This window comes from Paeniclostridium hominis (assembly GCF_014306135.1).
In the GTDB taxonomy this organism is placed as follows: domain Bacteria; phylum Bacillota; class Clostridia; order Peptostreptococcales; family Peptostreptococcaceae; genus Paraclostridium; species Paraclostridium hominis.
The window spans coordinates 1-46,854 of record NZ_JACRWD010000010.1 but is presented as its reverse complement, the minus strand read 5'-3'; the positions used below and the strand labels follow the sequence as shown (position 1 = coordinate 46,854).

Below are 46,854 nucleotides of genomic sequence, written 5' to 3'. Positions count from 1 at the left end.
TTTATGAGTTAAAATTTCATTACCATCTTTATCATATGAAACTTCATCCCAAGATACATCAAACTGAGCAACATAAGCTCCACTATGATCTAGGTTTATTTTTCCTTTTGAATATTCTGTAGATGTAGTTTCTATATAATCTGTTTTATTATGTACTGCAGCTATTGAATTATCTTTTAAGAATGTGCTTGTATAAGAAATTGGATATGCAGGATTTTTTAAGCTAAAAGTTGCATTATCTTTTATTACATTTCTTATCTCATCAAAGTCTTTAGTTACAACTTTATTATGAGCTTGAGCATCTCCACCTAAAACAACGGCTGTAAATGAACTATTCTCAAATATATCTTTGTATTGAGAACTGTTGCTTGCACCATTGTTCTTTATTAAAGCTTTAAATGCTGCTTGTACATCTTTGCTCTTAGAATTTGTTTCTAACTTTACATAAATAGTTCTACCATAAGCTACATTAGAAACCATAAGTGGTGGTGCTTCATTGCTTACACCTTTTCTAACTAGCTCTTTAAAAGTTACACTATCATCAAATAAATCAGATGGATTATTTGGAAGTTGAGCACTTACAGTATAAAATATTTGCTTATACGCTGCTATCATAACTTTTTTTTCTCCATTTGAAATTGCATTAAAGTCTATTCCAAGTGAATTATCAAGAACTTTTGCATTAACGTTAAGTGCATTTGAAATTTGAGATTTACTATATACCATAGACTCTAAATATTGAGTTCTAGCAGGTAATGTATGTGTTTGTGAGTTTTTATCGCTCCAATTAGATACTAATTCATCTATTGCTCCAGATACATTCCCATAAGTTGGATTTTGAACTGTAACTGTATTATCCTTTTTCATACCAGGTAAATCAATACTAATATTTATTGGCTTTCTTTTGCACATTAAAATATTTGGTCTATTTTCAACAAAAGAATCATCTGCAGTTTGTAGTGCCCCTGGGTATGTACGATCTGTTACAGAATCTACAATTGATATATCTACTGGAGATGTTGTAAGTGTTTTTTTCTTACGCTCTACTACAATAAATTTATTATTTGTTTTTATCCCCTCTTTAGGAACAACATTTTCAATAGTATCTCCATTTCTAGCTAGTATTTCATTTTTGTTGTACTTTAAGTTAGCTATGCCGTTATCTATATCTTCACTATTAGGTCCTTGAGCAAAACTTGTGAATGTACAAGTACTCATTCCTAATGCTATTGTAGCACAAGCTAATGACTTTGTTATTTTTTTAATTTTCATATTTAAACGCCTCCTCTCTTTAATTATTAATACGGATAAATTACTTAATTTTTTATGGTGAATTGGTTATTTTACTCCAAATAAATACAATGTTAATCCATTTAAGTATAAAAATACCCTTAAAGTCCATTTATTTGGATTTTAAGGGTATTAACTTACTAATTTTAATTAATTATTCAGGAATAGAAAAACACTTATTTATAAGTGCCTTAAGTGTAAGCCCTAATATAAGCATAAAGAAAACAACTATTAAAACATTTGTAAATTTATTTAAAATAGTAGCACTTCCAATTACAACAACAAATAAAACACACTCTAGCCTTAAACGTTTATCATAAGTATTATATTTTTCAGCTGAGATTCCAGTATTTTCAAGGCGCTCTAGTTTAACTAATCTATGATATCTATTAGAAGTTAAGTATAAAAAAACTAAAACTAAAATTTCGCCTATTATATTAAAAATATCAAACATATTGTGTTACCTCCTTATTTGAATCAAAATAAACCTCCCATAAAATTTTAAATCTATCTTAACATTTAAAACTTATATAATGATAAAATTGGACTAAAATGATTTTAATTTGGAGTGAAATAGTAAATTTTGAACTATATTTTAAAAACATATTTAAAATACATTTATTTAGACTTTGTAAAAAATAATTAAATTATTTCTGCACATTTTTGATTTTAATATTGTTAAACATTATGAGGAGGTGATGTGTTGGTAAATCCTATTAGGAAAATTAAAAATGGTGATTCAAATATAGCTGAACAAATTGTTAGTGAAAATTATGATGCTATTTATAAATACTGCTACTTCAAAGTTGGAAATAGTGAAGATGCACAAGATATTACACAAGAAGTTTTCTTGAATTTTGTAAGAAATATAAATACATATTCGGATAGAGGAAAACCAAGAGCATTTCTTTATACAATAGCTAAAAATCTATGTATTAATTGGATTAAAAAGAATAAAACAGAGTATTTAGAATCAACAAAAGAAATTATAGATATTTCTGCCTCAGAACATATTGACAGTATCACAGATAAAATAACACTTAAACACATTATTGATAATCTCCCAAAAGAACAACAAGAAGTCATAGTTTTAAAATACGGCCATGATTTAAAAATTAATGAAATTGCAACGATTATAGGCAAGTCGCGTTTTACAGTTAGATATAGGATAAATTTAGCCTTATTAGCAATTAAAAGTAAATTAAGTGGGAGTGATTATATTGAAGAAAAACTTAGAAAAAGACTTACATAAATTATATAAAAATGTACCTCCACCAAAATCTAGTAGTATTCAAGATACTATCTTAAAGGTACGTGAAATAGTAAATGAAACTCAATGTAGGAGATTAACATTTTGGGAGTTTTATTTCCAACAATTTGGATTTATACGTAAAAAGGTATGGGTCATTCAATTTGCAATTTTATTATTTTGTGGTTTAAGGCTATATTCTTATCCAGCATCAATGCAAGTAATTAACTTAATTTCATCTATAGCTCCATTAATTTATATATCTACATTTACAGAACTTTCAAGAGCTTACACATATAAAACTGTTGAACTTGAATTATCTACCCAATATACACTAAGTCAAGTAATGTTATCACGTATAAGCATACTAGGACTTATGAATATCTTAAGCATAACAATTTTAGGTATTTTTGTTGGAATTAAGACATCACTTTATACTTATGAAATATTTTTATATATTTGTGTACCATTTATGGTAACTTGCTTTGGGTGCTTATGGATATTAAATAAATTTAAGAATAAAGAAAGTAACTATTATAGCTTTGCTTTTGGAGTCTTTATAATGGTGATTGTCTCAATATCTACATCATATTTACCTAAATTATATATTTCATCTTCATTATGGATTTGGATTGTTATGCTTGTTATTGCAATAATTGGAGTAGCTATACAACTTTACAAGTTAGTTATTAATTGTAATAAAAAATATGATTGTATGAACTTAAATCACATTTAGGAGGTTTAATATGGAATTAAAGTTTGATAGATTGACAAAACAATTTAGCAATAAAATTGCAGTTGACCGAATTAGTGTTACTTTAGAGCCAGGAATTTATGGGTTACTTGGAGCCAATGGATCTGGAAAAACAACTCTTATGAGAATGATATGTGGTATTCTTAACCCAACATCAGGAGATATACTACTAAATGGATCTAGTATAAATTCTTTAGGTGAAAATTATCGAAAACTTATTGGATACTTACCACAAGACTTTGGATATTACCCTGATTTTACAGCTAAGGAATTTATGTATTACATAGCAGCCTTAAAAGGAATAAACAAACAAAATGCAAAGATAAAAACAAAAGAACTTTTACAATTAGTTGGATTATCAGATGTTTGTAATAAAAAAATCAGGACTTTTTCAGGTGGTATGAAACAAAGATTAGGAATTGCACAAGCAGTATTAAATGACCCTAAAATTTTGATACTAGATGAGCCAACAGCAGGTCTTGATCCAAAAGAACGTATACGTTTTAGAAATTTAATTTCTAATTTTTCAAAGGATAAAATAGTTATTCTTTCAACTCATATTGTTTCAGATATTGATTATATTTCAGATAAAATAATAATGATGAAGAGTGGTCAGATAATTCTTAATAGCTTAAGAGAAGGTGCAACCAAAGAAATAGACAAAAAGGTATGGAAATGTACTATCCCAAAAAACAATGTAGATATGATTAGTGGAAAGTATCGTGTCGTAAACCTACAGCATGATAGTGAGGATAAGGTTTTACTTAGAATCGTAAGTAATATAAAGCCTACTGAAAATGCAACCAATGTTGAACCTACACTTGAAGATTTATATTTATACCATTTTGATGATATGGTATCACAATAGGGGGTATAGTATGAAAGATTTATTAGTATTTGAACTTAAAAAAATTATAAGAAAAAAACTAAATATAATTGTGATTCTAGGCAGTTTAGCTTTAACAGTAATGCTATTTTTACTTCAACCTATACAATTTTTGTCATTTGATAAGGATGGTAACCAAAGACGAGGTTTTGATGCTATTGAATTAGAAAAAAGGTCACAAAAAGAACTTGAAGGGACATTAACAGAGGAAAGAATTACAAATGATATTTTAAAATATCAAGAGCTATTTAATAATCCTGATAATTTTGTTATTAATGATGGTAAAAAAGAACTAAATAATTCAACTTTTAACAAATATATAAACCCTAAATTATCTTACTTATGGTTTATTAATAATAACTATATAAATTCAAAGTTTTCTGATCGTTCTTTTTCAGAAATTGAGAATTTACCTCTAGAAAATGGAGCAAACTTTTATGAACAAAGAGAGAAAAAAATATCTCATATTTTAAATGCTAATTATGAAGATTGGAATTACTCTGATAATGAAAAAGAATTTTGGTATGAAAAAAATAAAGAAGTAGCAAAACCATATGAGTATGGATATCATGAGGGATGGGAGGCTATATTTCTGTGTATTGAACTAATGGTCCTTCCAATATTAGCAGTTTGTATTTGCATTGCACCTGTATTTTCGGGAGAGTATCAATCTGGTGCTGATAATATAATACTCTCTTCTAGATATGGAAAATCAAAGTTAATAGCATCAAAAATATTAGCATCATTTATTTTTGCACTTATTATATATACAATAAATGTTTTTGTAGGATTGGGAATTGTATTATTTTCATTTGGAATAGATGGATGGAATCTACCTATACAAATTATAAATTCTACAACACCATATTCTTTAACATTTTTACAAGCAACTATTATTTGTGTTGTAACTTTATATTTGATAATGCTTGCAATGGTATCTATTACATTATTATTATCATCAAAAATGAAAACACCATTTCCAGTTTTAATTGTTATGATTTGTATAATAATTATTCCATTATTCTTTAATGTTAGTCAAACTAATGGTATTTGGAATCATATTTATATGATTCTCCCTTATACATCATGTCAACCCGTCTTTGATATGGATATTACAAATTATTTCTCATATCCATTCCCTGGTTTTACAATGGATGTGATTACAATGAGAATGGCGCTTTACTTAATACTTAGTATTATTTGTGTGCCTTTTGCATATCGAATTTTTAAAAACCATCAAGTAGTATAGTTATTTATAAATAAAAGAGCCGAGATAAATTTTATATCTCAGCTCTTTTTATTATTTAATTCATAAATATTTTGGCTTAAAGAATTTATACTTGTACTTAGGCCTTCTAGTTTTCCTTCTATACGTATTAATAAATACATTGTAACGATAGCAGGAAACCCTAAATTTGACACCAATTGCATTAAATCCAACTCCATCAATATATTCCTCCAAATAATCTTTTAAATTGCTAAGAAAGCCCCTCATTAGCTCAGAGGGGCTTTCTTAAATGTAATATGTATTACGCTACTTCCAAATCAAATTCTGTAGTTTCTGTTTGAACAATTCTTGCATCTACTGAAGCAACTATATCAACTCCATTAGGTTCAAATATATTTTTCTCTATTATTACATCCATAGCATTTTTTATTTCTTCTTCTGTTAAATCTTCTCTTGGATCTGTTACAAATAAGCTTACTTTTTTGCCTAATGTATTTAAAAAAGTCATTACTAGTTTAGTTTCTATTTCTCCCATTTTCTATTCCTCCTATAGTTTATATTAATTTAACTCAGTATTATCTAACTTTATTATTGAAAGTTTATCATGCTGTTGTAGTGATATTAGTGTTTCTGCTACGTTTAACACATCAAGAGATGCTGCACTTGCTTTTACATTTGAGTAACTTCTTGATTTTACTATTGTTTTTCCATCATCATTTAAACCACAATCAAATTTAATTTTTAGTGTTGAGTAATTTTTTGTTTCTGATACTTCTGTAGATAATCTATTATCTGCCATAGTATAACCCCCTTTTAATTTTACTTTTAATCAATTGATTAATTTCATTGTAGTAATTTAATTCTTTTAAGTCCTAAAATATATTTGAGGATTATTTTTCAAAAAAATATATTCTAATATTAAAAACAAGATAAAGTTCAAATATAAATCAAATCTTTTGTGTTAGATTAAGAAAATATTAGCGCTATAAAGGTAAAAAAATTATCTTTTAATATAAATGGTCAAAAATAACAATTAAACCTCGTACAAGCTAATTTACGGGGTATTTTTGTGTGTTTATTTGATAGGTATTAAATGGATTTGGCAATTATAATTCTTTTATTTTCTAAAATGATATTTTCTGTTAGTTAAATATATATGGAACTATTAAATATAACACTTTGATAACAGTATCAATTTTATAAAATTTTTATATGTATATTTATTTGATGTTTATCTATAAAAATAGGTCAGATTAGATAAGAAAAAAGACCTTTACTAGTCTTTACTAGTATTTAAAAAAAGTATTTATAAGTATTTAATAGTATTTAGACATGGTTTAAAGTATTGGAAATACTAATGTTGGGTTGTTTAAATGTGTCAACTTGATAACGAAATGTGTCACTTTGATAATTAAATGTGTCAACTTGATAATTTAAATGTGTCAACTTGATAATTAAATATGTCAACTTGATAATCAAATGTGTCACTTTGATAGCAACAAAAGTGTCAGATTGATAAAATTGACACTTTTATTTTGACATGATATATTTTGATTTAAGAACTTAATATTTGGGGGAGAATATGAATAATTTAACTGATACTAAAAATCCTAAGATACTAATGAAAAATAATGTATTAATTCAATCAAAATATAGTTTATCTTTAAATGAAAATAGAATATTTTTATTGATATTATACAAACTTCAAAAGGATTATGATGGTTCTATGAGTTGTTACATACACTATGATGAGTTTAAAGACATAATAAAAAGAACTAATGATAGGACTGTAAAAAAGATAAGTGAATATTTATCTGGGCTTATGCAAAAGAGTATATTTTTTATGGAAAAAAAGAAAAATGATAAATTAGTTTGGGGTCAGTATAATTTTATATCTGGATATCAATTTGACGAGGAAACTCAAATATTTAGAATTGATAGTCCTAAGAAAATCTATGATTTATTAGATCAATATTTAAAAACAGGGTACACTCCTGCCAATTTGGCATTGTTGTTTAGTTTAAAAAATTACAATGCTCAAAGATTATATGATTTAATTAGAATTTGGTCAGGAACTAAGCAAGTTATTAACTACACAGTTGATGATATTAAGATGTATCTTATGCTTGAAAATAGTTATCCTCAGTATGCTAACTTTAAAAGAAGGGTTATACTTCCTGCTATAAAGGAACTTAACGACACAGAGCTTTTTGAAATAGATATAAAAGAAAATAAGGTTGGTAGAAAAGTTGATTCTATTGATTTTATTGTTAAAGATTTGGATAAGAGAAAGTATTTTACTAAAGATATTGAGATTATTAAAGATATTTCAAAAGACATTGACTTAGAGGAAAGTGCAGTTACTATAGAAGAGGTTGATTATAATGAAGTTAAATCTAAAGACAATAGTGACGATAAAGTTTCAATTGATGTTTTTGTACCTGATGAGAGTTTGTTTACAAAGGGAACTTTAAGAAGTTTCAAAAAAGACTTTAAAGATATTGATTTTAAAAATAAGTATATGGAAAAAGCTTTTGATGATGCTGTTATGATAACTCTTGACAAAGATGATGTAGAAACTATAAAAGCTACTTCATATAAATTTTTTAAAAGTACTTTGGATAATAAGATAAAAGAGTATAAGTTAGAGGAAAAAGAAGATTTAAAACATAAACATGAGATGGATAAGTATTGGTAGGACAAATACATAAGTTAAATAAAGTTTAGAAATAGGGACTGTAAAATTTTTATTTTACAGTCCTTATATTTTTGGCTATTTTTATAGAAAAATTATTTTTTTCAATTTTTTATTTACAAAATCAAGATATTTTACTTTTTATTAAAAAAATCACTTTTTAAATTTTATAATTAACTTACAAATATAAATTGAATAAATTGGGAGATAAGTAGAAAGGGGATTTTATGAAAAAACTAGTTATTGATTTAGGTCATGGAGGAAGTGATCCAGGAGCAGTTGGACAAAACAAAACTAATGAAGCAGATATAGTTTTAGCTATAGGAAAGGTTCTTAATGAATTACTAAAAAGTTATGATTTAGATTTTAAGTTTACTAGATTATCAGATAGACATATTTCACTTAATGAAAGAGCAAAAATTGCAAATGATTTTAAAGCAGATTACTTTCTATCTATTCATATTAATTCAAGTAAAAACAAGAGTGTTAGGGGTGCTGAGGTTTGGCAGTATTCAAATGAAAATGATAAATTAAATAAGTTTTCTAGTGGAGTATGTGAAGATATTTCAAAGATTTTTAATACTAAAAATAGAGGAGTTAAATTAAGCAAAGAGCTTTCAGTTTTAAAAAATACTAAAATGCCAGCATCTTTAATTGAAGTGGATTTTATATCTAATATAGATGCAGAAAAAGGTTTAAATGTTAATGATAATATCAAAGCTATAGCTTTAGCAATTAGAAATAATTTAATAAAGTTACTTGAATTAGAATTACCTACAAATGATACTTTATATAAAGTTTGTATTGGTGCATATAAAGATAAAAATAATGCTATGAATCAAGTTAAATTAGCCAAAGATAAAGGCTTTTTAGATGCATATATAATTTAGTTGTAAAAGTATTTAATGAATGCTATTTTTACTAGGTTTAATAAAGAAGATAAAAAATATATAAACTATTAAATAATTATTAAAAATACATTAAAAAAATATTTAATTATTATTTAATAAACATTAAATATATATTTAATGTTTATTAAATAATGTATAAACCTTGAAAATACAATATTAAGTAACATAAGCAGTTTATTAAATATAAGATGAAATTATGAAATTAATATGCTGAATTTAATAAAAAAATTTAAGTTAAAATCAGAAAAAAATTATATTTAAGGAGGATCTAGATATTATTCACTAGATCCCCCTTGTTAATATTTATTTAATTCCTGTCATGTATATTAATATACCACTTATTTCACTGTCTTCGTAAGCAACATGAACTCCATAGTATCCTGGTTCTACACCAGAAACATCTAAATCAACTTCTTTAGTTGTTCCATCTAAACCTTGCTCTTTAACAATAGTTCCATCTTTAGCTACTAAAGATACTTTAGTTGTTATATTCTTACCTTGTCTATTATATGCTTCTGTGTTAACTTTAAGCTTACCGTCAACAACTGTTAACTCACCTACTGCAACATACTGCTCTCTGAAATTAACCTCTTTTAATTTAGTTAACCCAGATAGTGGTCTAAGGTCTCTTACTTCGTTACGTTCACCAACTATACTTTCAAGGTTCTTAGCATGTTGTAATCCTTCAAGACTTTCTACACCATAACCAATATCAAGTTTAGTTAACTTACGCATATCACCTACTGTAAAGTTACCCTCTTTACCTAAAGTACTACTTAAAGATTTAACCAGATATTTATCAGGTATGCTAACAACTTCTTCTAAGTTTATCTCTACTAAAGCCTTAACTGCTTCTTGTAATGCACTAGTCATATTGTCTATTGCTTCTTGACTAGGTTTTTCTTCTTTTAATAAAGCTTCTGCTTCTGCTATCTTTCCATCTAAAGCTTTAACGCTTTCGTCAGTATAATTATCTTTCTCTATTTTCTTAGCATCTTCGATAGTCTTAGTTAAATCTGATTTATCTACTCTATCATTATTTACGAAGTATAACTTAGCATCTGCCCAGTCTGCATGGTCTGAACCTATTCCGTCCCCACCGTTAGTTACTACTAATTTCAACTCTTTAGCACCTGCTAAATCTACTTGTACAAACTTCTGAGCATCTCTAGCATGCATTACACCACTATCATAAGCTAAGTCTCCATCAACATAAACTTTAAATTCTACACTTGCAGGCCCGTTATACATCTCACGGTCTATACCAACAAATGAACTGAACATATTAACGTTCTTATCTGTTAAGTCGTAAACTATCTCAGAATGTGCATGAGTACCTATACCCTTCTTATATACTACTGGTTGGTTATCTTCTCCAGTAAGAGTTATTTCACGTTTATCTATTGACTTATCTATACCTATAGTACCCCAACCTTTAGTAGCAGACTTCCACTCATAATCAGATAGATATCTAAAGTCTTCAGGATTTACAACACTTATAACTCTGCTCTTTTCAGTTTTGTTACCATCCTTATCAGTTATAGAATAAGTTATAGTATAGTTACCAACTCTATTAAAGTTAACTTTGTCTTGTCCAGTAACAACTACATTACCAGTTATATCGCCATCCTCTGCATCTATAGCTTTATAAGTTCCAACCACATCTTCTAAAGTTTGCCCAATTTTAACAGTTTGAGATTTAGGTATAGTTAATTCAGGTTTAGCATTATTAGTTGTTAATTTAGGTTCTACAAATATACCGTGGTCTGAAGTATTTCCGTTTCCACCATTATTAACTTCTAATCTAAGTTCTTTAACTCCTTTTACAGGAACATTTATATACTGCATATTATCCGCATGCTTTAATACTTTAGTTGTTGCTAAAGTCTTTCCATCGCCTACAATCTTGAAAGTTATACTTGAATTATTTTGAGCCTCAATATTCATGTCTACTCCAACTTTAACTTCAAAGTTATCATAGTTATGCTCACCTAAATCATAAACAACATTTCCGTTAGCATGTAATCTTATACCCTTATCGTAGTTTTTAATCTCTCCTAAAGTTCTTCCTTTTATAGAGTTATTACGTGAAGGTTTACCCCAATCGGCATGTTCACTCTTCCACTCACTATCTGATAAGTAATCATATTTACTAACAACATTAACGTTCATTGTTTCTTTAGAAGTTGCATCATTGTCAGTTACCTCATAAGTTACTGTGTAGTTACCCTTTTTAGTAGTATTAACATCACTTGTTACCTTAATGTCTTTTAACTTATTACCATTGTAATCAGTTGCCTTAACATAATCTAAAGCATTGAAATTTTCTCCTAAAGCTAATGTAAGCCCTCCCACTGTTTCTAATACAGGTTGATGTGCCTTAACGCCTACACCTTCAGAAGGATTTAATTGAGTATCGTAAGCAACTACTTTATACTCGTGATTAGTACCTGAATTTATGTTAGTGTCAGTGAAAGTATCTTTAGTAGTAAATCCTATCACTTTACCATCTCTAAGTATCTCATATCCAAGAAGACTATTAGCATTAGTTTTATCTATTGATATATCTAATTTAACAGAATTCTCTTGTGTCTTAACTTTAACTTTGCAATCTAGCTCATTATTGAAACCTTCACCTTTGTTCAGATACTTATTGTCATTTATATACCATAACTTCTTATCTGGCTTTTTGTACTGAGCCATATGCTTAGCAGTTTCTTCATTAACGTAGAAACCGTGTCTAGCAAAATGTTCTTTTAAGTCTAATTGAAGAACATCTGATGCAACAACTGCCCAAGCTTCATGCTTGTTATTCCAGTCACCGCCACCTATGTTTCTTTCTCTAAATTGTTGCTCGAAACGAGGCCAGAATGTATTATCATATAGTTGTAATTGCCATAATGGTGCCATATGAGTTAATGAACTAGTGTCACTTGCAGGGTACCACTCATTGTTAGAATAATCTTCTTTACTTACTTTAGGGAATATTTTACTCTCCCATAAATTTTGTTGAGATATCTTACTAGCTTCACCTTTAATCATTTGGAAATGAAGAGGTAAAATATTATTAGTTATCTCAGGCATTGATCTATTATTTGTATCAAGGTTGTGTCCTAATTCATGCATGAATCCCCAACCAGTATTTACATTTAAAGCTCCATTCTGTTCGTTAAAGTTATATCCAGTTATACCGTTTCCTGCATTCATGAATGCTCCACCATCTAAGTTCTTAAGCATAGTTACATATCTAAAGTTAAAGTCTGAGTGTATGTCTTTAGAACCATCAAATCCCCAGAATTTCATTGCTTCCTTTATTACTTCATCAGATTTATCTGCAGTATAGCTAGGTAATTTATTATGCTCAGTATACCAGTTTAAAGCGTATGTCGCTTTAACGTTTACAAAAGCTTTATCACTAACCACTTCAAATACATCAGGTAACTTAGGGTCTTTCTCTAACTTCTTATTGTATTCACGTAAATCTTTCATTACTTGTTCATCAGTAGTTACACCTTTTATGAATTGAGGATAACTTACACCACCTACTATTCTTATCTTAGGTTTTCTAGATTGTTGGTCTGGAGTATAAGGGTTGTAAGCGTATAGAACTCCTGCTAATGGTGTTCCAGGTCTTAAGTCCCCTGCTTCGACTTCAGGTATCACTATTTCGTTTTTACCTCTGTTTAATCTGATATCTCTTAAACCATTATGTCTACTATCCATTTGCTTATAAACTAAATTAGGTACAGGTTCACCTGGCTCTGTGTCAACATAAACAGTTATTTTCTCTCCTGACTTAACTGCTAAGCCTGTAGGTTGCCAATCTCTAAAGTTCCATACTTTTCTCTTTTGACTTTCCTTTATAGCGTCTCCTCTGCTTTCTAATTCATAAACATGACCTTTATTACTCTCAGGATTCTTGATTAACTCTTTAGCCATGTTTATACTTTCCATAAGTTCTGCTTTTAATGGATGTGTGTTAACTTCTTTTTCTAATTCCTCAATAGCTGGTAAGTTATTATATTCTGGAGTTAACTCATTCTTTAATTCATTTGTGAATATACTGTTAACCTTATCTGAAACTGTATCTTTTCTAAAGAACATTATTTCATTTAAAGTAGCCCAGTTTTGGTCACCCTTAGTCCACTTTAGTTTTATTCTCTTAAACTTAGTAGGTTGGAATTTCGCTTCTATTAAGTCCTTAGTTTTGTCGGCTTTACCTGTAGCAACTAACTTAAATGTTTCACCTTTGCTAGTTGTAGAACCGTAAATCTCAAACTCTTGTGCGAAACCTTTAGCATCACTTTGTCTAGCACCATAAACCAATCTATCTATAGTTATTGGGTTAACAAACTCAACTGTTACCTCATTGCTCCAATTTTCATCGTTATGCTTATTAGTTTCCCAATAAGTACTTATGTCATTGTCTGCCGCTTTATCTATAGTCTGATTTGCATATTGACCAGTATTATTAGTTATCCTCTTTATGTTACTATAAGGAATTCTAAATTTTTCTATATACTTTTTATTATCTAAATGCTTAAATGACTTAGTAGTCGCACCTCCACTTATTATCTCTTCTTGCTCTAAAATATTTCTAGCATTCTCTAAATCCTCTTTAAAGTCATTATAGAATGGATGTTTCTTACAGGCTTCTTCTAAAGTGTTAAGTGCTTCAGTGCTTCTAAATTCCTCACTTAACTCGCTCATACTAGCATCAGTAAATAATCTATCTATCTTATCCATAGTTTCATCTTGTTTATAAAGTCCAAACTCTGACGCTAAAGCCCAACCTTCGTATCCTTGCTTATAAACAAACTTAATTCTCTTAGCTTGAGTTGGGTTAAACTTTATAGATATAGAGTCTCTAGTTCTTGTAGCACTACCACTAGTTACTTTAGTGAATGTATCACCTGCAGTAGTCTTAGAAGTATATATGTCAAATTTCTCTGCGAAACCTCTATCTCTAGGAGAATAATAAACTATTCTATCTAACGTTCTTATTTGGTCTAAAGTCATTATAACTTCGTTTGTATGGTTCTCATTGTTTCTAGCATTAGAATGCCAGTTAGTATTTGGGTTACCGTCTATAGCTTTACCTATAGTACTGTCTGCCCAATGACTACCATTAGTAGTTATCTTCTTTATATGACTATTATCTATCTTATATAACTTATCATATTTAGCTAACTCTTCAGTTCCAAAAGCCTTGAACTTAGAAACTTTTGCTTCTGTATAAGTTACTTCGTTACCTTCTAATACTTGTCTAGCGTCATCTAAATCCTCTTTGAATTGACTATATAAAGGATGTACCTTTGCTTCGTTCTCTAAAACAGTAAGTTTATCTAAAGTTCCGAAGTCAGGATTTACTTTGTTCTTATTGCTATCAGTAAATAATGTTTCCATCTTTTCGGATAAAGCATCTTGCTTATAAAATCTAGCTTCAGATATAAATGGTCTACCCATATGACACTCTTTAAATACAAACTTCAATCTCTTAAAACTTGTAGGGTTAAATTTAAATTGCATAAAGTCAGTGGTAACCTTTGCAGTACCGCTAGATACTAATTTAAATGTATCTCCCTTAGTAGTATCAGAAGCATATATTTCGTACTTAGTTGGGAATCCCTTTTGGTTTCCACTTCTAGGCAATAATGCTATTCTATCTAACTCTTGCACTTCATCAAAAGTAAATGTTACTTCGTTAGTGAAGTCATTTCCATTACTTCTGTTTGTTTCCCAATGTGTATTAGGATTATTATCATACATATATTCTATTTTAGTTGAAGGGTACATTCCACCGTTAACTTCTGTATTTGCTATATGCTCATTACCTAATTTAAACTTTTCATCATAAGCTTGTTGGTTAGGGGTTCCATACCCTAACAATTTAGATACTTTAGTTTCACTAAAGTTTACTTCTTTATTTTCTAAAACAAGTCTTGCATTATCTATATACTCTTTAAAGCTTTCGCGGAATGGATGACTTTCAGTTTCTTTCTCTAAAGCGTTTAATGCTTCAGTAGTTGCAAACTCTTTACTTACCTCATTCATATTTGCATTAGTAAATAATCTTTCCATCTTGTCTAGAGTTTTATCTTCTTTGTAGAACCAAAACTCTGCGGCACTTGCCCACTCGTTATGCGCTTCTACGAATTTGAATTTAACTCTCTTTGCACGTACAGTGTCAAATTTAAATTCTACCATTCCACCTGTTGCTTTACTTCCTTCTACTTTTCCTGCTAGTTTAAAGTCTTCCCCTGTCTCACTTTCTGAAACGTATATCTCTGCACTAGTAGGGTATCCCTTACCTTTAGCCCCATCTTGTCTTGTAGCGTAAGCTAATCTGTTTATCTCGGCTATGTCTTTAAATTCCACAGTCACTTCATTTTTAAATGTTTCATCATTTTTAGTGAATGTCTCCCAATGTGTTTCAAGTTTCCCATCTATAGCATTTTCTATTTTAGTTCCTGGATAACTCCTTCCATTGTTTGATATAGATTGTACCCCAACTCTATACAATTCATTGTACTTAGCAAAATTAGGATTGTTCTTAATTTTGAAATCAGTAACAGTCATGTTTTTAGATACTTGTTTCTCTATTGCTACTGCTTTCTTTTTTACTACTTCATTAGCGTATACATTTATTGCCGGTGAAACGTTTGTAGCTATTATAGACATGGCCAATACTGCTGATATTTTTTTCCTCATAATATCCTCCCTCTGATATGCATATGAATTTACAATAACTAAACATTTTACCCCAAATTTTAAAATATAGTCTTGTTATAGAGTTATGGTTATTTTATATGAAATAAAAAAACTACCCTGTGTCTAAAGGGTAGTTGCTATCTAAAGTAAACATTATAAAATAATCTTACGATTACATCATAAAATAACTCTATAAAAACAAAGAATATTAATTCTTCGGCAACTGGCTGGCATAGTCTAATTTGACCTTAGCCCCTTTAGCTTTGCGTCTCTAGATTTCCCTAGATTTGCTAATATGTAATTTTTAGTCATCTATAATTAATTATACATAATTTTTTACAATATAAAATAGTTTTTTGAAAATTTTGATTAATTTCTGAAAAATTTTTAAAAATTGATTTTAAATTATATAAATTAGGTAAATCATTTTTAGAAAAATCAATACAACCAGTTTCGTTATTACAGTTTTTTATCTAAATGATTTACCAAATCTAAGTTTTAAGACTTGTTATTAATTTAAGAGATATCAGAAATTGTCGTAATTTTTAGAATAAAAAATATATTTTTGTTAATATATGGGTGATATAATTGTAAAAACAAAACTTTAATAATATATAAAGTGTAAGAATGCACGCACTATTAGGGGGATAGAGACAATGAGTTTAGTAAGCATAATTATTCCAGTTTATAATTCTGAAAAATGGCTAGACAGATGTATTGAAAGTTTAGTAACACAAACGTATAAAAATATAGAATTAATTTTTGTTGATGATGAATCTACAGATAAATCAATAGAAATTATAAAAAACTATCAAAAAAAATTTGATTTTATACGTCTTGTTAGTATTAATCATGCTGGTCAAAGTGTAGCTAGAAATTATGGAGTTAAGATTGCCAATGGAGAATATGTATGTTTTGTTGATAGTGATGACTATGTAACTAAAGATTATTGCAAATTGTTAGTTACATCAATGAAAACTACTAATGCAGATATTGTAGTTGGTGGAATGTCAATATTTTATAATAATATTTACCAAAATACTTTAATATCTAAGACTAATTATACTTGTAATAGAAATGAATATATAGGTAAAATATTAACTTTAAAAGATGGAGCTCATATTATTGTTAATAAACTATTCAAAAGAGAATTATTGATAAATAATAAGATTGAATTTATTGCTTGTTATCAATATGAAGATATGGTGTACGCTTTTGAAACTGCACTATATTCAGATTTAATTTGCTTCATTAATAAACCAATTTATAATTATATGAGAAGAGATAATTCTTCATTCACATCAGTAGACAGTAAACAAGTTACAGATTATATATTTGCAATAGAAAAAGTGAAAAATCTTCTAATACAACACAATGAATATAATCAAGTAAAAAGTGATTTTTATCAATATCTGTTATTGAATAATTCACATTTAGTATCTTTGTTTCTCCAAGATAAAAATGCAACATTGCCATTTTACAAAAAGTGGATGCAAGAGTTACAAAATATGATAACTGAAGTAGAAAAAGAGGTATAAGCATGAAAATATTAATTAGTGATATTGATGGAACATTGTATTTTGAAGATAAAAAGGATAAGATAATGCCTAGTGATTTAGAAAGTATTAAAAAACTTCAGAGTAATGGACATCTTTTTGGAGTTTGCACAGGAAGATCATATTCTGGGGTAAAACTTGCTATTGAGAATTTTGATATAAATCTAGACTTTATGATTCTTGCTAGTGGGGCTATTATACTAAATAATGAAGAAAATATAGTTAAAAAGCTAACTATGGAAAGAAATATTGTTGAACAAATATATAATTGTATATCATCTAATAATTGTGAAATTCAATTTACAACTGATAAATACTTTTATTTTAAAGGTCCAACAGAATATACATCTAGTAATGCTGTTAGATTTAATGATTTTTATGAAATTCCTGAAGAAGAATTTACTACATTCGCACTTGGTTTTAATGATTGTAAAGAACTAGAAAATGTAAAAAATTTACTAAATGATAATTTCGGAGATTACATTTCTACTCATCGAAATAAAAATAGCCTAGATATTTCTAGAAAAGAGTGCAGTAAGGGAGTTGCAATAGCTGAATTAAGAGAGTTTTTCAATGTTGATGAAAATGACATACATGTTATTGGAGATTCTTACAACGATATCTCTATGTTCCAAAGCACCACTAATAGTTATACTTTTTTTAACTCTCCAACAATTGTAAAAGATAATGCAAAATATCTAGTCAATTCTATTTCTGAATGTATAAATATTATTTTAGATTAGAGAGTATTTAATGTCAGTTAAAGAATTAATTTTTATAGTGTTTTTCATTAAGTTTTACATTAATTTATATCAAAAATATTATGAAATTAATTAAAATACTTGGTTTAAAATGATATAAATTAATGTTAAGGGGGATTGAGATATACTGAAAAATATATTTAAAATTTTAATACTAATTATATTGGTAATTTCAATATTTATCTTTATTACTAAGGGTAGTTCTAAGAATAATGTAAACGGTTTTTATTGGGAAGCAAAAAAAGATAATAAGAGTATATATTTAATTGGAACGGTTCATCTAGGAGAAAAAAGATTAAATTACTTAAACAATAATTTAAACTATATTCTAAATAATACTCAAGCACTTGCAACTGAAACAAACAGTAAAGATATAGATCCAGAGTATATAAAAAAATTACAGGATAAAATTTATTTAACTAGTGGTGAGTTAAAAGACTTTTTAAATAAAGAAGAACAAAATCAATTAAAAGATATATTAAAATATTTAGATTTGAAATACGATGATGTATCTAATTTATCAAAAGTTGGGTTAAATGCATTAATTCAAAATTATATAGATTCAATTGATGGATTTGAAGATGAAGGTCTTGATGCATATTTAGAAAATTTGTATAGAAAATCAAAGAAGGATTCTATTTCATTGGAAACACTAGATGATACTTCGTATAATATTAATTATATGTTAGATGAATTTTTAGATGTTGATTATATAAAAAATGAATTGAAAGATAGAAAAGATTTTATGAATGCATTTATAAATGGAGATACACTATTTTTTAAAAGTCATTTAGAAAATGGTAAAGATGAGTTAGATATGAATGCCTATACTAAAATTGTCAAAGACAGAAATGAAAATATGGCCAATAGAATTAATTCATTATTAAAAGAAAACAAAACATATGCAGTAGCGATAGGAGTAGGACACTTTTTTGGAGATGATACTGTAATAACTTATCTAGAAAATTTGGGATATAGCATAACGAAATTGAATAAATAAGTTATTTTTTACACTATTCTCTAAAAACTTATTCAAAGATATTTAGTAAAATAGCCCTTAATATCCATTTATTTGGATTTTAAGGGCTTTAACTTTATTCTATGTAATCTAAACCTTAAACGGAGATTTAAATATCCCTTTTAAACTCTAGATATCTACTACCCTGAAATTTCAAAATTCCTATATCCCCTTTTGCAATCATACCAAATTCTTTTCCTGAAACACTAAACTCCATTCTATCAGTACTTTCAACCTCGAATGTAATATAATACTTGGTAGATGAACCGCCACTATGATGTATTCCATTTGCATCAGTATGCCCAGCGTGCCTTATAACTTCACTTCTTTTAGATACAACTTTACATTTTACATCTAATATAGGTTGTTTATTATTATAAGACCATTGATTAATACCCCTAATAATATTAATTACAATTGTACCTAAAATAAGAAAAAAGATTATAAAAAACATGAGTGAAAACAAATCAAACGTTGGATCACTATAATACAAATCCATAATAGATACCCCTCATTTCGTGTAAATTTTTAAAATGTAATTTATGATAATTGTAAGTTATAAATTTATTTATGTGGTTACAAATGAGATACATTTTTGATTATTAAAGTTTAAATATATTAACGAAAATGAATGTTTTTTGAAACTAAAATAGAGCACTAAATTTAATGCTCTATTGATTAACAATATAATAAATTACAAAATATTATTCTAACTTAAACTTATACCATATAGTTGTAATCAAACCTAATATAAAAAATACCTTTTTCATTTAACCAAAACTCGATAGAACAATCTTTTTCTTTGTCTACATATCCAATAATCTCAACGCCTTGTTCTATGCGAGTATAATAATTTTTCCCATACAAATTTATTGCCTTTTCTTTACTATCCCCAATGCGTACTCCCTTTTCAGTTCTTAAGTTTTTATCATCTACACAAAATCTAATTATCTTAGAATCATTTTTATTAGTTGCTATTTCAATATTTTTTGTTAAATAATAATAATTATATTGATTATTATCTTGACTAGGTTTAGATATTTCACCGTATTTAGATACTACTTTTTCACTATTAATATTGTCATTTAAATATAACCCTTCAATATTTTCATTACTTAAGTCTGTTGATTTTGTAAAAGTCTGATGATATGAACGAGAATCGCTTAGAATAACCCTTATTAATAAAAGACCTATTACTAAAAATATAGATAAAGATATAATTAAAATTATTAACTTATTTTTTTTCATATAAAATTCTCCTCTAATTAAGTATTTATGTTTATAGTTTGTAATAATCGCTAAGTATTTTGTTATATAATTCGAAAGTTTTTGGTTCAAATTAAATAATAATATTAAAAATTTATTTAAAGATATATAGTAAAAATGCAATTAGAATCTAAATAAATAGATTCTAATTGCATTAACCAAAACTATTTCCTAAAGTAAAAATTTAATTTTAATTAGTAGTATTTTAAAATTTAATAATTTCTGATAATAGCCTACCAGAAATTATTACTAGAGTGAGAGAGATTATTATATTAGCTATTAAAATTTTTTTAAAAATTATTACATTAAAAAATAGTAGAATTGGTATGATTGAAGTCAACACTATGAATGTTTCTTTTTTCATTATTTTCACCCCATATGTGTTAAGCAAACTCAAATTTATTTTAGCATATAAAATTAAAACAATTTTGAAATTGGACTAAAATGAGTTTATTTGGGAGTGAAATGCTAAAAATTAAGCTATACTCTAAAAACTTATTTTAAAACTAATTAGGTTTTAGTCCAAAATTTATAAATTTTAGTCCATATTCCCCAAAAAGTTAAGAAAGTATAGTATTCTTGGGTTAAAAGGGTTGGGGGAGATAATAATGATTAATAATCTAAAAACTATATTTAGTGTTTCAAAATACATAATAATAACCATTGCATTAGTATTTTTTACTTACACTAAAATAAATGAAAATAATATACAAAAAACGGATGAAATAGTTGAAAAAACTATTGTTTATGAAGTGTCTGGATTTCACAAATTAAAGTCTGGAAGATATGTTGATTTAACATATAAAAATCATGCTTTAAGTATAGAAGATTCTAATTTATATATATTCTCTAAAAAAGGGGATAAACTTCCACTTGACTCAAAATTATATTACAATAAGAAGACTAGAAAATTAGATTTTATAACAATAAATTCATATAAAACTGAATTTTACCATTAGATGGAAAGTAGTTTAAAAAACATATTTTTACTAAACAAAAAATAAAGTAGCCCGTATACAAAGGCTACTTTATTTTTTTATAAAAGTCTATATACGATTTTAGTATAAAATTTAAAAATTCTTGCTGATTAATACCTTTACTAGATAAATCATTAGCAATAGATTCAAAATCATTTAATATATCACAATCAATTCTTAAACTTTTAACCTTATAATTTCTCTTTTCTTGCTTAAACTTATAAATATCATTTATTATATCTTCTAAACTATTAACTTCATTAGGTGAAGAAGATTTTTTGCTGTTTTCTATAAAGTTTTTTAATATATCTATATTTTTTAGTAAATAGCTAAGATTATCAGAGTCAGACGAACTTAGTATAAGGTTAGTATTTTCATTATTACTGCTTGTAAGATTATTGCTTACAGGTGTTGTTTTCTCACTTTTAGATTCAACTTTACTTTCAAACTTTGAATCAGATTTTTCATTTGTAAGCATATCGCTTACAGTAAGCTTATTGTAAGCTCGTCCGTTAGAATTTTCATTTTCTAATATATATTGATTTATTTCCTTATCAAATATATAACCTTGTTTTTTTGCTCTTCCCCCTACTGTACTTCTTGCAATTCCAATGTTTTTACAAAGTACAGTTAAAGAAATTCCTTTTTTTAACTGAGTATTTAAATAATCTATTTGTTTATTTATATCTAGTTTATTAAAATCATCCTTATTCAAATCAATCACCCCTATTAAAAGTTACAGGCTGCTTACAATAAGCTTATAGAAAGCTTTTTAGTAGCTTACATTTTGTAAGCATACAAAAATATGCTTGTAAGTTAATTGTAATATATTTATAAGCACAATGTAATAATATAGCTTACAAATATATTTTATTTAAATTATTTTCAATAAAACATATTTAATTACCTTTTGAATTAACCTTATTCCAAATATAGCGACTAACTATAGGTGGGACTTGAAGATTAATTTTATTTTTTTCTACTTTTCCATCATAAACATATTTTCCTATATATATTGGGTTAGAAAGAATATATGCTACTCGTTGTTTTGTGAAGTTATATTTAAGCCCTATTTTTTCATAGGAAAGCCCCTTACTTCTAAGTTTGAATATATTTTTTACTATCTCGGCCTCATTATCATTTATTGATAAAATATCATTATCTATTAAATTATAGCCAAGAGGAATCCTACCCCCAGGGAATAAGTTTTTATTTCCTTTAGAAACTCTCCCCGAGTGAGTTCTTTCAGAAATTAGTTTTCTTTCAAATTCTGAGAAACTTCCTATCATTTGAAGAAACAAAAGTCCTTGAGCTGTATTTGTATTAAATTGTTCAGTTATTGATATAAATCCAACATCTATTTCTTGTAGATAATCTACCATTATCATTAGATTTTTAAGGCTTCTATGAATTCTATCTGCTTTGTAAACGATGATTGCATCTATTTCATTTTCTTTGTTTGATACAAATTCAATCATTTTATTATAAGAAGGTCTATTAGAATCCTTTGCTGATAAACCTTCATCAATATAGGTATTTACTAACTCTATATTGTTTAACTTGCAGTAAAGCTCTATTTTTTCATGCTGCATTTCTATAGAGGTATTGTCAATTTGTGATGCACTAGATATTCTAAGGTAACTTACTACTTTTTTCATTTTAAAAATTATTCAAAATCCCAAAGTTGTTTATATTCTTCTCTAAAGTCTGGTAGACTTTCTAAGTATTTTGTTAATGGCTCATAGTAGTCTACATCACATAAATTTAGACTTTCTCTATATAAGTCTTCACTATCCCAAGATACTATTTTTATAGGTAGATTATTTTCAAGCATTTGTTTTAGCATAAGAAATCTTCCTATACGTCCATTACCATCTTGAAATGGATGAATAAGTTCAAATCTATGATGAAATGCTGCTATATCTGCTAATGTTACATTTTCTAAACTATAGTACCATTCAAGTAATTCATCTAATTTTGATTGAACTTCAAATGGTTGTGCTATTTTTGCTTTAGTACCGATTATCATATTAGGAATTGTTTTGTATATTCCTGCATAGCCTCTTTGATGCATTGTAGTGTTAAACATAAGTCTTGCATGAAGGTCTTTTAAAAATTGGTCATCAATTTTCTTTCCTAAAGTTTCTATTATTCTATCAAATACATAACTTGAGTTTACTGTTTCTTGAACATCATCCAAAGTATGTTTTCCTGTAACTACATTTTTATCTAATAAAAGGGCTAAGGCCTCTGTTGTAAATGTACTTCCTTCTATTTTATTTGAGTGGTATAAAAAGCTGTGTTTTAAAATGCTATATAAGGAGTTTTTAAGATCCTTTGTTTCTAGTAACATATTTATAAAATTTTTACTCATTTTTATTAATTTCCTCCTTATCGTTTTATAAATTTATAGTTTTATTATATCTAAAGGTCAAATAAATTGGCATTTATTTGACTTTTTTTATTTTTATTATACCATGAACACTTGAAATACAAAGCTTTATTCAATTTATATTGTAAATATTTTTTAAATCTATTAAAAATATTAGTTTAAGTTTGTGTTATAAACTGTAAATTTATTAAAAAACAAAAATTATTTTTAAAAATTAGGTTACTATTTTTAGATGTCATATTAAATTTCTTATTTATAGACTATAAATTGAAAAACTATACTTTGTATTAAATAAAAGATATTTTTTTCAAAGATACTTGAAGAAAATAAAAATGAGAAATTTTAATGTCTATAATTGATATTAGGATGTTATAAAAATAAGAAAGATTAGAATATAAAATAATCTTTCTTATTTTTATTTAATGTATTATTTAAAACTATTTAGACATATTTAGAAGTATTTGAAAACTTATCTTGAATGTTTTAAATATGACAAATAGGAAGTGTATTATGACTTATAAAATAGAGGAGATACATATCTAATTTATAGATTATGTAGCTTTATTTAATACTTTTTAAATAGTTATTAAATAAAGATTAAACAACTATTTAAAAAGTATTAAAAATATAGTAAAATAGTTATTAAATAAAGATTAAATCTAAATTTAATCTAAAAAAGGAGTAAGGAAATTGGCTAAAAATCAAACAATTCTAACACACATGAGTTTTAAAGGCGGAAGTTCTAAGACTTGTTTAAATTTAAATTTTATACATCAATTTTGTACAAATTATCCTGATAAAAAAGTACTATTTATAGATGCAGATCCTCAATCTAATGCATCAGTTTTTTTATTAGGTGAAGAAGTAATTCAATCTGATATATATACTTTAAAAGATGGACTTGAAAATGATGTTGAGATTAGTAAATTAATTATAAAATCTCCATTAGATAAGTTTAAAAATTTAGATATAATAGCAAGCAATATAGATATGGTTACGCTTGAATTAATACTTAATACAAAGCCAGGAAAAGAATATACGTTATTAAACTATTTAACAGAAGATAAAAATATAGATGTTTTATCAGAATATGATTTAGTAGTATTTGATTTAAATCCTGCCATATCAGTTTTAAATACAAATGTATTTATATGTTGTACAGATATAATTCCTATAATAAATTATGGTTGTTATAGTACTTTAACAGGATATGATTTATTATTAAAAACTTATGGAGATATAAAAAAGGCACTTAGAGTTGATAAAGACGATATAAGAAAACCGGTTATAACTAAGTTTGAAAAACAAGAAAATAATAAAATCAGAATGTGGCTTGAGTGTGCAACTGAAAAAGGAATTTTAGGAAATACTTTTAAACAAACAATGAGAAAATCAGTTCATTATGAAAATTCAATATTATACAATGAAGCAATAAGTGAGTATGTTAATGTTAAAGAAAGAAAGATAAAAACAGACATAACTAATGAGATGACTGATTTAATTAATGAATACATAGAAGATGGAATAATAACTATTTAATAACTATTTAATAACTATTTAATAAGTATTTAATGATTATTTAATTAATATTAAATATAGATTAAATCTTTATTTAATAATTGGAGGTAAGGTATGAACATTGAAAATCCAATGTTAAACAAGAAAAGTAGTTTGCTAAATATAAAGCAAAAAATAGATGAAAAATCAACAGGACAAGAATTTATTGAAGCAAAAAATAATGAAATAAATGTATTGGATTTAATAAATAAACCTAAAGCAAAAGAAGAAAAAGTAATGCTTGGAATTAAGCTTAAAAAAGAGGTTGCAGATAAGGTTAAGTCTTTTTCTTATGAAAATAATATGACAGTATCAGAAGTATTAGAGGATATAGTAAGTAAGATGTTTGCTTCAGTTGAATTAAATGAAGAGGCTCTAATGGCTTATGAGGAAAAGTACAAAAAGAAGTCAAAGAAACAAAAAAAGAAATAAATATTCTAAAATATTTATCATGTTTTAAAGTAGGTTATTTAAATTATTTGTAGAATATCCAATATAAAGTAATTTATAGGAGGATATTTAATGGATTTAAAAATAAGTGACTTACCTCCACAATTTGAGAATATAGCTAATAGATTAGGTATCGAAAAAGTTAAATGGCTATTTGAAGAATTTGGAGGAACATCTGTGTACTTTCCTACTAAAAAGATGATATACAAAGAATCTCGTGATAGAGAGATTTTTAATGAGTTTAATGGATTTAATATAAAAGAGTTAGCTAGTAAGTATAATATGTCTGAAAGTTATATTAGAGCAATTATACGTCAGAAAAAGGCTGGTTAACCTATAATAGTGTAAATTCTAGATTTTTAACAAAACTACAAAAGAGATACATATCTAATTTTAGATGTGTATCTCTTTTAGTTTTTACTATTTAATGTTTCATGTGTTACGCTATTTCTAAATTTTGTAGTTTCTATTTGAACAATTTTGCATCAGATGCAACTATTATATAGTAACTATTAGGTTCAATTATATTTGAGATTTATATAAAGTAATAGGTATCAAAATTTTAAAAAACTTTATACAAATAAAGTAAATGGCTGATTTAATTAAAATTTATCTATTTTAACTAAACTTTAAAAAATAAATTTTTTTAAATATAATTATTATAAAAAGAGTGTATCTAATAAAAGTAAGTAATTTCAATAGATACACTCTTTTTATTTATGACTATTCCCTAAATCTAAATTTAATGACTAGTTAAACTATTATTACTAAAAAAAGTATTGTAAAAGTTTTCTAGTCTTTGTGCTACTTCCTGAACTGTATAAACCTTATTACTTTCCAAAATAAACTTAAGTGTTGCTAATATAATTGCAGCACAAATATATGATTCATATTCAATATCACGATTTTCTTTATTGTCATCTTCTATAAGATTGATATAACTATGTTTTATAATTTCTTGCATATCATCATATACATGAATTTTTTCTGTTCTAATTTTCCATAGCCCTAAAATAGTCATCTTTTGAGCATAAAGTTCTTCAAGCAATTCAGCTTTAAGATTTAATATATCTTTAAGATCTTTTCCATTTACGAAGATAAGACTAACTAAAGATTTAAATTTATCTAAAAAATCATGAGAGATTATCTCTGCCAAATTGTATTTATCAGTGTAGTACTTATAAAAAGTTGAACGATTAATCAAAGCCCTATCCAATATGTCTTTAACAGTTATAGAGTTGAAGTCTTTTTCGTTTAATAGTTGAATAAATGAACTTTTTATATTGTTATTTGTCTTAATTACTCTTAAATCATTTTTAAGTTCCATAAAGCACCTCATAATCTATTATATTTATGTATATATTATATCCGAAATAAATAATCCAACATAGTATATGAATAAACGCATACAATATTTTTAAATTTATATACATACGCAACATTTGACCTGATTTTGTTGTTTATCAAACACTTTATTAAATACTTGATGGTTGTTTTAGAGTGTAAATGAGAGTATATTTCAATTAAGGACAAGCAAAACAATAAAAATTCTTTTAAGAAATATAAATTTTGACTTAAAAAACATTAAATAATATAAAAAACGAAAAGGAGAACAAAAGATATGAATAAATTTTTAGGAAATCCAAATTTAACACCAACAAAATTTGATGAACCAAAGCCAGGTCTTAACAATATAGTAGTAGCCACTACACACTATGGTCATCAAGAGATGATAATGGAAAAAGATGTACCTGTTAAAATGAAAGATGGTGTGACTCTTTATGTTAATGTATTTCGACCAAAAAAACCAGGTAAATATCCCGTTGTAATGTCTGCTGACGGTTATGGAAAAGATACATTTTGTATGTTTAAAAAAGCGACACCACCAACTTTAGGTACATTACCTTCTTCTGACTTTGCTGTATTTGAATCTCCAGATCCAGGATTTTGGGTACCAAATGATTATGTTTTAATTAAAGTAGCGTTAAGAGGAAGTGCAACATCTGAAGGAGAACTTCATCCATGGACAATGGCAGAAGCAGAGGATTTTGCTGAAGTTGTAGAATGGGCAGGAGTTCAAGAATGGAGTAATGGAAATGTAGGTACAAATGGTGTATCGTATCTTGCAGTTGTTCAATGGAAGATGGCATCTTTAAATCCACCACATTTAAAAGCAATGATTCCATGGGAAGGTCTAAATGACGTTTATAGAGAAGCAGCGTATCATGGTGGAATTCCAGAAACAAGTTTCTTTGATTCATGGGCAAAAGGATTAATAGCTAGATGGCCAGGTAAAGTTGTAGAAAATATGACTGAAACTCAAAAATCACATCCACTTATGGATGAATATTGGGAAAAAAATATGCCTAACTTATCAGACATAAAAACTCCAATGCTTGTGTGTGCAGGTTGGGCAACTGTTGGACTTCACAACCGTGGCTCATTTGAAGGATTTAAAAAAGCATCATCTAAAGATAAATGGTTAGTAGTTCATGGTCGTAAAGAATGGGAAACTTACTACAGTAGAGAGTCTTTAGAGTTACAAAAATCATTCTTTGATTATTACCTAAAAGGAATAGATAATGGTTGGATGGATACTCCTAGAGTTCGTTATGAATTAAGAGAGAAATTCTATCAAGGACAAAATAAATTTACAACTGAGTGGCCATTACCAGACACTAAATATACAGAGTTATATTTAAATGGTGAAGATATGTCACTTCAAGATACACCTGCTAAAGAAGAGAGCGTTGTATCTTATAGTACAGAAAATACAGAAAATGATGAAGTAAGATTTAAAATAGAGTTTAAAGAAAATACAGAAATTACAGGTTATATGAAACTTAAGCTTTGGGTTTCTGCTCAAGATGCAGATGATATGGACCTTTTTGTAGGAGTGAAAAAATTTGATAAACACAATAAGGAAGTGTATTTTGCAGACTATAATCATATTGAAAATGGTCAAGTAAGTGCTGGATGGCTAAGAGTTTCACATCGTGAATTAGATAAAGAAAAATCAACACCATATCAACCATACTTAAAGCATAAAAGAGAACTTAAGTTATCAAAAGATGAAATAGTTCCTGTAGAAATTGAAATTTGGCCTACAAGTGCTTTGTTTAAAGCAGGAGAATCATTGGTAATTGTTATTAAAGGAAGTGAAGTTATTGCTGAAGGTGTAGGATTACCACGTTATTCAAACCTTGATACAGTTAACAAAGGAGTTCATAAGTTCTATACAGGTGGAAAATATGACTCTCACTTATTAGTACCAGTTATTCCTAAAAGAGACTAGTTTTAGAGGTAGTGGCTTAGTTATTTTATAAAAACTATTTAAAGTATCTTAGTTAAAATTATATAAAATAAGGCGTAGAATCGATTCTACGTCTTTTCAATATTTAAAATATAGTTAACGCTTAAAGATAAAGAATATAAGCATAACCAATAAAATAGGAGTACAACATGTTAAAATTCTATAAATCTATAAACTCAAAATTAGAAACTCTAAAAAATTTTGAACATGATTGTTGGATAGAGTTAAGTAATCCAAAATCAGATGAAATACATAAGGTATCTGAAATTACTAATATAGATATTGAAACTTTAAATTATTTATTAGATGAAGAAGAGCAATCTAGAGTTGAAGTTGGGGATGATTATATTTTAGTAATAGTAGACATCCCATTAAATGAAAGTAGTTCAAACTCTTCATATTATACAACAGTTCCACTTGGAATTATAATAACGAAGACTAATATAATAACTATAAGTACAGTTCAAACTGATATTATAAATGGTTTTATAAATGGAAACATAAAAAATTTTAATACATATGAAAAGGATGACTTTTTATTAAAAATTCTATTAATAAACGCCAAATACTATTTAAGTTATTTAAAACAAATAAGTAAAAGAACTAATCAACTAGAAAGAGAAGTACATAAGTCTCTAAAAAATAAAGAACTTTTACAAATTTTAGAGTTGGAGAAGTCTTTAATTTATTTTTCAACATCTTTAAAGTCTAATGAAGTTGTTTTAAAAAAAATTGCTAATAGTAGCCATATAAAAAAATATATAAAAGATATGGATTTATTAGAAGATGTATTAATTGAAAATAAGCAGGCAGTTGAAATGGCAGGTATCTATGGAGATATATTAAGTAGAGTTATGGATGCTTTTAGTGCTATTATCGATAACAATCAAAATAGTGTAATGCAATTTTTAACTACGATTACTTTTGTACTTTCTATACCTACAATTATATCAGGATTATTCGGGATGAATGTTTCTGGAATACCTTTTGAACATAATAAAGAAGGATTTTTTTTAGTAGTAATAATTACGGTTATAATTTCCTTAATCACTTCACTTATTATGTATTTAAAAAAATTATTCTAAGTTATTAATTGTTTATACTCAACTACTCTTTAAAAACTTGTTTAAAGAGTACTAGTAAAAATGCCCTTAGAATCCATTTATTTGGATTCTAAGGGCATTAACTTTATTCGAAATATGTAACTAGTCCTTAAAGTGAAATTTAATGAATAGTTATCTTTTAGATTGACGGATATGGTCCTCCCCCAATATTCACATTAAGACGTTAATTATTTTTGGGTTTAAATAATAATGATCCCCATCTTAATCCTAATATGTTTAGTACTATTATGGTTAAAATTAAACCTAATATAAAACCCTTAAAATTAGGCATAAACAGATATGGAAAAATGATTATGCCTAATAAGCTTATAATAAAATTTCCTAAATAAGATAGTTTTTTATGTTTATCAAAGAATTTTTTAGCTTTTTTCATAATTTACCCACCTATTTATTAATTAAATAATTTTAAAAATTATTTAATTATATCATATCATATATAGTTTACATTACTTGATCAAATAAACTTTGGTGCCAAATTGAAGAAAAAACGAAGGTTCCCCTAAAAAGTACTAGTCTTTAAAAACTTATTTAAAGAGTTGTAGCAAAAAGCCCTTAGAATCCAAATAAATGGATTTTAAGGGCTTTAACTTTGTTCTAACTATGTAACTAGTTCCTAAAGTAAAATTTTAAGACTTGTTGTTTTAATATAAAAAAACTGCACATAAAATCATATGTTTTATTGAACAGCTTATTAAAATTTATGACTACTTTTTAATTAAATATTTTTTATCATTATTAAACATATATTTATTTCATCCCAAAGTTCTTTTATTTCTTCCAATGGATAAAAACCGACACTTTGATAGAATTTCCTTGTATCTGCATAGTACTTATTTGAATTTGATGGGCCTAGTGTTTTAACCTGAAGAAATTTACTACCCATGTTGGCTAATGTATTATTAGCAACCTCAACTAATGATTTTCCTACATGCTTACCTTGATATTCTTTTAATACTCCTATAACATATATTTCTGATGTATACTCATTATTATGCTTTATACTTATAAATCCAATAGGTTTCTCTACGTCATAAGCTACATAAAACTTAGTATCTTTTACACCTTCTACATATTCAACTATAGCATCTTCAATATCAAACCACTCAGGAAGTTTTCTTAATATGCAATCAGTAACATTAGACTTAAGCTCAATATCATGTATTTCTATAATCTTAAACATAATTCTCCCCCTAGCATTTTTATCATTCATCTTGAAGCATTTTCTAACTAAATTATATCAGAACTTTTAATTTAAGTGTGTTCACAATAACAGATGTTTTCGTGGTTACTCTCAAAATACTATTTTCTAAAAACTTATGCCCTTATAATCCATTTATCTATAGTATAAGGGCACAAGTTTTATATTAGATATATAATGAAATGTTATATTTTAGTTCCAAATTTATAGATTTCAGTCCATTTAACTTTAAAAAAAATATACTAATGCTAAACTTAAACTATAACTTTAATTGAAAATAAAAATATAATTCGTCTCTAGCGCTATGTATCAAGATTGATAATGCTCTAAGAACTGACTTAAATACATTGTTTTGGATTAATATGGAGGATGATTAAAAATTATGAAAAGATTAGAAGAAAAACTTTTTAAACACTACATAGGTTATTTAGATGAAAGAGATGAGTATCAACAAAGTGTAATCTATAAGACTCTTGCAAAAGTAAATATGTATTCATTCTATTTAATTTCGATTTTAATGATGGGTAGCCTTATTTTTGATTCTGTTAATCATAGGTTTACATTTGGTACTGTTGCGTTATTTTTTATTCAGCAATTCAATGCATATTATATTTCAATAAAATTAAGAAAAAGTGGTGTTGATGCAACAAAATTTTATGACAATACTACATACCTACTGCAATTAAAAAAATTAAAAAAACAAGCAATTATGGCTGGAACACAATGGGGTCTTGGGATGCTTATAATGATGGATTACATTTTTCCAGGACTTGAGGGTGAACAAATTAGGATAGATTTAATTTCGGTTATTACATGGACTTTAGGAGGTGCTTTTTTCGGAGGCGCTATGTATTTTTTTGGAAAGCTAAAAATAACAAAAGTTGATAATAATTAACTAAACCTTAAAATTATTTAAAAATATCTAATAAAAAAGCAATTAAAATCCATTTATTTGGATTTTAATTGCTTTAACTTTATATAAAATATCTAACTAGTCCTTAAAGTAAAATTTTAATAATACTATATTTGGGATAAATAATCTGACTTTGATAAATCAAGAATAGATTCATTTTCTTTAATTTCAATTTCTTTAAATCCTGCTTTTTTATGTCCTCTTATAGCAGCTTCTCTATCTAGAGGAATAACATTTCGTAGTTTTTTTACATCAAAATCATGGAAGGCTGTATCTGCAAGCTTAATTAATGCTTTTGAACAATATCCATTTCCTCTATGTTTATTTTCTACAACTATACCTATACGATGTAAGTCTTTTTTTTCATCGTAATAAAAACATACTTCTCCTAGAAAATCACCAGTAGCACTATTTACAATATAAGCATAGTATCTATCGTTTCTTTTAGAAATCCACTTAGAATACCACTCATCCCAATACTTTTCAGAAAAATCAATACACCCAGTTTTGTTATTATAGTTTTCTGTGCCGAGATTATATCCTTTATTGTAAGACATGGTTTCTTCCTGTGATAAAAAATTTTGTCTATATTCAAGCTCTTTAAATGATGGAACGTGTAAATGTAATTCGTTCATAGTTTTCCCCCATTTTGAAAATTTCCGAAATTTTTTGAATAATTATATATTATTATATCACTAAGTTATATAGAATTTAACTATACTAAAAAAACTTGTTTAAAGGGATCTATCAAAAAAGCCCTTAGAATCCATTTGTTTGGATACTAAGGGCTTTAATTTATAACTAGTCTTTAAAGTAAAATTTTAGAACTAGTTATACTTGATATAAATAAGTTTTTTTACACCATTACTTTTAAAATAGCATAAATATTCTGAAAAATAAAGACTTTCATCAGAAGGGTTTTCCTAATAAAATTTAAATATAAATATTTTTTAGGAGAATGGAATTATGATATTTTTAATTTTTATTATTAGTTCGATATATATATTTATTACTTGGAAAAACTCAAAAGAAAATAAAATTTCACCATGGCTAGAAGGAAATATACAAATTAGAGATGATAAATTTTTTAAATATCAATTTAGGGGAAGTATAATTATATTTATTTTAATTATGTCAATATCTATATGTTTTAAAAAATATAATGTAAATAATAGTTATTTTTTACTTATAGTGTTAATATTTTGGATTTTAAATTTTTTAGTTAAATATACAGCACTGAAAAAAGGATATATATTTAAAAAGAAGTGATATTAATTATATTAAATAAAAAGATAGTTGCAAGAATTTTAGTTTGCACAATAACCATGATTAATATTGGTAATGTAGGAAATATATTTGCATCAGAGAAAAGTAGTAATTTTACAAAGTAGTTTTTAGAAGCAAGCGATGATACTATAGTTTGTTATATGGAAGGGATGCCTATAACAAAAAGTCATATGGAAAAACAAATACTCAATACTATTTTACTCATTTAAATGGAGCAAAATTTACGAGTGGAATAGTGGAAAAAACTACAAATTTACAATATAAGAAATAAAAAAGTGCTATTATTAGCACTTTTTTATTTCAAACAACTAACTATCCTCTAATAAAGTGAAATTTTAAAGCTAGTTATTTTAATATTTATTTTATATATAAAAAATTATATATAAAATCATAAATTATTAATTTAAATTAATTTTTATTTTCTCTAATTGCTTGCGTTAACTTCTTAATATTGCTATTTATACAAAGCAATACAATTATAATTAATATATATTCCATTCCACTTTTATTATTTAAAAGTGTATTATTTATCTCATTCAAATTAGCAGATAAACTATCTATTGTACTCTGTATAAAGCTAAGTTCTTCTTTTATTTGGTTTGTTCCGTCCATACTATCACTCTCCCAATATCTTCTTAAAAAATTATAATTTTAAAATATTAAAATGTCCATTAAAATAGATATTTTAGTGGAATTTCTAAAAAATACTATTCGCTAAAAACACATTTAAAGATATTTAGTAAAAAAGTCCTTAAAGTCTAATTATTTGAATTCTAAGAGCTTTAATTTTGTCTTAAATACATAAAAGTGAAATTTTAATGCTAGTTACTTTTTACTATTAAAATTTAAATAGCACCGTTATTTTTAGAATAACATGAAAATTTTGTCAATCAAAGACTTTTATTGGTAAAGTTTTCTAAATATAATGAAAATATAGATAAATATCCTTTCATAAGGTTACTATGAAAAGATAAGATCTAATAAATTAAAGTATTTAAATAGATAAGGAGGTAATATGTTTGAAAAAATATATTTATTTAATTATTTCTATTTTAGTAGCAGTATATGTATATGGATACCATATTACAAAATCTGAAAAAGTAGTACATTTTTATAAAAATGGAATTTTAGTACAAAACAAACAAATTAGTAATTCAAAAGTTAATTTAAGTATAAATGGAATTATAGAAAAAAATTTGATATTTGGAAAAGGAATTAAGCTATTCAAAACTTTAGAAGGAACATTAAAAATAGGTCAAAAAACATATAATATAAACTTAGGTATAACTGAAGATAATGTATATTTTGGAAATGCATTTGAAGATAAAAATGATATAAAAGTATTTACAATTTTTTTATCTAATGATTTTAAATCAATTTTTTTAATAAATGATAAAGAGAAGTATGAAATAATATCTGCAAATACAATAGAAGAATTTAATCATACAAAAGAATTGTTTTTAAAATGATTAATTAGGAGGAATTAAAATGAAATAATTATGTTAGGGAAGTAGAAAGTTATATAGATTTTAGTTTTTATTTAGTGTTGGTTGGGATATTGTGATCATCTACAGATATCTTCTTCCCTTTCTATGAAAGATTCTATAACTTTATTCTCCTAAAGTAGTGATTAAATTGTGAATTTTATCCATTATCATAGAATCTTTAAAATCACCTTCTAAAGTAAAATATAAACTCTTTAAAAAATTAGAGATATTAATCTTTTTATGATAGTATTCTATTGACGAATTACTCTCAGAGGTGTGTTTTTCAAACCTTTTTAACCACAAAATTATATCATTATCATTAATTTCATTTCTCATTAAGATACTTTTTACTGCAATACTTATACGTCCAGGTTCACCATCAATGTACACATACTTACCCTGACATATTTTCAATTGCAATGTAATCAGTAAATTTTCTAAATTCTCTTTATCCAAAATACTACATTGTGCTAATTCATCAATTACATCTGCTCCATGTGCTATTGAGTGAGACCAACCTTTATAGTCTATATAGCCTCTTAAATCCATTTCTTTAGTATAGTAATCAATTACTATGTTTGTTGTTTCAATAATTACATGATGATGTAAAAAACTCTTTTGATTATTAGAGTGTAGTATTAAGGCAATAATAAGTGCAGAAAATGTACGAGTGAAAACTGTATCGTCATTTATAGCACCAATACTTTTCATTAAATGTTGGTCATCTATACAAATAGTTAAAAAAGATTGCATTTGTTCATCAGAAAATATATTCTGATTAATCCATTTTGAGAAAATATCATAAATTAAATCATCACGTAATGTTGCATCAGTTGTTCCAATGTATTTTAGCATATCTAATGCGTATGAATAATATAAGTTTTTATTATTAACTTCGTAATTATTTTTTTTTATTTGTAATAGATTTAGTCTCAATATTTCCTCTGTCATTTTATACCTCCTTATTTTTTTACTTACTTAAATTATATATTAATTGCAACTACTCCTTAAAAACTTATTTAAAGGTATGCCCTTAAAATCCATTTATTCAGATTCTAAGGGCTTTAACTTTATGTAAAATATATAAAGTTTAGTCCATAAATTACATAGTTTACTCCAAATTTAAAAAGTAAATTTATATATTTGCTATAATATAAAAGGCAGTAAAGGAGGACAATAATGAGAGAGGTATTTTATGAAAAATAGAACAAAGTTTTTTTTAATATGTTTTATATTTTTAGCTGGGTTTATATTTTTTAAGGTAAAATATAAAAGTTTTGATAAGGAAAATTTACCTGTAGATTGGAAAAAAGACGCCAAATCTGTTATGGAAGTATATATAAATGCAATTAATACAAAAGATAAAGATCTTATAAATGAGTGTATATTTAAAATGGATGGTTATGATTACAGTTATATAGGTTTTGACGGTGAGGCTGAAGAGCCTTATGATATGATATATATTAAGTACATAGATTCAGAAGAAGTTCCATTTAGAACTGTTGAAGGTAGATTGAAAAATGGAAAATATATTTATTTTAAAAATGGTAAATCTCTGGATGTTAAATATAAAGTTAAATATTTATTTGATAATAAACCTGACAAGTCAGGTATAAATTACCTAAAATATACTTTAGTCAAGAATAAAGATGGAGATTATAAGATAATATCATGCGGATATTAGAAGTTAATTAAAAGAAAAAGATTTATGAAAATATAAAGTTATTCTCACATTTGAGGATAGCTTTTTTAGTTTTTTGTAGTTAAATATTTAAATATAAATTAAAAAAATTGTAAAAATATGCAACTAAATGAATATTTACTGAATCTAATATGCGTAATCATGATTATAGGGAGGACAATATGACAGAAAATATAGTACTAAAAAGAGCGAGGCTTTTTAGTAAAAAAAATAAATCAACAGAAGAAATAGATTTAGTAAGGGATGCTAAAAAAGGTTCAGATCAAGCTTTTGAAGAGCTTATAAATATATATAAAGAATATCTTTATAAAATGGCATTTATTTATACAAAAAATGAGCACGATGCATTAGACATTTATCAAGAAACAGTGTATAAGGGCTATTTAAATATCGATAAACTTAAAGATTCAAATTATTTTAAAACTTGGATAACAAGAATACTTATAAATAATGTGAATATGAAAAATAGACACGTAAATAGGTTTAAAGATGTGGAAGTAGAAGATTATATAGGTGAAATAGAATATTCAACTATAGAGGAAAAAATAGATTTATATGATGCAATAGATATATTAGATGAAAAGTATAAAACACCTATAATACTACAATATTTTCAGGATTTAACAGTAAGTCAAATATCTAAAATAATGGATTGTAATGAAAATACAGTAAAGTCATATATAAGACGAGGAAAGAAAAAGTTATATGATTTGCTGAGGGAGGAAGCATAATGAGTAAATATGATGATATAAAAATGCCAGATAATATAGATGATATAACTAAGAATGCTATATCAAAAGGAAGAAAGCAAAAGAATATAAGAAAGTACAAAAATGTAATGGTTGCATCAATAGCCACATTAGTTGTTGGAGGTGGAGTGATGGGTGTTATAAATCCTTCACTAGCAGACTCTATACCTATAGTGAAAAATATAGTAAATTATTTTGATAGCAATAAAGATTCTAGGTTTAAAGGTGATAAACATGAACTAGAGAAAACTTCTAAGAGTTTAAATTTATTTGTTAAAGATAAGGGTATAGAATTTAAAGTAAACAGTATGTCTTATGATGAAAGTTGTATGACTGTATTTTATACTATAAAAACAGATAAAAATATAAAAGAAAATTATAAGGCAGATGAAAATCCTTTATTTGCTGAGCCATTTATTGATTTATACATAAATGGAAAAGAAGTCAATCCATACAGTAATCCAGAATCAGAGTCTAAGTATGTAGGAAGTAATAAATTAGAAGGTATTTATAGATTTGATATGAGTGGTATAGATATAAAAGCAAATGATAAGGTAGAATTAAAGATAGATAATATTTTTGATATAGATGGTAACTGGAATGTAGCTACTAATTTAGATAAATCTAAAATTAACATAGATAGCCATATTTATAAGGTTAATAAAAAATTTACAATAGGAGAAATTAATTATGATATAAAAGAAGTTATAATTTCTCCATTAGGAAATAAGATGCTTCTTCAAACTAGTGAATTAAAGGATTCAAATAAATCAAATGAAGAAAATGAACTTTTAGCTGGATTTGAACTTATGGATGATAAAGGGAAAATTTTAAATAAAATAGATAATGGAAGTTATGGTCCAGATGAAAAAACTGGAATTGCAACAAACTCATTTGAGTTTATAGGTGCAAATAGTAATACAAAATATTTACAAGTTATACCGATAAAATATATACATTTTGCAGAAGATAAAATGTCTGAACCAAAGAGCATAAATAGTCTTCCTTTAACATTTAAGACAAGTGAAGTTGGAAAGATAAAGATAGACAGTTTCAAGGTAACAGGTGATAAAATAGAATACACTTATTATAAAGAAGGACTTGTAGACCATGAGATTTACTTAGAATATTTCGATAAAAATGGAAATAAAGTAGATTTTTGTGGATTAAAAGATACATACGTTAATAGAAAAACTGGAAAATATACTGAAACTATTGATTTAAATGGATATAAACATAATGAGGAAAAAATAAAAAGTATAAGCAAAATTTCTGTTTCTTATGTAAATAATGTGGAATTATTAAAAGATAAAGCCATAAAAATAGAGTTGAATAAATAATACCTATAGAAGTGGAATATCTTTAAATAAATATTATTTTGACTTGCCTTTTAAGGTACTATTAATATTAATATGGATTTTTATATTATCAATTTTAATTGAGAAAAATTAGTGGAGAAAGTCTCACTTATATTTATGATAATATATACTCTAATAGAGTTTTATATTTGGTTTAAAAATATTCAAAGATACATAGTAAAAAAGCCCTTAAAATCCATTTATTTGGATTTTAAGGGCATTAACTTTATTTCAAATGCTTAACTATCCTCTAAAGTGAAATTTTAGGACTTGTTAGAGTATTTGAGATAATTGTACATAAAAAGTTTGTTTTTATTTCTTGTGTAGTTTGGATATTATTTCATATATCAAAATTATCTTTCATAACAAATCTTTTTCTATTCTTGGTTGATTTTCCATATTGGATTGCTTTTTTAGGACAATGCTGAATACAAGCCATACAATGTATACAATTATTTTTCCATATTGGATATCCCTTGGCAACTTCTATATTCTGAACTGGACAAGCTCTTTCACATAACTTACATCCAATACAAGAATCTTCTACATAAAATTTTTTATCATTCAATTTAGATAATACAATAGGCGCAATTACATATGATTTAAGCATTGATACAATCCCCTCATCATATTGAAGTTCTTTCTTCCTATTTTTTATATCTTCACATATAGATGAAATTTTTATTTTGGCATTTTTTATTTTATTTCTAATAACTTCATTACTATCTGAACCAATCATTGTAATATGATTATTAGGCATAATTACAGAGTATCCACTATCTATATTAATATGCTTTTGTAGAACTTTTACAGCATATCCTGATGAATCTCCACAAGTAGAAACTACAAATACAAAAGCATTTTTATCTACCTTAATTCTTTTTACAAACTCCATTACTGGCTTAGGAGCTAAGGATATATGAGATGGAAATACAATCCCTAGTATCTCCCCTTCTTTAACTTCATTTGGCATTTCTCCATTCTTATTCATTTCTGAAATAGATACAACTTTATCTGATATTTCTTTTCCTATTTGCTTGGCTACCCATTTTGAATTTCCTGTTCCTGAAAAATAATAAATCATAATTAACCTCTATATCCAATAGGAATATCATTTTGAGTTTCGTTATATAGTTTTGTTTTTTTATATTTACTTAAAAGATGAATGTAGATAATATCAAATACTGAACAAAAAATACCACAAACTAAAACAAGTATATTATAGTCTAATATTCCAAAAAGAATAGTCGGAGCTAATGTTCCAATCCACTTAGCATAAGCTAGTAATAAAGATTGTCCATTCATATTTTCCCTTTTTACATACATATTTATAAACATTACTGACATAAGTAAATTTTGTAAAAAAGCAGAGTATTTTGCTCCCATTATAAATCCAAATTCTTTTATGAATACGTACTGTAAAGCAAAACAGCATATTATAACTAATATAATCCATGCAGGGAAATGTTTTTGATTTATTGATTTAGGAAACTCATTTTTCCCATATTTAAAATAGGTAAATAATATAACTATATCTAGAATTGCCCATGACGCATTGACATATGCTTGAATTAAATTTAGACCCTCTAAAGGACCATGAGCAGCTAGAAATATATCTGAAAAACTATAAGTAGCCTCCCATGCAAAGTTTAGTCCTAATGCGAATAAAGGCATTGCATATGTCTTTTCTTTAAAACCTAATCTAATACATTCTTCATAAACAATAATCCATCCTATACCACTAATAAGAGTTAAAAACATCTCCATAAGTTCTTCCTCCATAATAATTAAAAAAATTGACATATGTCTAAGTTATGCTATGATTATCTCAATAACATTTACATATGTCAATATTATTGAGATAAGTTAGACATTTAAGGAGGTTATGTCTATGTATAAAGGAAATAATCCGACAGCCCTGCAATCACAAGAGATGATTATTAAAGGGATTCTTTCTATAATGGAAACCAAATCATTTGAATCAATAACAATAAAAAGTATATGTGAACATTCACTTGTATCACGACAAACATTTTATTCACTTTTCAACTCTAAAGAAGAAGTATTGGAACTTCATTTTGATAAAATGTTTGACTTATTTATAGAAAGATTCACTAGAAAGAAGATCAATACGATAAGCGATATATGTTTTGAATTTGTAACATATATCGAAAGCGATAAAGATTTTATAAAATTACTTGTTAATAATAATCTAACATATATAATGACACTGAAATTTGAGCAATATCTTATTGAAATAGGAAATACATTAAATGCTGATAGTAAATACATGTATGAATATGCAATGGCATTTATGTCTGGTGCCTTAGTTGAAATTGTGGCTAGGTATATAAGAGAGGGAGAGAATATAGAACAAGAGAATCTTGCCTTTCTTATAGAAAAGATATTAAAGGGGGAATATTTTATAATTCGCTAGAATTATTTATGTTAATTAACTAGTTTTTAAAAACTGGTTTAAAGAACTCTAGTAAAAATTAGAAACTTTTTATTAATATTGTATAAACATTACTTTTATGATATTATTTTAATAACTAAATAATATGATGCTTATTCTTATCCCCGGGTAAGAATGTTAAAAAGCACTGAGTCTTATTCCACTAGGGCCTTTTTTAAGGAGGAATGAGATTCAGTGCTTTTATGTTTATTAGGGGTAAATTAGCATTATTTAAATTTATTATTAAAATTAAATAGGAGGTAAACAAATGAATTGGAGCATTAAAAAATTTAAAGAATTAAATGTTGAAGAAGTATACAAAATTTTAGCATTAAGAAATGAGGTGTTTATTGTAGAGCAAGAGTGTGCATATCTAGACTGTGATAGTAAAGATAAAAACTCATATCATCTATTTGCTCAAAAAAATGGAGAAATAATTGCATATCTAAGAATTTTAGAAAAAGGAGTTTCTTATGATGAAGTGTCAATCGGAAGAGTAGTAGTTAATAAGAATTATCGTGGTAAAGGAATTTCAAGAGAGATGATGATAAAAGCTATAGATTTTATAGAAAATAATTTAAATGAAAATGAAATAAAAATTCAAGCACAATCATACTTACTTAACTTTTATAAGAGTCTAGGATTTAATGAAATTTCAAATGTATATTTAGAAGATAATATACCACATATAGATATGTTATATAAAAAATAAATATGTATTTTAAAATTACAATTACCTAAAAACTGGTTTAAAGATGTCTAGTAAAAAAGCCCTTAGAATCCATTTATTTGGATTTTAAGGGCTTTAATTTTATCTTACATAACTAGTCCTTAAAGTAAAATTTTAAATATTGTTATTTTTGAGAAACAACCATAAAGTGAGGACTCATTCCCATTATTTCTATTTCATGTTCTGTTATTTCTAATATATTTAACAATATATCTCTAGTTTCAATATCTTCCCATTTTTTATTTAAATCTGGGGTAAACCATATAGTCCCCTCTATGGCATGTTTATTTAATGTTTTAAATCCTACTGTTTCAATTTCATTTTGGAGTTGTAATGGAGTATGGAAATAAGCATGTGTAAGTAAATATGGATAATCTTGTGGTCTATCATGAATACCTTCTTTCAATTCCATTTCTATCATATTCATAAATGGTTTTTCCGTTAGTAACTCATTTCTAGTGCCAAACGTAGATAATGCCCAAGTTGTTGTACTAAATTTAGATATACCTACTGAAAATAAAAGCCCACCTTTTTTTAAAACTCTATAACATTCATCTAATACTTTTAATCGATCAGCTATATTTTGTAGATGATATAAAGGTCCCATGAGTAATATAATATCAGCACTTTCATTATCTTTATTAATATCTCTGGCATCACATACTTCAGAAATAAAAGTATTATAATTTGATTTAGCATACTCTACAGCATTTGGTGAGAGTTCTAGTAAATGAACATTATTATTTTTACGTGCTAACCAATCAGAATAAACTCCAACACCTCCACCAATGTCGTATATTACATTGGAATCCTTGTTTATGTATTTACTTAAAATTTGTTTTGTTCTATGAAATTCAATAATACCAAGCCCTCTTTCAAGTCTCCCTTTTTCAGATACTGAATTATAAAATTCTAATACTTTATTCATTCCCTCTTTACTCATAAGTAGATACACCCCTTAAAATAATTTGCTATAAAGTGTAGTTTAAAAGATTTCATATATCAACTTAATAATTAAAAATTAACTAAAATTTGTTTAAAGAGATCTAGTAATTTATAAATTGAAAATTAATTACTAGTTAGTTTATTAGAGGTTATTATAATTAATTAGAATAAAAAAAAGACACACAATGTGTCTTTCTCTCGAACATATATATATTATAATATAGTTACATTCTCTGCTTGAGGACCTCTAGCACCTTTAACTATATTAAAGTTTACATGTTGACCTTCTTCTAATGATTTAAACCCATCAGTTTGTATAGCTGAAAAATGTACGAATACATCATCTCCACCTTCTACTGATATAAAGCCAAATCCTTTTTCATTGTTAAACCATTTTACTATTCCATTTATCATTAAAAATACTCCTATAACCTATCTCTAGGTCTCTTTTAAATTATTTGTATTTTACTACATATATCATTATATGCATTTATTAGTTTTTTGATACTAGTTTTTTCTTATTCATCAAAAATTGTAACCTTAGAATCCATTTACTTAGATTCTAAGGAAGATCTATTTCTATTTTTTCACTCTCAAAAATCTTTTCTTTATTATTAGAATAAATAATAGGTGTTATTATTATTTTTTCTTCAGTTCCATTAAGTTCAAAATTACTATAGACTGTATTTTCATCATCAGACATAGCATTATTGTCACTACTTAAAGTATTTCCATTTTCATCTTTTGCTGATAAAAAATAAGTACTATCAGAGTTATTCTCCTCTACATTCATTTTGATTTTTGCTGATACTGGAGATATCCTTATATCATCAATTTTTAATTTATGTTTTATACCTTCTTCATTTATATCAATAACCTTGTTAATTTTAATGATTTTTACATCATTTGATATGTTAGAAGTATTTATAGTTGTATTAAAATCCCAATTCCCAAGGCTTTTACTTAACCATCTTCCTTTTTCAGTTTTTGACTCTCCGATATCAAAATCTTTAAATTGAATTTTTATATTATAATCTTTATCTTTTTCAAGAGCATTAAGTATATCAAAATCAGAGTCTACCACACCATCGCCATCAGTATCAATATTAGTTAAAGAAACGATATATAAAAGCTCTTTTTTATCTTCCCCTCTCACATCTCTTTGATGAATAATTCCACCTTGACCAGGGAAAGATATATCCCCTATTGTAATAAGTGGCAAATCTGGTTTGAAATCCTTTTTATTAAACCCATGCTTTTCTAAGTCAAAATTGCTATAGTCTATACCTAAACTTATAATTAGTTGCTTATCATCTAACATTACATCTCCTAGATTAAGAACTAAACCATCATTTTCTATTGATTGATTTCCTTCAAACTTATACTTATCAAATTCACTATATTCCTTACCCAAAAATGACTCAATATGGGTTACTAATCTATTGATATAAGCCCAAGTTGTCTGAGTAGTTAAAGTTGCAGAACCTAGAACAAGTGCTGCAGTTATACTTGCTATAAGTAGCTTTTTATGGGCTTTTTTTCTTGATTTTATCTTAGATTTCATTAGATTCTTCATTTTTTCATTATCAGTTTCTACTTCACTATATTTATCAAATTGAATTTTTTCATTATTTAATACCTTATATTTATCTATCAATTTACTTTCCTCCCTCTCTCAATAAAGATTTTCTTATCTTTGCCTTTCCCCTTGATATCTTGCTATATACACTTGAAATGGCTATCTGTTTATCATTAGCTATATCAACTATGCTTTCATCATGTATGTAATATCGTGTGAAAATTTCTCTATCCTCTTTTGATAAGTGGTTTAGAGTTTCATTCAATTCTTCTTGAATCTCTATTTTTAATAGATTTTTGTCTATATAATAAGTCTGATCTTCTAAATTTGAAGTTTCTATTTTGCTTAAATACTTTCTTTTGTAGTCGATTGCCTTATATTTAGCTATTGCACATATCCAGTTTTTAAAAGTATTTTTATCTTTTTCAAAACCTTCTATGTTATCCCAAATGGCTAGTAAAGTATCACTAACACATTCTTCCTCATAGTTACTTAATTTTCCTAAATGAAATCTAATAACTGATGTAATAAGAGAGTTGTATTGATCTATTAAAATTTCCATTCCTTTTTGATTTTTCTTTTTTATATATTTGATAATTAATTTATCTTGCAAATTACTTCCTCCTTACTGTAAAAGCTTTTACACTTATTAATTCGTAAACGAAAAGCAAAAACTTGCAACTTTATAAAAAAAATAAAGTTTTTAGCATTTCTTTAAAAATTTATTTAAGGATAACAGTAAAAAAGCCATCAGAATCTATTTATTTAGATTTTAATGGCTTTAACTTTATTCAAAATATTAGATATATATTTATTTAATATATTTTTCAAATTTTATAAAAAAAGTCCCTAAAAATTAAAACAGCTTTGTATTATATAGTGAAAAATTATTTAGGAGGTGAAACTATGAGTAAAATTGGCATGTTATCTGTATCAAGAAAAGAAGTAAAATTTTTAGTTTCTCTTACAGATAGAATTTACTTGCTAAATTCTTTAAGTAAAATATTAATTCCAGATAAATATGGTGACTATAATGGCTATAAAACAAGAAGTGTATATTTTGATAGTATTGATAATGAAGATTTTACACAAAAACTAGTAAAAACTGAAAAAAGAAAACGTGTAAGATTGAGAATATACAACACTACAGATACTTTTGCTAAATTTGAAATTAAGCGAAAACATTTAGACAGAGAATTAAAAGAAAGCATAACAATTTCTAAAGAAGATGCAATAAGGTTAATCAATGGAGATTATTCCATATTATTAAACTATAACAATAATCCTCTTTCTAATTATGCATTTAACTTAATGAAAACTCATAATTATAGACCAGTTTCTATGGTTGAATATGATAGGAGAGCATTTACACATGAAAATTTCAATACAAGAATAACTCTTGATAACAATTTAAGGTATACCAACTTTAATTATGATTTATTTAATGAAGATATAAACTTTAAGCAAGCTATGCCTAAGGATCAAACTATTCTTGAAGTTAAATATGATAGATTTTTGTTTTATCAGATACAAGAAATTTTGTCAAAGTGTAACTTTATTGGAAAACCTCCAAGCAAGTATGGAACATCAAGACAATTATTAAATAAATATTATTATTAGACAGGAGATGTTAATATGAATCAAATATTAAAAGGAAGTATGGATTTAAACTCAATAATCCAAAATGCACAAACACCAAAATTTATTATACAAAGTATTATTATGACTATTGTTTTTTCTACAATAATTTATTATACATATAAGCTTTCATATGATACGTTAAATTATAATAAAAAATTTAACATAACACTTGTTATGATAGCATTTATAAGTACTGTTCTTATGGATTTAATTCAAAGTAATTTAGCTATATCCTTAGGAATGTTAGGATCATTATCAATAGTTAGATTTAGAACAAATATAAAAGACTATAGAGATATAGGATTTATTTTTTGGAGTATGTCAGTAGGTATTGCATCAGCTACACAAAATCTTTTTTTATGCCTAGTAAGCTCTTGTTTAATAGCTTTATTTATGATTGTTACAGGAAAAGAAAGTAAGTGTGGAAATAAATTATTACTAGTTATAAGAGGGAAAGAAGTTAATTTAAATACAATTCAAGAAATACTTGATAAATATAAAATTAGAAATAATATAAAAGCTAAAAATATATTAAGCGATTCCTTTGAGCTAGTTTATGAGTTAAAATTTCATTACCATCTTTATCATATGAAACTTCATCCCAAGATACATCAAACTGAGCAACATAAGCTCCACTATGATCTAGGTTTATTTTTCCTTTTGAATATTCTG

The 46,854-nt window shown here is 26.2% G+C and carries 46 protein-coding genes, 2 pseudogenes and 1 riboswitch; of the genes and pseudogenes, 25 read left to right on the top strand and 23 right to left on the bottom strand.

The features are described from left to right. The coding region (locus H8891_RS14115; RefSeq protein WP_187006888.1) for a thiol-activated cytolysin family protein at positions 1-1,272 on the bottom strand (1,272 nt) is incomplete at its 3' end. Between the two features lie 172 nt (positions 1,273-1,444). After that, positions 1,445-1,744 (bottom strand): hypothetical protein, encoded by a 300-nt coding sequence (locus H8891_RS14110; protein ID WP_187006887.1) that lies wholly within the window; start codon positions 1,742-1,744, stop codon positions 1,445-1,447. A 249-nt stretch (positions 1,745-1,993) separates the two neighbouring features. Between H8891_RS14110 and H8891_RS14105 the strand changes: the two genes are divergently transcribed. Genes H8891_RS14105 through H8891_RS14090 form a run of 4 tightly spaced genes read left to right on the top strand, consistent with a single transcriptional unit; the run spans position 1,994 to position 5,428 of the window. Then, positions 1,994-2,542, top strand: coding sequence for an RNA polymerase sigma factor (locus tag H8891_RS14105; RefSeq protein ID WP_207723632.1), 549 nt, complete (start codon positions 1,994-1,996; stop codon positions 2,540-2,542). Next, the gene (locus tag H8891_RS14100; protein WP_187006885.1) at positions 2,511-3,275 is read left to right on the top strand and encodes a hypothetical protein; all 765 of its coding nucleotides are present in this window, start codon (positions 2,511-2,513) and stop codon (positions 3,273-3,275) included. The genes H8891_RS14105 and H8891_RS14100 overlap by 32 nt, the downstream gene beginning before the upstream one ends. Before the next feature lie 10 nt (positions 3,276-3,285). After that, on the top strand, positions 3,286-4,161 hold the full coding sequence (locus H8891_RS14095; RefSeq protein ID WP_187006884.1) for an ABC transporter ATP-binding protein: 876 nt from the start codon (positions 3,286-3,288) through the stop codon (positions 4,159-4,161). 10 nt (positions 4,162-4,171) lie between these two features. Beyond that, positions 4,172-5,428, top strand: coding sequence for an ABC transporter permease (locus H8891_RS14090; protein ID WP_187006883.1), 1,257 nt, complete (start codon positions 4,172-4,174; stop codon positions 5,426-5,428). Between the two features lie 38 nt (positions 5,429-5,466). On the opposite strand, the gene H8891_RS14085 is transcribed toward H8891_RS14090, so the two are convergent. The 3 genes from H8891_RS14085 to H8891_RS14075 all read right to left on the bottom strand — a co-directional run bounded on the left by H8891_RS14085 (position 5,467) and on the right by H8891_RS14075 (position 6,206). Further along, a complete protein-coding gene (locus H8891_RS14085) occupies positions 5,467-5,625 on the bottom strand; it encodes a YvrJ family protein (protein ID WP_187006882.1) in 159 nt (52 codons plus the stop codon). Between the two features lie 83 nt (positions 5,626-5,708). Then, positions 5,709-5,942 carry a DUF2922 domain-containing protein gene (locus H8891_RS14080; protein ID WP_187006881.1) on the bottom strand — a complete coding sequence of 78 codons (234 nt, stop codon included), beginning with the start codon at positions 5,940-5,942 and terminating at the stop codon, positions 5,709-5,711. Positions 5,943-5,966: 24 nt separating this feature from the next. After that, positions 5,967-6,206, bottom strand: coding sequence for a DUF1659 domain-containing protein (locus H8891_RS14075; protein WP_147547944.1), 240 nt, complete (start codon positions 6,204-6,206; stop codon positions 5,967-5,969). A gap of 783 nt (positions 6,207-6,989) precedes the next feature. Here H8891_RS14075 and H8891_RS14070 point away from each other — a divergent pair. Beyond that, complete coding sequence (locus H8891_RS14070) at positions 6,990-8,105, top strand: replication initiation protein (protein WP_187006880.1); 1,116 nt, start codon at positions 6,990-6,992, stop codon at positions 8,103-8,105. A gap of 224 nt (positions 8,106-8,329) precedes the next feature. After that, positions 8,330-8,992 (top strand): N-acetylmuramoyl-L-alanine amidase family protein, encoded by a 663-nt coding sequence (locus H8891_RS14065; RefSeq protein WP_187006879.1) that lies wholly within the window; start codon positions 8,330-8,332, stop codon positions 8,990-8,992. 324 nt (positions 8,993-9,316) lie between these two features. On the opposite strand, the gene H8891_RS14060 is transcribed toward H8891_RS14065, so the two are convergent. Continuing rightward, positions 9,317-15,724, bottom strand: a complete 6,408-nt coding sequence (locus H8891_RS14060) for an NPCBM/NEW2 domain-containing protein (protein ID WP_187006878.1) — start codon at positions 15,722-15,724, stop codon at positions 9,317-9,319. A 215-nt stretch (positions 15,725-15,939) separates the two neighbouring features. After that, a riboswitch (cyclic di-GMP riboswitch) is annotated at positions 15,940-16,026 on the bottom strand. Between the two features lie 354 nt (positions 16,027-16,380). Between H8891_RS14060 and H8891_RS14055 the strand changes: the two genes are divergently transcribed. The 3 genes from H8891_RS14055 (at position 16,381) to H8891_RS14045 (ending at position 19,041) form a co-directional block, all read left to right on the top strand. Beyond that, entirely contained in the window at positions 16,381-17,262 is an 882-nt protein-coding gene (locus tag H8891_RS14055) for a glycosyltransferase family 2 protein (RefSeq protein ID WP_187006877.1), read from the top strand. A 2-nt stretch (positions 17,263-17,264) separates the two neighbouring features. Then, entirely contained in the window at positions 17,265-18,023 is a 759-nt protein-coding gene (locus H8891_RS14050) for a Cof-type HAD-IIB family hydrolase (protein WP_187006876.1), read from the top strand. Between the two features lie 181 nt (positions 18,024-18,204). After that, a complete protein-coding gene (locus H8891_RS14045) occupies positions 18,205-19,041 on the top strand; it encodes a TraB/GumN family protein (protein ID WP_187006875.1) in 837 nt (278 codons plus the stop codon). A 127-nt stretch (positions 19,042-19,168) separates the two neighbouring features. Here H8891_RS14045 and H8891_RS14040 read toward each other — a convergent pair whose 3' ends face one another. Continuing rightward, on the bottom strand, positions 19,169-19,558 hold the full coding sequence (locus tag H8891_RS14040; protein WP_187006874.1) for a DUF2500 domain-containing protein: 390 nt from the start codon (positions 19,556-19,558) through the stop codon (positions 19,169-19,171). 221 nt (positions 19,559-19,779) lie between these two features. Then, positions 19,780-20,307 (bottom strand): hypothetical protein, encoded by a 528-nt coding sequence (locus H8891_RS14035; protein WP_187006873.1) that lies wholly within the window; start codon positions 20,305-20,307, stop codon positions 19,780-19,782. A gap of 626 nt (positions 20,308-20,933) precedes the next feature. On the opposite strand from H8891_RS14035, the gene H8891_RS14030 reads away from it, so the two are divergent. Further along, the gene (locus tag H8891_RS14030) at positions 20,934-21,284 is read left to right on the top strand and encodes a hypothetical protein (RefSeq protein ID WP_187006872.1); all 351 of its coding nucleotides are present in this window, start codon (positions 20,934-20,936) and stop codon (positions 21,282-21,284) included. 64 nt (positions 21,285-21,348) lie between these two features. Here H8891_RS14030 and H8891_RS14025 read toward each other — a convergent pair whose 3' ends face one another. From H8891_RS14025 to H8891_RS14015, 3 genes are all read right to left on the bottom strand, one after another. Next, the gene (locus H8891_RS14025; RefSeq protein ID WP_187006871.1) at positions 21,349-22,017 is read right to left on the bottom strand and encodes a hypothetical protein; all 669 of its coding nucleotides are present in this window, start codon (positions 22,015-22,017) and stop codon (positions 21,349-21,351) included. Between the two features lie 184 nt (positions 22,018-22,201). Further along, entirely contained in the window at positions 22,202-22,960 is a 759-nt protein-coding gene (locus H8891_RS14020; protein WP_147547960.1) for a recombinase family protein, read from the bottom strand. 8 nt (positions 22,961-22,968) lie between these two features. Continuing rightward, positions 22,969-23,676, bottom strand: coding sequence for a Fic family protein (locus H8891_RS14015; protein ID WP_147547961.1), 708 nt, complete (start codon positions 23,674-23,676; stop codon positions 22,969-22,971). Between the two features lie 708 nt (positions 23,677-24,384). Between H8891_RS14015 and H8891_RS14010 the strand changes: the two genes are divergently transcribed. The 3 genes from H8891_RS14010 (at position 24,385) to H8891_RS14000 (ending at position 26,034) form a co-directional block, all read left to right on the top strand. Then, positions 24,385-25,233, top strand: coding sequence for a ParA family protein (locus H8891_RS14010; protein WP_187006870.1), 849 nt, complete (start codon positions 24,385-24,387; stop codon positions 25,231-25,233). Between the two features lie 93 nt (positions 25,234-25,326). Then, positions 25,327-25,683, top strand: coding sequence for a hypothetical protein (locus tag H8891_RS14005; protein WP_187006869.1), 357 nt, complete (start codon positions 25,327-25,329; stop codon positions 25,681-25,683). Between the two features lie 90 nt (positions 25,684-25,773). Continuing rightward, complete coding sequence (locus H8891_RS14000; protein ID WP_187006868.1) at positions 25,774-26,034, top strand: Mor transcription activator family protein; 261 nt, start codon at positions 25,774-25,776, stop codon at positions 26,032-26,034. 409 nt (positions 26,035-26,443) lie between these two features. Here H8891_RS14000 and H8891_RS13995 read toward each other — a convergent pair whose 3' ends face one another. Further along, on the bottom strand, positions 26,444-27,028 hold the full coding sequence (locus H8891_RS13995; RefSeq protein WP_187006867.1) for a TetR family transcriptional regulator: 585 nt from the start codon (positions 27,026-27,028) through the stop codon (positions 26,444-26,446). Positions 27,029-27,322: 294 nt separating this feature from the next. Here H8891_RS13995 and H8891_RS13990 point away from each other — a divergent pair, with 294 nt between their 5' ends. Both H8891_RS13990 and H8891_RS13985 read left to right on the top strand, forming a co-directional pair. After that, positions 27,323-28,996 (top strand): CocE/NonD family hydrolase, encoded by a 1,674-nt coding sequence (locus tag H8891_RS13990; protein ID WP_187006866.1) that lies wholly within the window; start codon positions 27,323-27,325, stop codon positions 28,994-28,996. Between the two features lie 167 nt (positions 28,997-29,163). Continuing rightward, the gene (locus H8891_RS13985) at positions 29,164-30,099 is read left to right on the top strand and encodes a magnesium transporter CorA family protein (RefSeq protein WP_187006865.1); all 936 of its coding nucleotides are present in this window, start codon (positions 29,164-29,166) and stop codon (positions 30,097-30,099) included. Between the two features lie 754 nt (positions 30,100-30,853). Here the strand turns inward: H8891_RS13985 and H8891_RS13980 are convergent. After that, positions 30,854-31,318, bottom strand: a complete 465-nt coding sequence (locus H8891_RS13980; protein WP_187006864.1) for a GNAT family N-acetyltransferase — start codon at positions 31,316-31,318, stop codon at positions 30,854-30,856. Positions 31,319-31,718: 400 nt separating this feature from the next. On the opposite strand from H8891_RS13980, the gene H8891_RS13975 reads away from it, so the two are divergent. After that, positions 31,719-32,231: a hypothetical protein gene (locus H8891_RS13975; protein WP_187006863.1), complete on the top strand. Its 513-nt coding sequence runs from the start codon at positions 31,719-31,721 to the stop codon at positions 32,229-32,231. Between the two features lie 125 nt (positions 32,232-32,356). Here the strand turns inward: H8891_RS13975 and H8891_RS13970 are convergent, their stop codons facing one another. Next, positions 32,357-32,884, bottom strand: a complete 528-nt coding sequence (locus H8891_RS13970; protein WP_187006862.1) for a GNAT family N-acetyltransferase — start codon at positions 32,882-32,884, stop codon at positions 32,357-32,359. A 630-nt stretch (positions 32,885-33,514) separates the two neighbouring features. On the opposite strand from H8891_RS13970, the gene H8891_RS15535 reads away from it, so the two are divergent. After that, positions 33,515-33,640, top strand: coding sequence for a hypothetical protein (locus H8891_RS15535; RefSeq protein ID WP_276510634.1), 126 nt, complete (start codon positions 33,515-33,517; stop codon positions 33,638-33,640). A gap of 304 nt (positions 33,641-33,944) precedes the next feature. Here the strand turns inward: H8891_RS15535 and H8891_RS13965 are convergent, their stop codons facing one another. After that, positions 33,945-34,148 carry a hypothetical protein gene (locus tag H8891_RS13965; protein WP_187006861.1) on the bottom strand — a complete coding sequence of 68 codons (204 nt, stop codon included), beginning with the start codon at positions 34,146-34,148 and terminating at the stop codon, positions 33,945-33,947. A gap of 407 nt (positions 34,149-34,555) precedes the next feature. Here H8891_RS13965 and H8891_RS13960 point away from each other — a divergent pair, with 407 nt between their 5' ends. Next, entirely contained in the window at positions 34,556-35,005 is a 450-nt protein-coding gene (locus H8891_RS13960; protein ID WP_187006860.1) for a hypothetical protein, read from the top strand. 141 nt (positions 35,006-35,146) lie between these two features. Here the strand turns inward: H8891_RS13960 and H8891_RS13955 are convergent, their stop codons facing one another. Then, positions 35,147-35,959 carry a DUF2785 domain-containing protein gene (locus tag H8891_RS13955; protein ID WP_187006859.1) on the bottom strand — a complete coding sequence of 271 codons (813 nt, stop codon included), beginning with the start codon at positions 35,957-35,959 and terminating at the stop codon, positions 35,147-35,149. Positions 35,960-36,218: 259 nt separating this feature from the next. Between H8891_RS13955 and H8891_RS13950 the strand changes: the two genes are divergently transcribed. The 3 genes from H8891_RS13950 (at position 36,219) to H8891_RS13940 (ending at position 38,814) form a co-directional block, all read left to right on the top strand. Beyond that, entirely contained in the window at positions 36,219-36,707 is a 489-nt protein-coding gene (locus H8891_RS13950) for a DUF4829 domain-containing protein (protein WP_187006858.1), read from the top strand. Between the two features lie 179 nt (positions 36,708-36,886). Next, entirely contained in the window at positions 36,887-37,456 is a 570-nt protein-coding gene (locus tag H8891_RS13945) for a sigma-70 family RNA polymerase sigma factor (protein WP_187006857.1), read from the top strand. Beyond that, positions 37,456-38,814: a DUF4179 domain-containing protein gene (locus tag H8891_RS13940; protein WP_187006856.1), complete on the top strand. Its 1,359-nt coding sequence runs from the start codon at positions 37,456-37,458 to the stop codon at positions 38,812-38,814. Before H8891_RS13945 ends, H8891_RS13940 begins: the two co-directional genes overlap by 1 nt. Before the next feature lie 358 nt (positions 38,815-39,172). Here H8891_RS13940 and H8891_RS13935 read toward each other — a convergent pair whose 3' ends face one another. After that, positions 39,173-39,916: an EFR1 family ferrodoxin gene (locus H8891_RS13935; RefSeq protein ID WP_187006855.1), complete on the bottom strand. Its 744-nt coding sequence runs from the start codon at positions 39,914-39,916 to the stop codon at positions 39,173-39,175. Between the two features lie 2 nt (positions 39,917-39,918). Further along, positions 39,919-40,599, bottom strand: coding sequence for a transmembrane-type terpene cyclase (locus tag H8891_RS13930; RefSeq protein ID WP_187006854.1), 681 nt, complete (start codon positions 40,597-40,599; stop codon positions 39,919-39,921). A 124-nt stretch (positions 40,600-40,723) separates the two neighbouring features. Here H8891_RS13930 and H8891_RS13925 point away from each other — a divergent pair, with 124 nt between their 5' ends. Together H8891_RS13925 and H8891_RS13920 are read left to right on the top strand one after the other, a co-directional pair. Beyond that, positions 40,724-41,269, top strand: a complete 546-nt coding sequence (locus H8891_RS13925; RefSeq protein ID WP_187006853.1) for a TetR/AcrR family transcriptional regulator — start codon at positions 40,724-40,726, stop codon at positions 41,267-41,269. A gap of 286 nt (positions 41,270-41,555) precedes the next feature. Continuing rightward, positions 41,556-41,999, top strand: coding sequence for a GNAT family N-acetyltransferase (locus H8891_RS13920; protein ID WP_187006852.1), 444 nt, complete (start codon positions 41,556-41,558; stop codon positions 41,997-41,999). A 142-nt stretch (positions 42,000-42,141) separates the two neighbouring features. Here the strand turns inward: H8891_RS13920 and H8891_RS13915 are convergent, their stop codons facing one another. From H8891_RS13915 to H8891_RS13900, 4 genes are all read right to left on the bottom strand, one after another. Continuing rightward, positions 42,142-42,960: a class I SAM-dependent methyltransferase gene (locus tag H8891_RS13915; protein WP_187006851.1), complete on the bottom strand. Its 819-nt coding sequence runs from the start codon at positions 42,958-42,960 to the stop codon at positions 42,142-42,144. A 215-nt stretch (positions 42,961-43,175) separates the two neighbouring features. Then, a complete protein-coding gene (locus tag H8891_RS13910) occupies positions 43,176-43,376 on the bottom strand; it encodes a cold-shock protein (RefSeq protein WP_187006850.1) in 201 nt (66 codons plus the stop codon). Between the two features lie 148 nt (positions 43,377-43,524). Next, on the bottom strand, positions 43,525-44,619 hold the full coding sequence (locus H8891_RS13905) for a DUF4179 domain-containing protein (RefSeq protein WP_187006849.1): 1,095 nt from the start codon (positions 44,617-44,619) through the stop codon (positions 43,525-43,527). Between the two features lies 1 nt (position 44,620). After that, positions 44,621-45,154, bottom strand: coding sequence for a sigma-70 family RNA polymerase sigma factor (locus H8891_RS13900; RefSeq protein WP_187006848.1), 534 nt, complete (start codon positions 45,152-45,154; stop codon positions 44,621-44,623). A 293-nt stretch (positions 45,155-45,447) separates the two neighbouring features. Here H8891_RS13900 and H8891_RS13895 point away from each other — a divergent pair, with 293 nt between their 5' ends. Both H8891_RS13895 and H8891_RS15745 read left to right on the top strand, forming a co-directional pair. Next, complete coding sequence (locus H8891_RS13895) at positions 45,448-46,161, top strand: polyphosphate polymerase domain-containing protein (RefSeq protein WP_243207855.1); 714 nt, start codon at positions 45,448-45,450, stop codon at positions 46,159-46,161. A gap of 15 nt (positions 46,162-46,176) precedes the next feature. Continuing rightward, positions 46,177-46,587: pseudogene (locus H8891_RS15745) on the top strand (DUF4956 domain-containing protein); the annotation flags it as partial. Positions 46,588-46,735: 148 nt separating this feature from the next. On the opposite strand, the pseudogene H8891_RS15740 reads toward H8891_RS15745, so the two are convergent. Beyond that, a pseudogene (locus H8891_RS15740) lies at positions 46,736-46,854 on the bottom strand (thiol-activated cytolysin C-terminal domain-containing protein); the annotation flags it as partial.

What these genes read in the sequence shown, in the direction of transcription:
- H8891_RS13915 (WP_187006851.1), bottom strand. Translation starts at nt 42,960, where the DNA reads ATGAGTAAAGAGGGAATGAATAAAGTATTAGAATTTTATAATTCAGTA.
- H8891_RS14080 (WP_187006881.1), bottom strand. Translation starts at nt 5,942, where the DNA reads ATGGGAGAAATAGAAACTAAACTAGTAATGACTTTTTTAAATACATTA.
- H8891_RS13965 (WP_187006861.1), bottom strand. Translation starts at nt 34,148, where the DNA reads ATGGACGGAACAAACCAAATAAAAGAAGAACTTAGCTTTATACAGAGT.
- H8891_RS14110 (WP_187006887.1), bottom strand. Translation starts at nt 1,744, where the DNA reads ATGTTTGATATTTTTAATATAATAGGCGAAATTTTAGTTTTAGTTTTT.
- H8891_RS13925 (WP_187006853.1), top strand. Translation starts at nt 40,724, where the DNA reads ATGTATAAAGGAAATAATCCGACAGCCCTGCAATCACAAGAGATGATT.
- H8891_RS13910 (WP_187006850.1), bottom strand. Translation starts at nt 43,376, where the DNA reads ATGATAAATGGAATAGTAAAATGGTTTAACAATGAAAAAGGATTTGGC.
- H8891_RS13950 (WP_187006858.1), top strand. Translation starts at nt 36,219, where the DNA reads ATGAAAAATAGAACAAAGTTTTTTTTAATATGTTTTATATTTTTAGCT.
- H8891_RS13980 (WP_187006864.1), bottom strand. Translation starts at nt 31,318, where the DNA reads ATGTTTAAGATTATAGAAATACATGATATTGAGCTTAAGTCTAATGTT.
- H8891_RS13935 (WP_187006855.1), bottom strand. Translation starts at nt 39,916, where the DNA reads ATGATTTATTATTTTTCAGGAACAGGAAATTCAAAATGGGTAGCCAAG.
- H8891_RS14035 (WP_187006873.1), bottom strand. Translation starts at nt 20,307, where the DNA reads ATGAAAAAAAATAAGTTAATAATTTTAATTATATCTTTATCTATATTT.
- H8891_RS13930 (WP_187006854.1), bottom strand. Translation starts at nt 40,599, where the DNA reads ATGGAGATGTTTTTAACTCTTATTAGTGGTATAGGATGGATTATTGTT.
- H8891_RS13970 (WP_187006862.1), bottom strand. Translation starts at nt 32,884, where the DNA reads ATGAACGAATTACATTTACACGTTCCATCATTTAAAGAGCTTGAATAT.
- H8891_RS14090 (WP_187006883.1), top strand. Translation starts at nt 4,172, where the DNA reads ATGAAAGATTTATTAGTATTTGAACTTAAAAAAATTATAAGAAAAAAA.
- H8891_RS14095 (WP_187006884.1), top strand. Translation starts at nt 3,286, where the DNA reads ATGGAATTAAAGTTTGATAGATTGACAAAACAATTTAGCAATAAAATT.
- H8891_RS13995 (WP_187006867.1), bottom strand. Translation starts at nt 27,028, where the DNA reads ATGGAACTTAAAAATGATTTAAGAGTAATTAAGACAAATAACAATATA.
- H8891_RS14070 (WP_187006880.1), top strand. Translation starts at nt 6,990, where the DNA reads ATGAATAATTTAACTGATACTAAAAATCCTAAGATACTAATGAAAAAT.
- H8891_RS14050 (WP_187006876.1), top strand. Translation starts at nt 17,265, where the DNA reads ATGAAAATATTAATTAGTGATATTGATGGAACATTGTATTTTGAAGAT.
- H8891_RS13985 (WP_187006865.1), top strand. Translation starts at nt 29,164, where the DNA reads ATGTTAAAATTCTATAAATCTATAAACTCAAAATTAGAAACTCTAAAA.
- H8891_RS14055 (WP_187006877.1), top strand. Translation starts at nt 16,381, where the DNA reads ATGAGTTTAGTAAGCATAATTATTCCAGTTTATAATTCTGAAAAATGG.
- H8891_RS13990 (WP_187006866.1), top strand. Translation starts at nt 27,323, where the DNA reads ATGAATAAATTTTTAGGAAATCCAAATTTAACACCAACAAAATTTGAT.
- H8891_RS14015 (WP_147547961.1), bottom strand. Translation starts at nt 23,676, where the DNA reads ATGAGTAAAAATTTTATAAATATGTTACTAGAAACAAAGGATCTTAAA.
- H8891_RS14060 (WP_187006878.1), bottom strand. Translation starts at nt 15,724, where the DNA reads ATGAGGAAAAAAATATCAGCAGTATTGGCCATGTCTATAATAGCTACA.
- H8891_RS14030 (WP_187006872.1), top strand. Translation starts at nt 20,934, where the DNA reads ATGATTAATAATCTAAAAACTATATTTAGTGTTTCAAAATACATAATA.
- H8891_RS14085 (WP_187006882.1), bottom strand. Translation starts at nt 5,625, where the DNA reads ATGGAGTTGGATTTAATGCAATTGGTGTCAAATTTAGGGTTTCCTGCT.
- H8891_RS13920 (WP_187006852.1), top strand. Translation starts at nt 41,556, where the DNA reads ATGAATTGGAGCATTAAAAAATTTAAAGAATTAAATGTTGAAGAAGTA.
- H8891_RS14000 (WP_187006868.1), top strand. Translation starts at nt 25,774, where the DNA reads ATGGATTTAAAAATAAGTGACTTACCTCCACAATTTGAGAATATAGCT.
- H8891_RS14075 (WP_147547944.1), bottom strand. Translation starts at nt 6,206, where the DNA reads ATGGCAGATAATAGATTATCTACAGAAGTATCAGAAACAAAAAATTAC.
- H8891_RS13895 (WP_243207855.1), top strand. Translation starts at nt 45,448, where the DNA reads ATGAGTAAAATTGGCATGTTATCTGTATCAAGAAAAGAAGTAAAATTT.
- H8891_RS13975 (WP_187006863.1), top strand. Translation starts at nt 31,719, where the DNA reads ATGAAAAGATTAGAAGAAAAACTTTTTAAACACTACATAGGTTATTTA.
- H8891_RS14020 (WP_147547960.1), bottom strand. Translation starts at nt 22,960, where the DNA reads ATGAAAAAAGTAGTAAGTTACCTTAGAATATCTAGTGCATCACAAATT.
- H8891_RS14040 (WP_187006874.1), bottom strand. Translation starts at nt 19,558, where the DNA reads ATGGATTTGTATTATAGTGATCCAACGTTTGATTTGTTTTCACTCATG.
- H8891_RS14065 (WP_187006879.1), top strand. Translation starts at nt 8,330, where the DNA reads ATGAAAAAACTAGTTATTGATTTAGGTCATGGAGGAAGTGATCCAGGA.
- H8891_RS13945 (WP_187006857.1), top strand. Translation starts at nt 36,887, where the DNA reads ATGACAGAAAATATAGTACTAAAAAGAGCGAGGCTTTTTAGTAAAAAA.
- H8891_RS13940 (WP_187006856.1), top strand. Translation starts at nt 37,456, where the DNA reads ATGAGTAAATATGATGATATAAAAATGCCAGATAATATAGATGATATA.
- H8891_RS14005 (WP_187006869.1), top strand. Translation starts at nt 25,327, where the DNA reads ATGAACATTGAAAATCCAATGTTAAACAAGAAAAGTAGTTTGCTAAAT.